48 protein-coding genes, 1 tRNA gene and 1 pseudogene (2 of these 50 running past the window's edge) are annotated in these 57,671 nt (G+C 58.7%); 9 read left to right on the forward strand and 41 right to left on the reverse strand.

All coding sequences use genetic code 11. The annotated features are described in order from the left end of the window. From odhB to B9Z34_RS01900, 4 genes are all read right to left on the reverse strand, one after another. Positions 1-1,015, reverse strand: the 5' portion of a protein-coding gene (gene odhB, locus B9Z34_RS01885; RefSeq protein ID WP_108426402.1) for a 2-oxoglutarate dehydrogenase complex dihydrolipoyllysine-residue succinyltransferase. 242 nt of this gene lie to the left of the window's left edge; the window shows 1,015 of its 1,257 coding nt (coding positions 1-1,015); its start codon is at positions 1,013-1,015; the stop codon falls past the left edge of the window. A 40-nt stretch (positions 1,016-1,055) separates the two neighbouring features. Beyond that, a complete protein-coding gene (locus B9Z34_RS01890; protein ID WP_108426403.1) occupies positions 1,056-3,923 on the reverse strand; it encodes a 2-oxoglutarate dehydrogenase E1 component in 2,868 nt (955 codons plus the stop codon). Between the two features lie 227 nt (positions 3,924-4,150). Beyond that, entirely contained in the window at positions 4,151-6,049 is a 1,899-nt protein-coding gene (locus B9Z34_RS01895) for a propionate--CoA ligase (RefSeq protein ID WP_108426857.1), read from the reverse strand. Between the two features lie 176 nt (positions 6,050-6,225). After that, a complete protein-coding gene (locus B9Z34_RS01900) occupies positions 6,226-6,831 on the reverse strand; it encodes an isochorismatase family protein (RefSeq protein ID WP_108426404.1) in 606 nt (201 codons plus the stop codon). 86 nt (positions 6,832-6,917) lie between these two features. Here B9Z34_RS01900 and B9Z34_RS01905 point away from each other — a divergent pair, with 86 nt between their 5' ends. Then, positions 6,918-7,625 carry a VOC family protein gene (locus tag B9Z34_RS01905; RefSeq protein WP_108426405.1) on the forward strand — a complete coding sequence of 236 codons (708 nt, stop codon included), beginning with the start codon at positions 6,918-6,920 and terminating at the stop codon, positions 7,623-7,625. Positions 7,626-7,653: 28 nt separating this feature from the next. Here B9Z34_RS01905 and B9Z34_RS01910 read toward each other — a convergent pair whose 3' ends face one another. Together B9Z34_RS01910 and B9Z34_RS01915 are read right to left on the reverse strand one after the other, a co-directional pair. After that, entirely contained in the window at positions 7,654-8,148 is a 495-nt protein-coding gene (locus tag B9Z34_RS01910; RefSeq protein WP_108426406.1) for a hypothetical protein, read from the reverse strand. A 136-nt stretch (positions 8,149-8,284) separates the two neighbouring features. Beyond that, positions 8,285-10,381 (reverse strand): ATP-dependent DNA helicase RecQ, encoded by a 2,097-nt coding sequence (locus B9Z34_RS01915; protein ID WP_233249369.1) that lies wholly within the window; start codon positions 10,379-10,381, stop codon positions 8,285-8,287. Positions 10,382-10,693: 312 nt separating this feature from the next. Between B9Z34_RS01915 and B9Z34_RS14665 the strand changes: the two genes are divergently transcribed. Both B9Z34_RS14665 and B9Z34_RS01925 read left to right on the forward strand, forming a co-directional pair. Beyond that, complete coding sequence (locus B9Z34_RS14665) at positions 10,694-10,795, forward strand: DUF6488 family protein (RefSeq protein WP_233249370.1); 102 nt, start codon at positions 10,694-10,696, stop codon at positions 10,793-10,795. A gap of 3 nt (positions 10,796-10,798) precedes the next feature. After that, positions 10,799-11,851: a DMT family transporter gene (locus B9Z34_RS01925; protein ID WP_233249371.1), complete on the forward strand. Its 1,053-nt coding sequence runs from the start codon at positions 10,799-10,801 to the stop codon at positions 11,849-11,851. A gap of 15 nt (positions 11,852-11,866) precedes the next feature. Here B9Z34_RS01925 and B9Z34_RS01930 read toward each other — a convergent pair whose 3' ends face one another. Next, positions 11,867-13,045: a YbfB/YjiJ family MFS transporter gene (locus B9Z34_RS01930; protein WP_108426408.1), complete on the reverse strand. Its 1,179-nt coding sequence runs from the start codon at positions 13,043-13,045 to the stop codon at positions 11,867-11,869. Positions 13,046-13,098: 53 nt separating this feature from the next. Continuing rightward, positions 13,099-13,266 carry a hypothetical protein gene (locus B9Z34_RS14535; protein ID WP_158268688.1) on the reverse strand — a complete coding sequence of 56 codons (168 nt, stop codon included), beginning with the start codon at positions 13,264-13,266 and terminating at the stop codon, positions 13,099-13,101. 82 nt (positions 13,267-13,348) lie between these two features. Between B9Z34_RS14535 and B9Z34_RS01935 the strand changes: the two genes are divergently transcribed. Next, entirely contained in the window at positions 13,349-13,969 is a 621-nt protein-coding gene (locus B9Z34_RS01935) for a helix-turn-helix domain-containing protein (protein WP_158268689.1), read from the forward strand. Between the two features lie 27 nt (positions 13,970-13,996). On the opposite strand, the gene B9Z34_RS01940 is transcribed toward B9Z34_RS01935, so the two are convergent. The 10 genes from B9Z34_RS01940 to B9Z34_RS01985 form a co-directional block, all read right to left on the reverse strand. Continuing rightward, positions 13,997-16,477: a penicillin acylase family protein gene (locus B9Z34_RS01940; RefSeq protein ID WP_108426410.1), complete on the reverse strand. Its 2,481-nt coding sequence runs from the start codon at positions 16,475-16,477 to the stop codon at positions 13,997-13,999. Positions 16,478-16,564: 87 nt separating this feature from the next. After that, positions 16,565-17,476, reverse strand: coding sequence for an LD-carboxypeptidase (locus tag B9Z34_RS01945; RefSeq protein ID WP_108426411.1), 912 nt, complete (start codon positions 17,474-17,476; stop codon positions 16,565-16,567). Between the two features lie 15 nt (positions 17,477-17,491). Further along, positions 17,492-18,892, reverse strand: a complete 1,401-nt coding sequence (tadA, locus tag B9Z34_RS01950) for a tRNA adenosine(34) deaminase TadA (RefSeq protein ID WP_108426412.1) — start codon at positions 18,890-18,892, stop codon at positions 17,492-17,494. Beyond that, positions 18,889-19,530: an FMN-binding negative transcriptional regulator gene (locus tag B9Z34_RS01955; protein WP_108426413.1), complete on the reverse strand. Its 642-nt coding sequence runs from the start codon at positions 19,528-19,530 to the stop codon at positions 18,889-18,891. Before B9Z34_RS01955 ends, tadA begins: the two co-directional genes overlap by 4 nt. A 42-nt stretch (positions 19,531-19,572) precedes the next feature. Then, positions 19,573-20,718: a PQQ-dependent sugar dehydrogenase gene (locus B9Z34_RS01960; protein ID WP_108426414.1), complete on the reverse strand. Its 1,146-nt coding sequence runs from the start codon at positions 20,716-20,718 to the stop codon at positions 19,573-19,575. Between the two features lie 29 nt (positions 20,719-20,747). Beyond that, a complete protein-coding gene (gene guaA / locus B9Z34_RS01965) occupies positions 20,748-22,364 on the reverse strand; it encodes a glutamine-hydrolyzing GMP synthase (protein WP_108426415.1) in 1,617 nt (538 codons plus the stop codon). 70 nt (positions 22,365-22,434) lie between these two features. Further along, on the reverse strand, positions 22,435-23,904 hold the full coding sequence (gene guaB / locus B9Z34_RS01970; RefSeq protein WP_108426416.1) for an IMP dehydrogenase: 1,470 nt from the start codon (positions 23,902-23,904) through the stop codon (positions 22,435-22,437). A gap of 97 nt (positions 23,905-24,001) precedes the next feature. Continuing rightward, positions 24,002-24,910, reverse strand: a complete 909-nt coding sequence (locus B9Z34_RS01975) for a class I SAM-dependent methyltransferase (RefSeq protein ID WP_108426417.1) — start codon at positions 24,908-24,910, stop codon at positions 24,002-24,004. A 6-nt stretch (positions 24,911-24,916) separates the two neighbouring features. After that, positions 24,917-25,273: an RnfH family protein gene (locus B9Z34_RS01980; RefSeq protein WP_233249373.1), complete on the reverse strand. Its 357-nt coding sequence runs from the start codon at positions 25,271-25,273 to the stop codon at positions 24,917-24,919. A gap of 4 nt (positions 25,274-25,277) precedes the next feature. After that, the gene (locus B9Z34_RS01985) at positions 25,278-25,718 is read right to left on the reverse strand and encodes a type II toxin-antitoxin system RatA family toxin (protein WP_108426419.1); all 441 of its coding nucleotides are present in this window, start codon (positions 25,716-25,718) and stop codon (positions 25,278-25,280) included. Positions 25,719-25,812: 94 nt separating this feature from the next. Here B9Z34_RS01985 and smpB point away from each other — a divergent pair, with 94 nt between their 5' ends. After that, entirely contained in the window at positions 25,813-26,307 is a 495-nt protein-coding gene (gene smpB, locus B9Z34_RS01990; RefSeq protein WP_108426420.1) for an SsrA-binding protein SmpB, read from the forward strand. Positions 26,308-26,404: 97 nt separating this feature from the next. Here smpB and B9Z34_RS01995 read toward each other — a convergent pair whose 3' ends face one another. The 12 genes from B9Z34_RS01995 to B9Z34_RS02050 form a co-directional block, all read right to left on the reverse strand. After that, positions 26,405-27,487, reverse strand: a complete 1,083-nt coding sequence (locus B9Z34_RS01995; RefSeq protein ID WP_108426421.1) for an enoyl-CoA hydratase/isomerase family protein — start codon at positions 27,485-27,487, stop codon at positions 26,405-26,407. Next, a complete protein-coding gene (locus B9Z34_RS02000; RefSeq protein ID WP_108426422.1) occupies positions 27,480-28,364 on the reverse strand; it encodes a DMT family transporter in 885 nt (294 codons plus the stop codon). The genes B9Z34_RS01995 and B9Z34_RS02000 overlap by 8 nt, the downstream gene beginning before the upstream one ends. A 14-nt stretch (positions 28,365-28,378) precedes the next feature. Beyond that, complete coding sequence (typA, locus tag B9Z34_RS02005; RefSeq protein WP_108426423.1) at positions 28,379-30,196, reverse strand: translational GTPase TypA; 1,818 nt, start codon at positions 30,194-30,196, stop codon at positions 28,379-28,381. A gap of 13 nt (positions 30,197-30,209) precedes the next feature. Continuing rightward, positions 30,210-31,190: a tRNA pseudouridine(55) synthase TruB gene (truB, locus tag B9Z34_RS02010; RefSeq protein WP_108426424.1), complete on the reverse strand. Its 981-nt coding sequence runs from the start codon at positions 31,188-31,190 to the stop codon at positions 30,210-30,212. A 2-nt stretch (positions 31,191-31,192) separates the two neighbouring features. Further along, positions 31,193-31,567, reverse strand: a complete 375-nt coding sequence (rbfA, locus tag B9Z34_RS02015) for a 30S ribosome-binding factor RbfA (RefSeq protein ID WP_108426425.1) — start codon at positions 31,565-31,567, stop codon at positions 31,193-31,195. Next, the gene (gene infB / locus B9Z34_RS02020; RefSeq protein ID WP_108426426.1) at positions 31,568-34,534 is read right to left on the reverse strand and encodes a translation initiation factor IF-2; all 2,967 of its coding nucleotides are present in this window, start codon (positions 34,532-34,534) and stop codon (positions 31,568-31,570) included. 26 nt (positions 34,535-34,560) lie between these two features. Continuing rightward, on the reverse strand, positions 34,561-36,045 hold the full coding sequence (nusA, locus tag B9Z34_RS02025) for a transcription termination factor NusA (protein WP_108426427.1): 1,485 nt from the start codon (positions 36,043-36,045) through the stop codon (positions 34,561-34,563). Between the two features lie 69 nt (positions 36,046-36,114). Beyond that, positions 36,115-36,678: a ribosome maturation factor RimP gene (gene rimP / locus B9Z34_RS02030; protein ID WP_108426428.1), complete on the reverse strand. Its 564-nt coding sequence runs from the start codon at positions 36,676-36,678 to the stop codon at positions 36,115-36,117. Positions 36,679-36,831: 153 nt separating this feature from the next. Next, positions 36,832-38,433 (reverse strand): ABC transporter ATP-binding protein, encoded by a 1,602-nt coding sequence (locus tag B9Z34_RS02035; protein WP_108426429.1) that lies wholly within the window; start codon positions 38,431-38,433, stop codon positions 36,832-36,834. Continuing rightward, entirely contained in the window at positions 38,430-39,485 is a 1,056-nt protein-coding gene (locus tag B9Z34_RS02040; protein WP_108426430.1) for an ABC transporter permease, read from the reverse strand. The genes B9Z34_RS02035 and B9Z34_RS02040 overlap by 4 nt, the downstream gene beginning before the upstream one ends. Then, entirely contained in the window at positions 39,482-40,519 is a 1,038-nt protein-coding gene (locus tag B9Z34_RS02045; protein ID WP_108426431.1) for a microcin C ABC transporter permease YejB, read from the reverse strand. The genes B9Z34_RS02040 and B9Z34_RS02045 overlap by 4 nt, the downstream gene beginning before the upstream one ends. A 3-nt stretch (positions 40,520-40,522) precedes the next feature. After that, entirely contained in the window at positions 40,523-42,397 is a 1,875-nt protein-coding gene (locus B9Z34_RS02050; protein ID WP_108426432.1) for an extracellular solute-binding protein, read from the reverse strand. A gap of 37 nt (positions 42,398-42,434) precedes the next feature. Between B9Z34_RS02050 and fabI the strand changes: the two genes are divergently transcribed. Next, positions 42,435-43,250 (forward strand): enoyl-ACP reductase FabI, encoded by an 816-nt coding sequence (fabI, locus tag B9Z34_RS02055; RefSeq protein WP_108426433.1) that lies wholly within the window; start codon positions 42,435-42,437, stop codon positions 43,248-43,250. A gap of 475 nt (positions 43,251-43,725) precedes the next feature. Here fabI and B9Z34_RS02060 read toward each other — a convergent pair whose 3' ends face one another. After that, the gene (locus B9Z34_RS02060) at positions 43,726-45,999 is read right to left on the reverse strand and encodes an arginine/lysine/ornithine decarboxylase (protein ID WP_108426434.1); all 2,274 of its coding nucleotides are present in this window, start codon (positions 45,997-45,999) and stop codon (positions 43,726-43,728) included. Positions 46,000-46,197: 198 nt separating this feature from the next. On the opposite strand from B9Z34_RS02060, the gene B9Z34_RS02065 reads away from it, so the two are divergent. Further along, positions 46,198-46,288, forward strand: a tRNA-Ser gene (locus B9Z34_RS02065). An 83-nt stretch (positions 46,289-46,371) separates the two neighbouring features. Here B9Z34_RS02065 and radC read toward each other — a convergent pair. The 10 genes and pseudogenes from radC to hxsA2 form a co-directional block, all read right to left on the reverse strand. After that, positions 46,372-46,833 (reverse strand): annotated as a pseudogene (radC, locus tag B9Z34_RS02070) (DNA repair protein RadC); the annotation flags it as partial. A gap of 326 nt (positions 46,834-47,159) precedes the next feature. Next, complete coding sequence (locus tag B9Z34_RS02075) at positions 47,160-48,152, reverse strand: hypothetical protein (RefSeq protein WP_146179609.1); 993 nt, start codon at positions 48,150-48,152, stop codon at positions 47,160-47,162. A gap of 663 nt (positions 48,153-48,815) precedes the next feature. After that, positions 48,816-50,786, reverse strand: coding sequence for a GDSL-type esterase/lipase family protein (locus B9Z34_RS02085; RefSeq protein WP_108426438.1), 1,971 nt, complete (start codon positions 50,784-50,786; stop codon positions 48,816-48,818). Between the two features lie 22 nt (positions 50,787-50,808). After that, the gene (locus tag B9Z34_RS02090) at positions 50,809-52,677 is read right to left on the reverse strand and encodes a carbamoyltransferase (protein WP_369907501.1); all 1,869 of its coding nucleotides are present in this window, start codon (positions 52,675-52,677) and stop codon (positions 50,809-50,811) included. Then, positions 52,649-52,798, reverse strand: a complete 150-nt coding sequence (locus B9Z34_RS14795; protein WP_369907502.1) for a DUF5989 family protein — start codon at positions 52,796-52,798, stop codon at positions 52,649-52,651. The genes B9Z34_RS02090 and B9Z34_RS14795 overlap by 29 nt, the downstream gene beginning before the upstream one ends. Positions 52,799-52,805: 7 nt before the next feature. Continuing rightward, positions 52,806-53,201, reverse strand: a complete 396-nt coding sequence (locus B9Z34_RS14800; RefSeq protein WP_108426440.1) for an SxtJ family membrane protein — start codon at positions 53,199-53,201, stop codon at positions 52,806-52,808. A gap of 52 nt (positions 53,202-53,253) precedes the next feature. Further along, positions 53,254-54,414, reverse strand: coding sequence for a His-Xaa-Ser system radical SAM maturase HxsC (hxsC, locus tag B9Z34_RS02100; RefSeq protein WP_108426860.1), 1,161 nt, complete (start codon positions 54,412-54,414; stop codon positions 53,254-53,256). Continuing rightward, complete coding sequence (gene hxsB / locus B9Z34_RS02105; protein ID WP_233249376.1) at positions 54,408-55,838, reverse strand: His-Xaa-Ser system radical SAM maturase HxsB; 1,431 nt, start codon at positions 55,836-55,838, stop codon at positions 54,408-54,410. The genes hxsC and hxsB overlap by 7 nt, the downstream gene beginning before the upstream one ends. Positions 55,839-55,864: 26 nt before the next feature. Beyond that, entirely contained in the window at positions 55,865-56,149 is a 285-nt protein-coding gene (hxsD, locus tag B9Z34_RS02110; RefSeq protein WP_108426442.1) for a His-Xaa-Ser system protein HxsD, read from the reverse strand. A 60-nt stretch (positions 56,150-56,209) separates the two neighbouring features. Continuing rightward, positions 56,210-56,512, reverse strand: a complete 303-nt coding sequence (gene hxsA2 / locus B9Z34_RS14435; protein ID WP_146179610.1) for a His-Xaa-Ser repeat protein HxsA2 — start codon at positions 56,510-56,512, stop codon at positions 56,210-56,212. Between the two features lie 384 nt (positions 56,513-56,896). On the opposite strand from hxsA2, the gene B9Z34_RS02115 reads away from it, so the two are divergent. Both B9Z34_RS02115 and B9Z34_RS02120 read left to right on the forward strand, forming a co-directional pair. Then, entirely contained in the window at positions 56,897-57,331 is a 435-nt protein-coding gene (locus B9Z34_RS02115) for a LexA family transcriptional regulator (protein WP_108426443.1), read from the forward strand. Between the two features lies 1 nt (position 57,332). Next, positions 57,333-57,671, forward strand: partial view of a Y-family DNA polymerase gene (locus tag B9Z34_RS02120; RefSeq protein WP_108426444.1) — the start only. It continues 960 nt past the right edge of the window; only the first 339 of its 1,299 coding nucleotides appear in the window; its start codon is at positions 57,333-57,335; the stop codon falls past the right edge of the window.

Below are 57,671 nucleotides of genomic sequence, written 5' to 3' on the forward strand. Positions count from 1 at the left end.
CGTTGGAGATGGAGAACGTACCGCCGGTCATCTCTTCGATGCCCAGCTTGCCGTCACGGGCCTTCACGCCAAACTCGGCGATCTTTTTCTCGATGTCGGCAAAGCTCATCTGGTCAGCGTTGCGCAGGATGGGCACCACCAAACCGCGAGGTGAGCCCACCGCGATACCGATGTCGAAGTAGCCGTGGTACACGATGTCGTTGCCGTCCACCGAAGCGTTCAAGACCGGGAATTTCTTCAGTGCGTGCACAGCGGCTTTGACGAAGAAGCTCATGAAGCCCAGCTTGACGCCGTGCTCCTTCTCGAAACGCTCTTGCATGCGCTTGCGCATCTCCATGACCGGGGCCATGTTGATTTCGTTGAAGGTGGTCAGGATGGCGTTGGTCGACTGCGATTGCAGCAAACGCTCGGCCACGCGGGCGCGCAGACGGGTCATGGGCACGCGCTGCTCTGGGCGGTCGCCCAGATTGACGGCAGGCGCTGACACCTGAGGCAATGCCTTGGTGGGCACACCTGTGGGAATCACGGCAGCCGCGGACTTGACACCACCGGCCACAGCGGAGAGCACATCGCCTTTGGTCACGCGGCCATCTTTGCCGGAACCGGCCACCGAGCCAGCGGCCAGGTGGTTGTCGGCCATCAGCTTGGCAGCGGCAGGCATGGCCACGCCAGCCATGCTGCCACCGGTGGCTGCAGCAGCTGCGGCCACGGGGGCAGCGGCAGGCGCTGCAACAGCCGCAGCGGCTGGGGCCGCCGCGGCAGCACCGGCCTTGCCTTCGGTGTCGATGCGGGCAATCAGCTGCTCGGCAGTGACGGTGCCGCCATCGGCCACGAGGATTTCCGAAATCACGCCAGCGGAAGGCGCTGGCACTTCCAGCACGACCTTGTCGGTTTCGATTTCGATCAGGATTTCATCGGCCGCAACGGCTTCGCCGATTTTCTTTTTCCACTGCAGCATGGTGGCTTCGGCCACGGACTCGGAGAGTTGGGGAACTTTGACTTCTACGATCGCCATGTTGAATTCTCTTTAAAAGTTAAACGCCGGTTTGTTTGGATCACTTGGTCAGCACGAAGCCCTTGAGCTTCGCGAAAGCCGCCTCGATGAGGGCTTTTTGCTGGTCCTGGTGCAGGTGTGAATAACCCACCGCAGGCGAAGCCGACGCAGCGCGACCGGCATAACCGAGCTTCTGACCACCTTGCATGTTCTCGTGGATGTTGTGCTGGATGAAGAACCAGGCACCCTGGTTCTGTGGCTCGTCCTGGCACCACACGATGTCGGTGGCGTTGGGGTACTTTTTGATCTCTGCAGCGAAAGCCTTGTGTGGGAAGGGGTAGAGCTGCTCCAGACGGATGATGGCCACGTCGTCGATGCCCTTGGCCTCGCGGTGCTTGACCAGGTCGTAATAGACCTTGCCCGAGCAAGCGATCACGCGCTTGACCTTGTCGGCCTTGATGTCCCGGGTTTCACCGATGACGGTCTGGAAACTGCCTTTGGTGAATTCGGACACCGGGCTGGTGGCGTCCTTGTTGCGCAGCAGCGATTTGGGCGTGAAGATGACCAAAGGCTTGCGCAGATCGCGCACCATCTGGCGACGCAGCACATGGAAGATCTGGCTGGCCGTGGTGGGCTGCACCAGCTGCATGTTGGTGTCGGCCGCGAGTTGCATGAAGCGCTCAACACGGGCCGAGCTATGCTCGGGGCCCTGGCCTTCGTAGCCGTGCGGCAGCATCAGGGTGATGCCGTTGACACGGCCCCACTTGACTTCGCCCGAAGCAATAAACTGGTCGATCACCACCTGCGCACCGTTGGCGAAGTCGCCGAACTGGGCTTCCCAGATCACCAGGGTGTTGGGGTCGTTGGAGGCGTAGCCGTATTCATAGGCCAGCACGGCCTCTTCCGACAGGATCGAGTCGATGACGACAAACGGGGCCTGCTTGTCCGAGACGTTTTGCAGGGCGACGTAAGTGCCGGTGTCCCATTTCTCACGCTTTTGATCGTGAATGACCGCGTGGCGGTGTGTGAACGTGCCGCGGCCGCAGTCTTCGCCGGACAGACGCACGGGGTAGCCACTGGCGACCAAGGAGGCAAAAGCCATGTGCTCGCCCATGCCCCAGTCCACGGGAATCTCGCCTCGGCCCATGGCCGCGCGGTCGTCATAGACCTTCTTGACCAGCTGGTGCGGGGTGACCGATTCGGGGATGGTCGAGATTTTCTCGGCCAGACGCTTCCAGTCGGCCAAAGGAATGGAAGTGTCGCCTGCATCGGTCCACTTCTTGCCCATGAAGGGCGCCCAGTTCACGGTGAATTGGGTCTTGATGTTGGTCAACACGGGCTCGGTCGTGTTCTTGCCAGCGTCCAGTGCAGCGCGGTAGGCCTTGGCCATGTCGTCGCCCAGGGTCTCACCCAGGCCTTGTGTGGCCAGCTTGTCGGCAAACAGCTTGCGCGTGCCGGGGTGGGTCGCGATCTTTTTGTACATCAGCGGCTGGGTCAGCGCAGGGGTGTCCTGCTCGTTGTGGCCCAGTTTGCGGAAGCACACCACGTCCAACACCACGTCCTTGCGGAAGGTCATGCGGTACTCCAGGGCCAGCTGGGTAGCGAGCACCACGGTTTCCGGATCGTCACCGTTGACGTGCAGCACAGGCGCTTCGACCATCTTGACGATGTCGGTGCAGAACACGCTCGAGCGCATGTCGCGAGGGTCTGAGGTGGTGAAACCGATCTGGTTGTTGATGATGATGTGCACCGTGCCACCTGTGGAATAACCACGGGTTTGCGCGAGCGCAAAAGTTTCCTGGTTCACGCCCTGGCCACCGAACGCGGCGTCGCCATGAACCAGCACGGGCAGCACTTGCTTGCCCAGCGGGTCGTTGCGGCGGTCCATGCGGGCACGCACCGAGCCTTCGACCACGGGGTTCACGATTTCCAGGTGCGAGGGGTTGAACGCCAGCGACAGGTGGACCGGGCCACCGGGGGTGTTCACGTCCGAGCTGAAACCCTGGTGGTATTTCACGTCACCCGCAGGCAGGTCTTCGGGGGCGGTGTGGTCGAATTCGGCAAACAGGTCCGCAGGCAACTTGCCCATGGTGTTGACCAGCACGTTCAAGCGGCCGCGGTGGGCCATGCCGATCACGACTTCCTGCACGCCTTGCGCGCCAGCGGACTGAATCAGTTCGTCCATCGCTGCGATGAAGCTTTCGCCGCCTTCGAGCGAGAAACGCTTCTGGCCCACGTATTTGGTGTGCAAATAGCGCTCCAGACCTTCGGCAGCCGTCAGGCGGTCGAGGATCTGCTTTTTCTTCTCAGCGCCGAAATTCGGTTTGCTGCGGATGCTTTCGAGCTTTTGCTGCCACCAGCGCTTTTCGGCCTGCTCGGTGGTGTACATGTACTCAGCCCCCAGCGTGCCGCAATAGGTCTCGCGCAGCGCATTGAGCAGCTCGCGCAGTGGCATGTTGTTCTTGCCAAAGAAGGTGTTGCTGGTGTCGAACACGGTTTCCTGGTCGGCATCGGTGAAGCCGTAGAAAGCGGGGTCGAGGTCAGGGATGTTGGGGCGCTCGGTGCGCTTCAGAGGGTCTAGGTCGGCCCAGCGCTGGCCCACGTTGCGGTAGGCGGCGATCAGCTGTTGAACGGCGGTGCGCTTGCGGCCCATTTCAACGTTTTCGCTGGCCATGACCACTTTGGTGCCACCGGCTTTGGCGCGTTCGGCGAAAGCGTTGATGACAGGCAGGTGGGGCACGTCTTTGGCGTTGGAGCCGTCGACGGCGGGAACGTGCTGGAGTGCGTCGAAGTACTCGCGCCAGGAGTCGGGCACGCTGCCTGGGTTGGCCAGGTAGTTCTCGTACATCTCTTCGACGTACGGGCCGTTACCTCCGAAAAGGTGGGTGTTGCCTGAATAGGCAGCGTAGACGGAATTAGTCTCGCTCATGTTTCGCTGACCTCCGTTCCCCTCTGGGAAACATTAGTTGGTTGAGAATTACCTTCCGCGACACGGCTGAACCGGTTGGCGGATGCGACTGTGGCAGGGGAAGGGCCTGAGTACAACGCGCATTGTGCCACGGCTTGTCCGATACCAAACTTACAGCGGCACGGAACCCGACGGGTGGAAGGCGATTGGGATAAAAAAAGACCCCGCCAAAGCGGGGTCAGGGTGCATCAGCCTTTGACCAGGTCCACGATCTGCTGCAATGCGGCGGGATCGTCCATGGTGGTCAGGTCGCCCGGGTCGCGCCCCTCGGCCACGGCCTGGATGGCACGGCGCAGCAGCTTGCCGCTGCGCGTCTTGGGCAAAGCCGAGACGAAGAACACGCGCGAGGGTCGGGCCACCGCGCCCAGCTGCGAGTCCACCACCTTCATGACTTCGCCTTCGAGCTTCAGGCGCGCTGCCGCGTCCGTCAGGCCCGAGGTGTCCTTGGCAATCGCAAAGGCCATGGCCACCTGCCCCTTGAGCTGGTCGGCCACACCCACCACCGCCACCTCGGCCACATTGGGGTGGCTGGAGATGCTTTCCTCGATCTCGCGGGTGCCCAAGCGGTGACCGGCCACGTTGATCACGTCGTCGGTACGGCCCAAGATGAAGTAATAACCATCTTCGTCACGCACCGCCCAATCGAAGGTGCTGTAGACCACCTTATTGGGCACGGTCTTCCAGTAGGTCTTGACAAAACGCTCGTCGTCACCCCAGATGGTCTGCAGGTTGCCGGGGGGCAAGGGGCCTTCGATGGTCAATACGCCCTTCTGGTTGGCGCCCGTCAACTCTTCGCCCGTCTGGTCGTCGACCAGTTTGACGTTGTAGCCGTAAATCGCCTTGCCGGGCGAGCCAAACTTGCTCGGCGCTTTTTCCACGCCGTTGCAAATGCTCAAAATCGGCCAGCCAGTTTCGGTCTGCCAGTAGTTGTCGATGATGGCCTTGCCGTTCAGGCCTTCGGAAATCCACTTGGCAGTCGGCTCGTCCAGCGGCTCACCCGCCAGGAACAGCGCCTGCAGGCTGGACAGGTCGTACTTGGTGAGCAAGGCCGGATCCTGCTTTTTGAGCACCCGGATGGCCGTGGGGGCGCTGAACATGACCTGGACTTTGTACTTCTCGACCAGGCTCCACCAGATGCCGCCATCCGGGCGGATGGGCAGGCCTTCATAAAGGATGGTGGCCATGCCGCCAATCAGTGGGCCGTAGATGATGTAGCTGTGGCCCACCACCCAGCCGATGTCGCTGGTGCAGAAAAAGGTGCCACCCGGCTTACCTTCAAAGATGTTGGGAATGCTGGCGGCCAGGGCCACGGTGTAGCCCCCGGTGTCGCGTTGCACGCCCTTGGGCTTGCCGGTGGTGCCCGAGGTGTAGAGCGTGTAGCTGGGGTGGGTGGATTCGACCCAGACGCAGGGCACGACCGCATCCATGTGCTTGCCCCGTTCGGTGGCGTAGTCCACATCGCGGCCGGGCACAGGTGTGAACGGTGCCAGATGGCGGTCCACCATGACCACCTTGGCCGGCTTGTGGGCGGACAGCTTGATCGCTTCGTCGAGCAGCGGCTTGTAGGGCACGCCCTTGCCGCCGCGCGAACCCGCATCGGCGCTGATGATCACCTTGGGAGAAGCGTCTTCAATACGCGTGGCCAGCGAGTGCGAAGCAAAACCGCCAAACACCACCGAGTGGATCGCCCCCAGGCGCACGCAAGCGAGCATGGCAAAAGCCGCCTCGGCGATCATGGGCATGTAAATCAGCACGCGGTCGCCCTTGACCACACCCAGGTCTTGCAAGATGGCGGCCATGCGCTGCACTTCGGCGTGCAGCTCGCGGAAGGTGTAGGTTTTTTCCTGATCGGTCTCGGTCGAGACGAAGATCAGAGCGGGCTGGTCGGCGCGCTCGGCCAGGTGGCGGTCGACTGCGTTGTGGCACAGGTTGGTCTGCCCCCCCACAAACCACTTGGCAAAGGGTGGGTTGCTGTAGTCGCAAATTTGCTGCGGCGGGACCTTCCAGTCCACCAGTTTGGCCTGCTCGGCCCAGAAAGCGTCGCGGTCGTTGATCGAGCGTGCGTGAAAGTCAGCAAAGCTGCCCATGAAAGTCTCCTGAATGCCGGCCAAATGAATTCCCGGAGGGTGTGCCAGCCCCGTGACGGACACCCTTCTGAATTCATAATTATGAGCAAGGGACTTGCAACAAGCTGACTTCAAGCCCCGCAAGGTTCAGCGCACAGCAGGCACCTGACGGGGTGCCCGCCCATGCGCCTGAAGGTTCACTTGAAGAGGGTTTGCAGCAGCTTGAAATCCGGGTGTTCGGCGGTGCGAACCCACTCGAATGCCACCATCTCGGCGGTCACCAGTTCGGCCCCTGCCCCGGCCAAACGGTCATACGCGGCGTCGCGGTTACGCTCGGTGCGCGAGCTGCAGGCATCGGTCACCACCCACACCTCGAATTCGTCTTCCAGCAGATCGAGCGCGGTCTGCAGCAGGCAAATGTGCGCCTCGCACCCGGCCAGCACGATGGTCTTGCGCGGCTCAGCCCCGGGCTGGGGCTTTTGCAGGTGACGCGGCAAGCTGCGGGCGTTGCCGCGCGGGGCCTGCACCGGCACGGGCTGCAGCCATTCGCCCAAGCCTTCTTCAACGGCGCTGAACTGCATCTTGGCCAGCACCTGGCGGCAGTGGCTGCGGATTTCGGGCGGCATCTCGCCCAAACGCGAGGGGTTTTGCTCGGTGCCCCAGGTGGGCACTTCCAGCGCCTGCGCCAAGGTGGCCAGGCGTGCCGCGTTGGCCCAGACGGCATCGGCGTCCAGCATCGCGGGCTTCAGGCGGGCCTGAAAATCCACCAGCACCAACTGGCTTTCATCTGCATCGATCAACATAAAGACTCCCAAAACGTCAGCCGCGATTGTCGCAGGCGCGGGCAGGCATCCGTTATGCTCAGCGGCAAGCTTTGATCTGAAAAAAAATGAAAACACAAATTGACCACCTGGTGGTGATGGCCTCGTCCTTGGACGCAGGCGTGCAATGGTGCGAAGAGACCCTGGGCATCACCCCCGGCCCAGGCGGCGAACACGAAAAATACGGCACGCACAACCGGCTGTTCAAGATTGCATCGCCCAAATTTCCTTTGGCTTACGTTGAAATCATCGCCATCAACCCCGATGCAGTCATCCCCAAACGCTCACAGGTGCCCCGCTGGTTCGACATGGACGACAAGGCCTTGCAAAAAGCCGTGGCCGAGCAACCCCGGCTGATCCACTTCGTGACCAGCACCGATGACATCAAAGCCGCCCGGCATGTGCTGCGCACCCAGGGCATTGAACGCGGCCAAGTGGTGCACGCCACCCGCAAATCGGGCAAAGGCACCCTGAATTGGCAAATCACCGTGCGCGAAGACGGCGAGCGCCTGTTCAACGGCACCTTGCCCACCTTGATCCAGTGGGGCAAGCCCGATGCCACCGACCCGCTGCGTCTGCACCCGCGCAACAGCCTACCCCGCTCGGGCGTCACCCTGCAAAGCCTGGCGGTGAGCCACCCGAGTGCCGCCAAACTGCAAGCCGCCTACGATGCAATTGGCCTTGAGGGCGTCAACGTCAACGAGGGTCCGGCCAATCTGGTCGCCACCTTGCAAACCCCAAAGGGATTGGTCCAGCTGCAAAGCCTGGGAATTTGAGCCCCAAAGCAGCCGGGCTCAGCATGCTTCAGCGCCGTCCATTGCCCGGCCTGGCAAAGTCGGCGTCCACCCAGGCCTGGGCTGTTTGCCGGTTCAGCTTGAAACCCGCCTCCACCTTGACTTCGGCCAACGCATCCCCGCCCTCGTACTGCGCACGCAGCACCGCGTAGGGGTTGTCCTCGTCGGGCACGATGCACAGCAACACCGTGACGCGGCTGTCTTGGCCATTGACAGTCACGCTTTGGTTGATCTGTGCATGCAGCTGCTGCTCGCTGCGACGCACAAACTCGCTGGCGGTTTTGACCAAGGTGATGAAGGCCGCGCCGTCCAGCGGCTTGGGGTTCTTTTTGTCGCGCCCCATGGTCCAGGGGCCGACCAATGCGGGCTCGGATTCACCGGCCTTGAACATCGCCACCGCCCAACCATCGTCGTCCTCGTTTTTGATGACCTGGGCCGTCCATTGTTCGTCTTGCCAAAGGCGGGGTTCTTGCAGCAGGGGCGTGTCGTGTGCGTCGTCGGTCATGGTGAAATTGCCAAAAATTGGTGCCGATCATGCACCAAGGCATTTTGCAGGTCGCAGCTTCAGCTCCAAAAGGTGTGAGCTTGGCGCACACCACATGTCGGGGCCAAAGCCCGCGACCTAAAAGACCTGCTCAGTTTCAAGGCCGCAGGTGCAAGGCCAGCAAGAGCACCTGGCTCGCCCCCTGCTCGCGCAACAGCGCGGCCGCCACTGTGGCCGTCCAGCGGGTGCGCACATCGGTGGCCACCAGCAGCACCGGCCCGGCGGGCAGCGCGGCATCGGGTGCCAGGCGAATGGCCGACTCCAGATGTGCCACCACGGGCGTGGAGGCGCTGTCGTCGGGCGCGGGGCCGCCGCGCCAGCTGAACACGTCGTGCAAGGGCAATCGGCCTTTGTGGGCGATGTGCGCCGCCAATTGCCGGTTGGCGGCCATGTTCGGCGCGGGCAGCGGCACCACACAGACGGGCCGCGCAGGCCAGGTTTTGGCCCAACGGCCCAGCGTGGCCACGGCCCCGGCCAGCAGGTCAGGCGGCACCTCGCCTGAGCCTGCGCCCTGCCCGTCTGTGGCCAAGCGCAGCGCCTGCAGCTCGGCCACCCAGCCCGGGTCATCGGCAAAGGCCACAGCGCGGCCCACGTCAAAGCCGCGAATACTCCCTTTGCGCCCCACCCCGGCGGGCCAGCGTTTGCGCGGCTCGATGTCCACGTCCATGCCGCGCAAAAAGTTACGAGCGGCGATCAATTTGTCTTGTGATGGCGACAGGCCTGGAAACGGCAAGTTCCCGGTGCACACCGAGCAACGTCCGCAGGGCGCGGGCGAAGGGTCGTCCAGCGCGGTTTGCAAATACGCCATCAGGCAACCCGCACCGTGCGCGTACTGGCGCATGATGCCCGCCTCTTGCTGGCGCACCTGGGCCAGCGCGGTCCATTTGGCACTGTCGTGTTCATAGGGCACGCCCGTGGCGCGCCAAGTGGGGCCGTCCTTGTCCACCACGCCTTCGACGGCCAGAATTTTGAGCAGCGCTTCCAGCCGCCCCCGCCGCACGCCCGTGTCGGCTTCGATCTCCAGCAAGCTGCGCCCGTCGTTGCCCAAACTTTGCAACACCTTGGCAGCCGTGGCCGCGTCCGGAATCGACGCGATGGCGAAGTAATCCCAAATGCGCTCGTCGGCACCGGACGGCAGCAACACCCCTTCGGCATGCGCCACTGCCCTGCCCGCCCGCCCCACCTGCTGGTAATAAGCCACCGGGGTCGACGGTGAGCCCACATGCACACAAAAGCCCAGGTCCGGCTTGTCGTAACCCATGCCCAGCGCCGAAGTGGCCACCACCACCTTGACCTGGTTGTGGCGCAAACGCTCTTCCACTTTGAGGCGCGTGTCGGCGTCGGTCTGACCGGAATACGCATCCACCGCATGGCCGCAGCTGCGCAAAAAAGCCGTGAGCCGCTCGGCTTCGGCCACGGTCAGCACGTACACAATGCCCGAGCCAGGCAATTGCTCCAAGGCATCCGCAATCCAGGCGTAGCGCTGCAAGGGCGACAAGCCCGGAACCACCGACAGCGTGAGCGAGGTGCGCGCCAGCGTGCCGCGAAAAGTCACCGTGCCCGCGCCCAACTGCTTGCCAATGTCCAGCGTGACCCGCTGATTGGCCGTGGCCGTGGTGGCGAGCACGCTGGCCGTGGGCGTCGAGAGCAGCGCCCGCGCCAGCCGCTGGTAGTCGGGCCGAAAGTCAAAACCCCAATCGCTGATGCAATGCGCCTCGTCGATCACGATCAGACCCACCCGGGCCAGCAAAGCGCCCAACCGCGCCGCAAATCGCGGGTTGCCCAGCCGTTCGGGCGAGACCAGCAGCACGTCGATGGCGTCCTGGTCCAGCCGCTCAAACACCTCGTCCCAGTCATCGATGTTGGTGGAGTTCACGGTGGCTGCCTTCAGGCCCGCCCGCTCGGCGGCGCTGACCTGGTCGCGCATCAGCGCCAGCAGGGGCGAGACCACCAGCGTGGGACCCGCGCCCGTGCTGCGCATCGCGTGCGTGGCCGCCCAGTACACCGCCGACTTGCCCCAGCCCGTGGCCTGCACCACCAGCACCCGCGAGGCTGGTTGCAGCACGGCGTGCACCGCGTCCACTTGGTCGACCCGGGACACCGCGCCCGCCCCGGCCAGGCGGGGCAGGATGGTGTGCATGTGCTGCTCGGCGAAGTCGCGGTGAAGCAACTGCTGTTGGCTGATGATATCCATGGTCCCCCCCCTGTCGCCTGTCTGGCTTTTTGATTCAGCATGGTGCGGCGATTTTGCGACAACAGCGCCACCTGCACCAGAACTGTTGACCTGCTTGGATGGCGTCTGCACTGACAGCCCCATACAAGTGCTTCCGTGCTGGCTGTACAAGACCTTCTGAACTACATGGTGCAGTGATTTTGCGAAGCAATCATCGTCATGTGCTTTCGTAAAATCTGGTTCACATCACAAAGCGCCCGCGCTACCTTGCTAATACTTGCCCTGATGTGGCAGTCGCTAATGTGGCTCACGCCAGTGGTTGAGGCACGAACCATGGGGCTTGTCCCCACTGCCAAAGACAAATCCAAGGAGACCCTCTACATGTTCTTTACCCTGCCCGGCAACTTCATCGCGGCCAATTTCACCGGTCAATAAAGTGTGAGCCCCGCCTCCCCCCACCCCGCCCTTCGCGGTGGCCTGCTGGCTTTGCTCTCGGCCGCGCTGTTCGGGCTGAGCACGCCCCTGGTGCAAAGCATGGGCCAAGGGCTGGGGCCATTCACGACAGCGGGGTTGTTGTATGCCGGTGCCGCTGGGGTGGCGTGGGTTTCAAGGCGACCGGCCACCCAAGAGGCGCGCCTGCAAAAAAGCGACGCGCCCAGACTGCTGGCCATGGCCGGTACAGGTGCTGTGATCGCACCGGTGGCTTTGGCTTGGGGTTTGCAGCACACCAGCGGTGCCAGCGCCTCGCTGATGCTCACGCTGGAGGCCGTGTTCACGGCGCTCCTGGCCTGGCGTTGGTACGGCGAAACCTTGGACAAAAGGGTGAGCCTGGCGGTGGCCTTGCTGCTGGCGGGCGGCATGGTCCTGGTCGTTGAGCAAGGCGCTTCGGGGCAAGTTCAGCTGTGGGGTTTGCTGGCCGTGATGCTGGCGACCGTGGCCTGGGGAGTGGACAACACCCTGTCACGCAGTGTCGCCGATCGCGATCCGGGCCAGGTGGTTCTGGTTAAAGCCTCGCTGGGCGCAGTGTGCACAGGCTTATTGGCCGGGCTGCTGGCTGAGCCCATGCCGCAGGCTCTGAGTGCTTTGGGACTGGTGGCGGTGGGCGCTACGGGCTACGGCTTGAGCTTGCGGTTTTATTTGCTGGCGCAGCGCAGCTTTGGAGCGGCCCGCACCGGCTCGGTGTTCGCCTTTGCGCCGTTCATCGGCGCTTTGGGCGCCTGGGCCTTGGGTGACCGCTCCGGCACGGGGCTAATGGTCGTGGCCGGTCTGCTGATGTTGGCAGGAGTGCTCCTGCACCTGACGGAAACCCATGCCCACATGCACACCCACGAAGCGCTTGAGCACGAACACGCGCACCGCCATGACGACGGACACCACAACCACGTACACGACCCGATGCCCAGCGGCGTGCACAGCCATCGGCATCGGCATGAAGTCATCACCCACGCCCATGCCTATGTGCCCGATGCCCACCATCGGCACCCTCACTGACGGGCAGTGACCCGGTCAGACCTGGGCGTCTTCCGGCAAGGTGGCCAGCAAGGCCATGCCCAGCAGCATGACCCCGGCGGTCAGCCACAGTGCCCCCTTGAAGGTGCCTGTGGCCTGCGCCATGGCCCCAGCCACCACCGGGGCGACCATTTGCGCGGCACCGTAGCTCAAGGTCAAACGGGCCATGGCCTTGCCGGGGTTTTGCGGGGCCCTGCGCCCCACCAGGGCCAAAGTCAAGCTGACGATGCCAATGAAAGTCGCGCCATACCCGATGGCCCCTAGCAGTGCGGCAGCCAATGAGCCCGACACGGCAGGCAACACCACCGCCACGGTCTGCAAGGCAAAAGCCAGCAGCAAAGCCCGGGTATCACCCAAGCGGCGGGCCACTTTGTCCCACACGAACACCGCGGGCATGGCCGCCAAACCGACCAGCGCCCAAGCCAGTGCGCCCTGTCCTGCCAAGGCGGGTTCGCGCTCGACAATGGCCACGGTGAAGGTGGCGCTGATGACAAAACCCCAACCTGCCGCAAAGTAACTGCCCGCCATGATCAGCATCCAGCGGCGCGACACGGCCGGCCCCGAGTTGCTGGCCGCCGACGGGGCCACAAGAGGCGGCACAGGCGGCCGCCACAGCCAGGCGGGCACAAAAAACACCAAGCCGATCGCTGCAAATGCCAACCACTGCGATGACCAATCGGGCCATAAAAACGACAAGCCCCAGGCCCCCAAAGCCGACACCGCCACGCCCAAGCCGATGCCGATGAAGTACAGCCCCAACTCCGGGCGACGGCCCTGCCGCATCAGCCAACCCAACACCAAGCCCGAGCCCAAGAGCATGCCGCCGGCACCACACAGCCCTCCCAGATAACGCGACAGACCCCAAGCGGGCATCCAGGTGGTGAGCGCCATGGCCGCCGTGGTCAGCAAGGCCATCCACAAGCCCCAGCCGTATAAACGGTGACGCCAGCGCACGTCATCGATCCAGGCCACAGCCAAGGCACCCGAGATGTAGCCTGCGTAATTGATGGCGGCCAAGCCCCCGGCTGCGGCGTCGCTCAAACCGGTCTGCAATTGCATCAGGGGCAGCAAGGGGGTGAAGGCAAAACGGGCCAAACCGATGGTCAACACCAGGCCGCAAATGCCCCCTGTGATGACTTGCCAAGGCTGCAAGTTGGATGTGGGGTGTGAAGACATGTCACCCGCATGTTAACGGCGGACACCGGGACAAAACGGCCAACGATGAGCGCTCACCCCTGAATGCGCTCTTGAGCTTCGTCAATTTTGTTAATTATTTGGATATTTTCAATAAATTCAATCAAAACATCCCCAATTGGGGATGTTCCTGGGAATTGTTTTTCTTGAAAATCCAAACCGCCGTGATGAATGATTTTGATGCTTAAAACCATCTTCGCCATGACCCAACGTCAAGCAACTCAAAAAATCAAAAAAACACCAAGGCGTGCCGCCAGCCTGCCACATACGAGAGAGCCTTCACACATGTTGATCGATACCGAAACACGAGAACCCGAAACCGCCGAGTTTCTGACCAGCTCGCAAGCTGCCAAGCGTTTGGGCTTGTCCATGGCCACGATTCAAAAGCTGGTCGACAACAATATCCTGCAGGCCTGGAAAACCTTTGGGGGGCACCGCCGCATTTCTCTGGCCTCGGTGTTGAACTACCAAAGCGCCAACAATTTTGCCGAGCCGCCTCGTGTGCCCAGTGACCGCCGTGCCAAAGTCATGATGGTGATCGAGTCCCCTGAATTGACCCTGCGCCTGAAAAAAGAGGTCACCCAGTGGAACATGCCGCTCCAGGTCTCGTTTCTCGAGTCTTTGACCGAGGCATTGCTGGAGCTGCTGAACGAAAAGCACGATCTGCTGGTCATTCAGATGACCGAGCCACGCAAGCAGCAAGAAAAGGCCTTGGAGATTCTGCAGAAATTCGTTGGCTCACGGCATACCGTGGCTCACACGCTGATCCTGAGTCCTGAAGAGGATTTGTTGCCTGCGGCCAAAACGGGTGGCCCGACGGTCAGCATTCAAGTGCTCAACAAGGACCTGTCCCCTGTTTGGCTGTCGGCTTATCTCTCCGGCTTTGTCGCACAGCGACGCGCCTGAACTCGACACGGCCCACGCCAGGGCCGTTCAGGGCCTCAGCGTCATGCGGTGCAACACGGCGGTGGGCTGTTGTTGCAAAGCCCTGTAGGCCCCTTGCGCCCACTGCCGCGCCATGTCGCGGCTGCGCGGATCAAACGCATGGCCAGACTGGCCCGTCTGGTAGATGAAAACCGACTGACCCGTTTCACTCAGGTCGTACACCGCCCGCATGGAGGCCGCATGCCGGTTGGCAAAGGGGGCTTGCTTGTCATTGGCCCAGTACTGGCCCACATTCACCGTGAACAAATCTCCGGCACTTTCCACCCGCACATCAAACAAGGCATTCAGATAAGGCACCTTGCCAAAGGGTTTGTGGCTGCTGATGGCCGGGTGCCAGGCACCCCAACGCCAGGCCGACACATCCCGCCCCTGACTGGCCGCGATGCGGTCGAGCGCTCGATCCAGCGCCGAACTCACTTGCGCGGGGCAACCGGCCGGGCCACACCAAAACGCGTCGGCGCGGTCCAGCATGCCCTCCACCGCAGCCCGGAAATGGCGCTTGCCATACAGCGCCTGAAAGCGCTCTGCTCCCAGATGTGGCACCAACAAGCCCCGCGTCAACTCGTCGGCCCAGACGTTCAACACCAAAGCTGCTGCGCTGTCGGTGCGCATCTGGCCGTCAAACCCGGCCAACAGCTTCAAAGCTGCCGGGGCCAAGGGATGCTGTGAACTGACTTGACCCAGCTTGGCCTGCAAGGTTTTGGCCCCCAGGGACAGCACATCGTTCTGGATCGTCTGCATGCTTTGCAGGCTGTGGCGAGGCGTGGCCGCCAGCAACTGCTCGATCCGATCGAAGCGCTCGGGCGTGGTCCAGTCACCGCCCACAAAATGGGCATAACCGGGCGGCAGGATGTTCTGGTTCGCGGTGGCGTGCCAGCCCTTCTTTTCGATCTGGGCGGCATCCACCGCCGGGTTTTGCGCATAGGGCAACCAGCCCGTCCAGTCGTATTGGGCCAGCCAGCCCGGGGATGGCGCCACACCACGGATGTCGTTGGAGGCCGAACGCGTGGGCACTTTGCCCACGGCTTTGTAGGCCACTTGGCCCAAGGTGTCGGCCATCACCACGCTTTGCATGGGCGCATGGTGCTCGGCAAAAGCATCTTGCAGTTGGGGCACGGTTTGCGCCCAGTTGGCTTGCATCCCGGCTTCGATGGTTTTGTTGTCGGGCGTGAGCGCCGACCAGCGCAGGCTCACGGCATAGCGGCTCGCGTCGAGCAGGCCTTGGTATTGCGGCTGCACATCGCTGATGACCGGACCATGGCGGGTGCTGCGCACCTTGAGCGCGACATCGGCCTGCCCTTTGACGCGGATGGTTTCACTGCGTTCGGCGAAAGCGGCCCAGCCTTCAGGCGTGCGGTATTGGCCGGGTTTGGCCGCGTCAAGTTGCTCCAGGTACAAGTCCTGCACATCGGGGCCGGTGTTGGTGAAGCCCCAGGCCACCCCTTGGGTACGGCCCAGCACCACAAAGGGCAAACCGGGCAAGGTGGCACCGATCACGTCGAGCGCGGGGTGTTTGTGGCCGCCGGGCAATTCACCCGCAGGCGCTTGGAGATGGGCGTAGTACCAGATGGCCGGAGAACTCAGGGCCAGGTGCGGGTCGTTGGCCAGCAGGGGCTTGCCCGACACGGTGCGGCTGCCCGGCACCACCCAGTTGTTGCTGCCTTTGCCCTCCAGAATGCCCATGTCGCGCACCCAGTCGGCCGACCATTGGGCCAAAGGACTGGCGGCGGCAGGCATTTGTGCCGCTTTGGCTGCAGTGGCTGCATAGACACCCAGACGGGCATACAAACCCGGCAAATCCACCGCCGTGGCCGGTTTCTCTCCGGGGTAAGCGGGCAAGAGCTGCCACAGTTGTTTATTGTTCAGAATCTGGCCCGCCGACAAGCGGGCAAACTCCTGGCCCCAGTTGCCGCCCAAGTCCAGGGCCATCATCAGGGCCCAGCCCACACTGTCTTCGGGCGTCCAGGTTTGACCATCGGCGCCGCTTGCCTGGGTGCCCAGCACTTTGAATTCGGGCGAAGGACGCACTGCGCCACTTTGCCAAGCGGTCTGAATGCCCTCGCTGTAAGCCTGCAAGGCGGCCTGGGTGGCTGGAGACAGGCCTTTCAACTGCTGCTGGGCCATGCCGATGATGCCCAGCGTGCGCATCAGCTTGTCGGTGTCCAGCGTGGCCTTGCCCAGGATTTCAGACAACTCGCCGCGCATGACACGCCGGTTGAACGCCATTTGCCAGCCGCGCTCCTGTGCATGCACAAAGCCGATGGCACGCCAGGCGTCCAAGGCGTTGCGGGCGTTGATGTGGGTCACATCCGAAGCGTCACGGGTGATCTGAACCGGGCCGGACAAGCCCTTGAGCGAAGTTTCGCCATCGAGTTGGGGCATGCCGCGCAGCAAATGGACACTGAGGGCCCCTCCTGCCGCCAAAAGGGCGACCACGGCCACCAACAGGATTCTTGCGATCCATTTCATGCTTGTCTCCATCATTTTGAAAGCGTCGGTGCCGCCACCGACTTCAGCGTCCTCAGGCCAGAAAACAGGTGGTCCTGGCAGCGCCTTTTAAATATGGCCCCAAACCATCAGCGCGTCACGCCCTTCGGTGACAAGGTCCACCTTGGCACCTACAGGCAGCAACACCTTGGTCTCGACATGGCCAAAGGGCAGCCCCGTGAGCACGGGTGCCTTGATCTGGCTGCGCAGCCAGTCGACCACGGTGGCCAGCTTGAAGCCTTTGTCGTGCGCAGGCACCAGCTTGTAGTTGGTGAATTGGCCGAACAGCACCGCCTTTTGCTGGGCCAGCACGCCCGCCTGCAAGAGCTGCGTGAGCATGCGCTCAACGCGGTAGGGGTGCTCGCCCACGTCTTCGAGAAAGAGCACGCCACCTTTGACCTGTGGAAAATAGGGCGTGCCCAGCAGCGAAGAGAGCACCGTCAGGTTGCCTCCCCAAAGGGGCGCGTCTTTCACCAGGACGCGGCACTCGGCCTCGGCTTTGGGGAGTTGCCAGCCCGTGCCTTCGCCTTGCTCCAACAGCAGGTCGTCAAAGCAGGCCTGCATGATGTCGTCAGGTTCCTGCTCGGGGCCAAAGTCTTCGCCCAGCGCGGGGCCCTGCCAGCTGATGCGCCCGGTCTTGGCGTACACAGCTTGGTTGAAGGCCGTGAAATCGCTCAGGCCCACAAACTGCATGCCGCCATCGATCGCTTTGGCGATCTGTTTGTAGGGCAAGGCAGGCAGGATGCGGGTGAGGCCGTAGCCACCACGCGAAATCAGCGCCACGTTGGCACAACTGGCCGCAGCGCGGCTGATGGCCGCGATGCGCGTGGCGTCGTCGCCCGCAAAACGCATGTGGCTGGCCAGCGCCGCTTCGTCGACTTCCACCTCATGCCCTTGGGCTTGCAGGCGCTTCACGCCCCGGCGGAAAGCGGCTTTGTCACGTACCGCGCTGGAGGGAGAAAAAATGTAAATGTGGGCCATTGGCTGTGTTCTTTTTCAGGGCTTGAAGTTTCGCACAGCCGCTTCGGCAATCGCCCTGCCCTGCTCCTGCACAAAATGGCCCGCATCGGGCAGCAGCATCGGCTCGGGGCAGCCCCTGATCTGGCTTTGCAACTGGCGCATCACGGGCTCACCCAGCACCGAGTCTTGCTGGCCAATGGCCATGAATGTTTGACCTTGCCAGTCTTCGCGCCAAAAGGCCTGCGCTTGCCGCGACACGGCCGCGCCGGGCGAATCGGCGAACTCCGGCACCATGGGTGGAAAGGCCCGAAGCGCGGCACGGTAGCCTTTGTCCGGAAACGGTGCGTTATAGGCCGCCATCTCTTTCGGGCTCATGCCGGGGTTGCCGCGCTTGAACAGCTTGCCCACGTCAAACAGCGGCTGGCCTTGGCACCAGTCGCGCCAGGCCAAAAAGCCAGCACTGAGCGGCTGCTCGCCCGTGGCCAAGGTGGTGTTCATGACCAGCAGGCCCTTGTAGCGTTCGGGTGCGGCCATGGGCAAGGTCAGGCCCAGAATGCCGCCCCAGTCCTGCACCACCAACACCACGCGCTGCAAACCGAGCCGCTCAATCAAATCCAGCAGAGACTGGCGATGCGTTTCAAACTGGTGAAAGCTGTCCTTCTTGGGCTTGTCGCTCTTGCCAAAGCCGATCAGGTCAGGGGCCACCACGCGGTGCCCCGCCGCCAGCCAGACCGGGATCATCTTGCGGTAGAGGTAACTCCAGGCCGGGTTGCCGTGCAGGCACAGCCATGTGAGCGGCGCGTCCTTCGTGCCCTCATCCAGGACATGCATGCGCAGCCCGACGATGCTGGGCAGATCGTTCACATAGTGCGGCTGCCAGGGGTAATCCGGCAAACCGGCAAACGCGGCATCGGGTGTGCGCAAAGCGTCTTCGCGCACCGGGTCGGCATTCACACGCCGGGGTTTGAAAAAGTCTTTGAGCAATTGGCCGCATTCTTCGGCCAGCACACCGCCCGTGACCTGCGTCTGGTGGTTCAGCTGCGGGTGGCCAAACAGGTTGAGCACCGAGCCGGCCACGCCCGTGCGCGGGTCGGCTGCGCCAAACACCACGCGGTCCACCCGGGCGTGCAGCATGGCCCCGCTGCACATGGCGCAGGGCTCCAGCGTCACGTACAGCGTACAGCCTTCGAGCCGGTAATTGCCCAGCACCCGCGCCGCTTCGCGCAGGGCCACCACCTCGGCATGCGCTGTCGGGTCGCGGCTGGCAATCGGGGCGTTGCGGCCTGTGGCGATGACTTGGCCGTTCTTGACAACCACCGCGCCCACGGGCACCTCGCCCGCTGCCGCAGCCAATTGAGCTTGCGCCAGTGCCAGGCGCATGCCTTGCTCATCGCTCAGAGAAAGATCTTGCTTTAGGTCATCTCCGCCCTGGCTCATGGCACGAGCCCCAGATCTTGCATCCAACGGGCCAGTGCTTGGGTTTGCTCTGTGCCTTGCGCATAAGCGGCGTGCATGGCGGCATGGGCTTCGGGTCGGTGCTGGTTGAGCTTCACCGCGCATTGCAAATCGGTGATCTGCATTTCAAAAGCCACAATGCCGTTCAGCATCGCCCCGGTGTAGGTCTCGGGCAAGTCGCGCCACTGCTGCGCATAAGACGGCTCATGCTCGGCAATCAGGCACTTGAGCAAACGGTCGCGGTCTTCGTGCGGATCGATGATGCGCGTGCGCACCTTGGCCTGCACCGCCAGATAAGTCCAGGTGGGCACGCGTTGCTTTTCAGAATAAACACTGGGCGACATGTAGGCCTGTGGCCCCATGAAACTCACCAAAGCTTGCGGCTGCGAGGCCAGCAACTGCGCCTGCGGGTTGGCGCGGGCGCAATGCCCCAGCAAAACGCCGTGTTCAGACTGCAGGCCATCGGGCCAAAGCGAAGCCGCTTGCCAGTGCACCGGGATTTGGCTGAGCACCGGGAATCCATCTGCCCCCACCGACACGATGGACGCCAAGGGGTGCTCGCGCATGATGCGCTGCGCGATGGCTGGGTCGGTGTGGTGGAATTGTTGGGGGAGGTACATGGTGCGCTGAGGTTACCAAATTGCCAGGCACAGGCCAGGCACTCAGGGCTTGACCGGCTCCAGCCGCATCAAGGCCCCGTCGGGGCCGTCGCTCAGCAGATAAACCAGACCATCCGGCCCCATGCGCACATCGCGGATGCGGCCCACGCGGCCTTGCAGCAAACGCTCTTCGCGCAGCACTTTCTCGCCATCAAGCACCAGTCGCACCAGCATTTGGCCGCGTAAGGCCCCCACCAGCAAATCGCCCTGCCATTGAGGAAACTGCGATCCGCTCACAAAGGCCATGCCCGAAGGTGCAATCGACGGCACCCACACATGCAAAGGCTGCACCATGCCGGGTTTGCTCTGCCCCTCGCCAATGCGCGTACCCAGCCCGTAGTTGACCCCGTAGGTGATCACGGGCCAGCCGTAATTGAAGCCCGAGCGCATCACGTTGACCTCATCACCGCCTTGCGGCCCGTGCTCGTGTGTCCAGAGCTCACCGGTTTGGGGGTGCAGGGCCGCGCCTTGCATGTTGCGGTTGCCCAAAGTCCATTTTTCGGGCAAGGCCCCGGCCCGCCTGGCAAAGGGGTTGTCGGCAGGCACGCGACCGTCATCGTGCAATCGGATGACCGAGCCGGCATGGTCATCCAGCTTTTGCGCACGGTCTTTGTCGCCCCGGTCACCCAAGGTCAGGTAAAGCATCCCGGCTTTGTCGAACACAATGCGCCCACCAAAATGCTGGCTGGAACGGGTTTTGGGCTGCATGCTGAACAGCACCTGAACCTCGGTCATGCGCTGGCCTTGCAATTTGCCCCGGGCCAAGGCCGTGCCCCAACCGCCAGGGCCGGGCGCGTTGTAAGCCCAATAGATCCAGCCGTTTTGCGCATATTGCGGGTGCAGCACCACATCAAACAAACCGCCCTGTCCGCGCTCGACGATCTCCGGCAGGCCCTCAATGGGTTGGGCGGCCAAACGGAAATCTGGCCCCACCAAGCGCAAACGCCCCGCCCGCTCGGTGACCAACATGCGGCCATCGGGCAAAAACGCCACCGACCAGGGGTTCTCCAGCCCGGGCAGCAAGGTCACCACGCGGAAAGCGTGTTTCTCGGAAGTGATGACCGAAGACCAGTCTTGTGCCCATGAGGGCGTCAAAGCCGCCAAGCTCCAGAGCAGGATGTTGAGGCCTCGAAAAACTTGAACTTTCATGGTCAACCTCCGGTCAGGGCTTCAGGGGATCATTCCCACTCAATCGTCGCAGGCGGTTTGCTCGACACGTCGTAGGTGACCCGGTTGATGCCGCGCACCTCGTTGATGATGCGGCCCGACACTTTCTTGAGCAGCGCATACGGCAGCTCGGCCCAGTCGGCGGTCATGAAGTCGCTGGTTTGCACGGCGCGCAAGGCCACCACGTAGTCGTAGGTGCGGCCGTCGCCCATCACGCCCACGCTCTTGACTGGCAAGAACACGGTGAAGGCCTGGCTGGTCAGGTCGTACCAAGTCTTGCCCGTGGCTTCGTCGGTGAAGTTGCGCAGCTCTTCGATGAAGATGGCATCAGCGCGGCGCAGCAGGTCGGCGTATTCCTTTTTCACTTCGCCCAGAATCCGCACGCCCAGACCCGGGCCAGGGAAGGGGTGGCGATAGACCATTTCACGCGGCAAGCCCAGGGCCACGCCGAGTTCGCGCACTTCGTCCTTGAACAGTTCGCGCAGCGGCTCCAGCAGTTTCAGGCCCAGCTGCTCGGGCAAGCCGCCCACGTTGTGGTGGCTCTTGATGGTCACGGCCTTCTTGCTCTTGGCACCGCCGGACTCGATCACGTCGGGGTAAATCGTGCCTTGGGCCAGGAAGGTCGCGCCTTTGTGCCCACCGTCGCCCGCCTTGAGTTTCGCGGCCTGCTCTTTAAACACGTCCACAAACAAGCCACCAATGATCTTACGTTTGGCTTCGGGCTCGCTGACACCCGCCAGCTTGCCCAGGAACAGCTCGCAGGCATCCACGCGGATGACGTGGGCGTGCAGCTTGCCGACAAACATGTCCATGACCATGTCGCCTTCATTCAGGCGCAGCAGGCCGTGGTCCACAAACACGCAGGTCAGCTTGTCGCCGATGGCGCGGTGGATCAACGCAGCGGCCACGGACGAGTCCACGCCGCCTGACAGGCCCAGGATGACTTCTTCGTCACCGACCTGCTCGCGGATTTTGGCGACGGCTTCTTCGATGTAGTCGCCCATGATCCAGTCGGGGCGGGCCTTGCAAATGTCGAGCACAAAACGGTTGAGCAGCGCCTGGCCCTGCACGGTGTGCGTGACTTCGGGGTGGAACTGCACCGCGTAGAAATGTCGCGACTCATCGGCCATGCCTGCAATGGGGCAAGCCGGGGTCGAGGCCATGACCTTGAAGCCGGGGGGCATGGCCGTGACCTTGTCGCCGTGGCTCATCCAGACCTTGAGCATGCCGTGACCTTCGGACGTGGCGAAGTCTTCGATGCCCTTGAGGAGTTCTGTGTGACCGTGCGCCCGCACTTCGGCATAGCCAAATTCACGGGTGTGACCGGCTTCAACCTTGCCGCCCAACTGCTGCGCCATGGTTTGCATGCCGTAGCAAATGCCCAAGACCGGAACGCCCAGCTCGAACACGGCATCGGGTGCGCGGTCATCCACCTCGTACACGCTGGCATGCGAGCCCGACAGGATGATGCCCTTGAGGTTGCCATCCTTGGCGTACTCGCGCACCCATTCGCTGCTCACGTCGCAAGGATGCACTTCGCAAAACACATGCGCTTCGCGCACGCGGCGGGCAATCAGCTGGGTGACTTGCGAGCCGAAGTCGAGGATCAGGATTTTGGAGTGCTGCATGGCAAGCGTCGTTCTTTGAGAAATGAAAAGGCGTCTGGGTTGCAGACGCCTTGGAGGTCAGAGACGGATTTTAATCAGCCCGGTAGTTCGGGGCTTCCTTGGTGATCTGCACGTCGTGCACATGGCTTTCGCGGATGCCCGCAGCGGTGATCTCGACAAACTCGGCACGCTCGTGCATGTCGTTGATCGTGGCGCAACCGCAGTAGCCCATGGAAGCGCGCAAGCCACCCGCCATCTGGTAGATGATGGCCACGACCGAGCCTTTGTAAGGCACGCGGCCTTCGATGCCTTCGGGCACCAGTTTGTCGGCGTTGGGGTTACCGGTGCTGGACTCCTGGAAGTAGCGGTCCGCACTGCCCTGCTGCATGGCACCAATGGAGCCCATGCCGCGGTAACTCTTGTAGCTGCGGCCCTGGAACAGGATCACTTCGCCGGGCGCTTCTTCGGTGCCTGCAAACATGCCGCCCATCATCACGGTGCCTGCGCCTGCGGCAATCGCCTTGGCGATGTCGCCGCTGTAGCGGATGCCCCCGTCAGCGATCAAAGGCACGCCCGTGCCTTTGAGGGCCGTGGCCACGCTGTCCACCGCCATGATTTGCGGCACACCCACGCCCGCCACGATGCGGGTGGTGCAGATCGAGCCGGGGCCGATGCCGACCTTGACGCCGTCGGCACCCGCCTCAACCAGGGCCAATGCCGCTGCGCCCGTGGCGATGTTGCCGCCAATGACCTCGATGTGCGGGTAGTTTTGCTTGACCCAGCGCACGCGGTCGAGCACGCCTTTGCTGTGGCCATGCGCGGTGTCCACCACAATGGCGTCCACGCCTGCGCGCGACAGCGCCTCAACGCGCTCTTCGGTGCCCTCGCCCACACCCACCGCCGCACCCACACGCAGCTTGCCTGCTCCGTCGCGGGCAGCGTTGGGGAAGTTCAGCTGCTTGGTGATGTCCTTGACGGTGATCAGGCCCTTGAGTTCAAAGGCGTCGTTCACCACGAGCAGGCGTTCGAGTTTGTGTTTGTTGAGCAGGTGCTTGGCTTGCTCGGGTGTGGTGCCTTCAGGCACAGTGACCAGGCGCTCACGCGGCGTCATGATCTCGCTGACCTTTTGGTCGTAGCGGGTCTCAAAACGCAAATCCCGGCCCGTCACGATGCCGACCACCTTGCCGCCGTCGCACACCGGAAAGCCCGAGACACCCAGCTCGTCTGACAAGGCCATGACCTGGCGCACGGTGGTGTCGGGGGTGATGACGACCGGGTCGCGAAGCACACCGGACTCGTAGCGCTTGACCTTGGCCACTTGGGCGGCTTGCTCTTGCGCGGTGAGGTTTTTGTGCACGATGCCAATGCCGCCTTCTTGCGCGATGGCAATCGCCAAACGCGCTTCGGTCACGGTGTCCATGGCAGCGGACACCAGGGGCAGGTTCAGGCGAATATTGCGGGTGAATTGTGTCGCGAGCGACGTGTCCTTGGGCAGGACTTGGGAGTAAGCGGGGACGAGGAGAACGTCGTCGAAAGTAAGGGCTTTACCGAGTAGGCGCATAAGCTAAGGCTCCAAAAAATGGATTGTACCCGTGCCCGCCAAGGGATTTCCCTGCCCAAAACGCAAAAAACAGGGCCTACCTGGGCCCTCTGCGCGGTCAGGCGTTTTGGTAATGCAGCACTTTGAGTGACTTTTCCGGGTCGATGTCGGCAAAAGCCGCCGGATTGGCCAGGCGCTCGACAAAACGCAGTCCGGGCGCGGCTTCGGCCACCTGCGCATGCAAAAAAGCCGTGTTCAGCTCGGGCGCATTCAGGCACAGCAGCACATGGCCTTGCGGCTCCAGCAAATCGGGCAAGCGGCGGATCAGCTTGATGTAGTCCTTGGTGGCGATGAAGCTGCCCTTTTGGTAGCTGGGTGGGTCGATCACGATCACGCCGTACGGCCCCATTTTGTGGATCTTGCCCCAGGTCTTGAAGATGTCATGGCCCATAAAACGGGCCTTGGCAGGCAAGTCGTTCAGGCGGTGGTTTTGCTGACCCACGGCCAATGCGCCCTGGCTCATGTCGAGGTTGACCACTTGCGCCGCCCCGCCCTGCAGCGCCACCACCGAAAAGGCACAGGTGTAAGCAAACAGGTTGAGGATGTTTTCATGACGCGCATGGGCCTTCAGCCACTCGCGCCCATTGGCCATGTCCAGAAACAGACCATGGTTTTGCCCACGCATCACATGCACCAGGTACTGGGCGCCCTGCTCGCTCACCACATGCGGCTCGGGCACGCTGCCGGCCATGAGGCGGGTTTGTGCTTCGCCTTGTGCACGGCACTGGAACACCCAATTGAGCGGCTCGCCAGGGGCCAAGGTTTCCCAGCGCTGCGCCAGAGCCTGGTGGCACAGGGCCAGCTCGTCTTCGCTCACGGGTTTGAAGCTGGTCAAGAACCACACGGGCGCGAACCAGTCCAGCGTCCAGTGTTCGCAGCCGGGGAACAAACCACCACGACCATGGAACACCCGGCAGGCATCGGCAGTTTTGGCCATCTGGGCGATGGCGTTCAAAAGGGCTTGCATGGTGTGTCAATACCCCGCAGCAGAGCCGCTTTTGCGCTTGGCAAACAGGCCTGTGCGGCCTTTGCCCTGACGCTTGAAGCGTTGGCGGCGTGCGACTTTGGGGTCCACCTTGAGTGGGCGGTACAGCTCGATGCGGTCGTCGGCTTTCACCACCTGCGTCCAAGGCACTTTTTTGCCCCAGATGCCGGGCTGTTGAAACTGGAGCGATGACAAGGAGGCGCTGTCGCTTGAGGGCTTGTCTTGCTGGCACTGCGCCACGCCCTGCTCCAGCACGTCCTGCACGGTGCTGCCTTCTGGCACTTGCAAAGCCATTTCATGCACATGCCGTGGCCCTAGGCTCCAGCACAAGACAACACGCAGCATGGGCTCAGCCATAAACCGCCTCGGCGCGTTTCACAAACGCATCGACGAGGCTGGCCGCGATCTTGTCAAAAACTGGCCCCACTAGGGCGGCCAGGGTCTTGCTGGAAAAGCCGTATTGCAAATCCAGCTCGACTTTGCAAGCGCGTTGCGTGCCGTCGCCCACGGGCGTGAAGCGCCACATGCCGCTGAGGTTGGAAAACGGGCCTTTGACCAAGCTCATGCCGACCGATCGGCCTTCTTCGTGGGTGTTGCGGGTGGTGAAGGTTTGCTGCAGGCCGCCAAGGCTGATGCCCACTTCGGCCACCATGCCTTGGGCATCGGTTTCGAGCACGCTGGCGCGGTCACACCAAGGCAAAAACTCGGGGTAACGCGCCACGTCGGTCACGAGGCGAAACATTTCTTCTGGCGAGTACCAGATCAGAACGGACTTGTGGATATTCTTCATACAATGCAGCGATTGTAGTTTTTCGACGCGCCTGCAGGCGCATCGCCCGGCTGCACACCCTTGCGAACGGCTGTGCCGTCCTTATCTGTTCCACATGGCCACCACCAAAAAGTCCCCCGCTGCCCCCACCTTTGCCAAGATCGCCGAGAACAAAAAGGCCGCTTTCGATTATTTTTTCGAAGAACGCTACGAGGCCGGCATGGTGCTCGAAGGCTGGGAGGTCAAGGCCATCCGTGAAGGCAAGGTCCAGCTGACCGATGGTTACGTGGTCATCCGCAACGGCGAGCTGTTCATCATCGGCTGCCTGATCAACCCGCTCAAAACCGCCTCCACTCACATCAACCCCGAAGCCGCACGCACGCGCAAGCTGCTGCTGAAGAAGGATGAAATCAAGCGGCTGATTGGCAAGATCGAACAAAAGGGCTACACCCTGGTGCCCATCAACCTGCACTGGAAGTCAGGCAAGGTCAAATGCGACATCGCGCTGGCCAAGGGCAAGGCCGAGCACGACAAACGGGACACGATCAAGGACCGCGAAGGCAAGCGCGAAGTGGAACGCGCCATGAAAAGCCGCCACCGCGACCGCTGATCAGCAACAGCTGGGTATCCTTGTGCAGGTCGGCGGCTTGAGCCCCGACAATTTTCATGAGAAACCCATGTCGGGGTTCAAGCCACCGACCTACAAATCACGCCAAATCGCGCAAGGGGTGGTGGTCCGATGGCCAAGGGCTCACAAAGAAACGTGCCGCCTCAGACAGGTCCACCTCTTCCACACGGGCCGGTTTCCAGTTGGGGCTGTGGTCCTTGTCGACGGCCAAGGCGCGGATGCCTTCCACCGTGTCACTGTCCGCCACCGAGCGCAGGTGGAAGCAGTGGTGCACCATGTCGCGCTCCATGCGCAGGTCGTCGGCCAGGCTCATTTGGCGGGCGCGGCGGATCTGTTCGAGCACCACATGCAGCATCAAGGGCGAACGGTGACGCAAGGCGTGGGCCGTTTTCTGGCTCCATTCATCGGACGCTGATTCCAATCGGCTCAACATGTCTGCCACTGAGGGCAAGCCAAACACCTCGTCAATTTGCGGTTGAGGCGTGAGCTTTTCTGGCGTCAATGCACCGGCTTGGGCCAGTACCCAGCGCTCCACCGACTCGGCGTTCTCAAAGGGGCTGCTGATCAAGGTTTGCCAGATCGGCTCGAGCATGCCGCTGGGCAGCGCGATGTCGGCCAATTTGGCGGCCACGGCTTGCGCCCCGCTCAGCATCTGCCCTGTCAGACCCAGGTATTCGCCCAGACGCCCCGGGCAACGGCTCAGAAAATAACCGCCACCCACATCCGGAAACAGGCCGATGTTGGTTTCGGGCATGGCCATCTTGGTGCGCTCGGTCACCACGCGCACGCTGGCGCCCTGGCTGATGCCCATGCCGCCACCCATGACGATGCCGTCCATGAAGGCGATGTAAGGCTTGCTGTAGGTGTGGATCAGGTGGTTCAGGCGGTACTCTTCGGTGAAAAAGTCACCCAGCGACGCATCGCCTGCGTGTGCTGCCTGGTGAAAAAATCGGATGTCACCGCCTGCGCAAAATGCGCCAAACGGCCCTTCCTTGCCGGTGCCGCGCACGGCCACGGCCAACACTTGGTCGTTGGTTTGCCAATCGCGCAAGGCCCGGGTCAAGGCCCGCACCATGTCGAGTGACAAGGCGTTGAGCGCCTTGGGGCGGTTCAGGGTGATGCAGCCGATGCGGCCTTCGATTTGTGCGATGACATCAGACATTGTTTTGTCTCCAGCCTAACCATTCATTGAGAAGCAAGGCCCCCAAAACCAGGGAGCCTCCCAAAAGCACGCTCAGCTGGGGGGCCTCATTGGCACCCCACCACGCCAGTGCAATGCCAAAAACAATTTCGAGCAAAGCCAGCAAGGCCACCTCAGGCGCCTTGAGCACGCGGGCACACACCACCGACAAAGCGCAGGGAATGGCCAACTGGAACAAGCCCAGAATCGCCAACAAACCCACATCGTGGGTCGAGGCCTGAAACGGCACAGACAAGGGCAAAGTCAATAAGGTGGACAGGATGGCCCCGAGCAAAACCGAGGGCACGAGGTCCAGGTTCTGGCCTTCGCTCTGGCTTTTCTGGACCAGCGTCCATTGCACCGAGCCCGCCAGGGGCACACACAACGCCACCAAGGAACCGATCAGAAAATTCGGATCACCCAGGCTCAGCTGCGAACCGTACATCCAGCCAATGCCGATACCCGCCAACACAATGGCCAGCCAAGTGCGGGCAGGCAAGCGATGGCCCAAAAAAATGCGGGTGATCAAGGCGGTGAGCAAAGGGCCCACCGCCATGGTGATGAGCACATTGGCCACGGCCGTCAGGGTGAGCGCCACCATGAAGGCCGTGAACATGACGCTCCAGCACAGGCCGGAGAACCAGAAGTAAGGGCTGCGCCAAGGCAGCCGCGACCAGACGCTTTTGCCCTGCCACAAAGGCAAGATGACCAGCAAGGACAGCACGGTGAAAAAGCTGCGCCAGAAGGTGACTTCGAAGCTGCGGGCTTGCTCCAGGTGCCGCGTCACCACCCCGGCCATGGACCAGAGGGCGGTCACGCCCACCATGGTCCAGACGGCCATGCCGTGGGTCATGCGCATGATGGGTCAGCCAATCACTTGTTGCGCTTGCGGTCGCTTTCCTTCAGGAAGCGCTTGCGCAGACGCACGCTCTTGGGGGTGATTTCGACCAGCTCGTCGTCCTCGATGAACTCGACGCCGTATTCCAGGGTCAGGTCGATCGGGGGCGTGATCTTGATCGCATCTTCCTTGCCGGACACACGGAAGTTGGTCAGCTGCTTGGTTCGTGTGGCGTTGACCACCAGGTCGTTGTCGCGGCTGTGGATACCCACGATCATGCCTTCGTACACCGGGTCATTCGCCTTGACGAACATGCGGCCACGGTCGTCCAGCTTGCCCAGGGCGTAGGTGAAGATTTCACCGTCGTCCATCGAGATCAGCACGCCGTTTTTGCGGCCGCCGATTTCGCCCTTGTGCGGCTCGTAACCGTCAAAGATGTTGGAGATCAGACCGGAACCACGGGTCAGGTTCAGGAATTCGTTGGTGAAACCGATCAGGCCACGGGCCGGGATGCGGTATTCCAGACGGACGCGGCCACGGCCATCGGGTTCCATGTTGACCAGCTCGCCCTTGCGCTCACCCAGAGCCTGCATCACGCCACCCTGGTGGGTTTCTTCGATGTCGGCGGTGACCAGTTCGATCGGCTCATGGCGCTCGTCATTGATGTCGCGGTACAGCACGCGGGGTTTGGAGACGGCCAGCTCGTAGCCTTCGCGGCGCATGTTTTCCAGCAGGATGGTCAGGTGCAATTCACCACGACCGGCCACTTCAAAGATACCGTCTTCGTCGGTTTCCTTCACACGCAGGGCCACGTTGTGCTGCAGTTCTTTTTGCAGGCGGTCCCAGATCTGGCGGCTGGTGACGTACTTGCCTTCGCGACCGGCCAATGGCGAGGTGTTCACGCAGAAGTTCATGGTCAGCGTGGGCTCGTCCACTTTGAGCATGGGCAGCGGTGTGGGCTTGAGGGGATCGGTGACGGTCACGCCGATGTTCAGGTCGGCAATGCCGTTGATCAACACGATGTCGCCAGGGCCGGCTTCGGTCACCTGCACACGGTCCAGACCCTGGAAGGTCAACACCTGGTTGACACGGCCCTTGACGGTCGAGCCGTCCGGGCCTTCCATGACCAGCACATCCATGCCGGGCTTGACTTTGCCCTGACTGATGCGACCCACGCCGATGCGGCCCACAAAAGTGGAAAAGTCGAGCGCAGAAATTTGCAGCTGCAAAGGGGCTTCAGGATCACCGCTGTTTGGCGGCACGTGCTTGAGCACGGTGTTGAACAGGGCCGACATGTCCGGGCCCCACTGCTCGCCGGGGGCACCTTCTTCGAGCGATGTCCAGCCGTTGATACCGGAGGCATACACCACAGGGAAGTCCAGCTGCTCGTCGTTGGCACCGAGCTTGTCGAACAGGTCAAAAGCGGCGTTCACGACTTTATCGGGGTTGGCGCCGGGCTTGTCGACCTTGTTCACCACCACGATAGGCTTGAGGCCCAAGGCCAAGGCCTTTTTGGTCACGAAACGGGTCTGGGGCATGGGGCCTTCTTGCGCGTCGATCAACAACACAACGCCGTCGACCATGGACAGAGCGCGCTCCACTTCACCACCGAAGTCCGCGTGGCCGGGGGTGTCGACGATGTTGATGTGGGTGCCTTCCCAGCTCACGGCACAGTTTTTGGCCAAGATGGTGATACCGCGCTCGCGTTCGATGGCGTTGTTGTCCATGACGGTGTCGACCACTTTTTCGTGTTCGGCGAAAGTGCCCGACTGACGCAGCAGCTGGTCCACCATGGTGGTTTTGCCATGGTCAACGTGCGCGATGATGGCGATGTTGCGAATTTGCTTGCTCATGCTTTCTCTTCCTTTAAACCTGCTCGGCCAGCAAAGGCACGTTGACAGGTGATTTTTCCAAAATCTGTTGAATTTCGATCGGGCTCAACAATCGACCCGGAATCAATTCGCCGCCGTGCACATGTGCTGTTCCCAGCAAGGCACGAGGATGCTCTCCATACACCACGACTTGATCACAATCATTCCAGGGGCCGCGTCGGCGCACCCCACTCAAAAATCTTCCGGCGTTCTCGCTGCCCAGACTCACCTCGGTGTAGCCCGGCAGCAGCACATCCACAGGCCGCAAAGCCGCCAGCCGCTGGTTGTCGTCCATGCGCTCGAGCGCCGACAGCGTCACGCACTGGGCTTCCACAAAAGGCCCGGTAACCACACGACGCAAAGCGCTCAAATGGCCACCACATCCCAGCGCTTCGGCGATGTCTTCGCCCAGCGTGCGGATGTAGGTGCCTTTGCTGCAATGCACACGCAAACGCAAAAATGGCGCATCGCCCTGCAGTTGCATGTCCAGCAACTCCAGGTCATGGATCACCACGTGGCGCGCTTCTCGCTCCACGGTTTCGCCCTCGCGGGCGTATTCGTACAAAGCCTTGCCGTCCTTTTTCAAGGCGCTGTGCATGGGCGGCACTTGGCTGATGGGCCCCATGAAACGGTCCAGCACCTCGACCACTTGGCCCGGGGTACAGCGCACCTCGCGCGTCTCAATCACTTCACCTTCGGCATCGGCCGTGCTGGTTTTGACACCCAGCCGCACCGTGGTCTCGTAGGTCTTGTCGGCATCCAGATGCTGCTGACTGAACTTGGTCGCCGCGCCAAAACACAAAGGCAGAACACCCGTAGCCAAAGGGTCGAGCGTGCCGGTGTGACCGGCTTTCTCGGCCCGCAGCAACCATTTGGCTTTTTGCAAAGCCTGGTTGCTGGAAAGACCCAGCGGTTTATCGAGCAGCAGCACCCCGTGCACAGGGCGCCGCTGCACCCGTGTGCGTGGCGCGTTCATGCTCAGTCCTCCTGGGCGCGAGACGACACGGCCTTGGCGATCAGCGCATTCATGTCGGAGGCACGCTCGGTGGTGCGGTCAAACAAGAAGTGCAGTGTCGGCACGGTGTGGATGTGCAAACGCTTGAACAAACCATTGCGCAGGAAGCCCGCTGCCGCATTCAGGCCTTCGGTGGCTTCTTCGGGGTTGCCCGTCAGCACACTGAAATAAACCTTGGCGTGCGCGTAATCGGGCGTGACTTCGATGGCATTGAGCGTGACCATGCCCACACGCGGGTCTTTCAACTCGCGTGCAATCAACTCGGCCAGATCACGCTGGATCTGGTCGGCCACGCGGAAACCGCGGTTGGGCACAGAGGACTGCTTTTTACGCGCCATTTACAGCGTTCTCGCGATTTCCTTGACGTCGAAGAACTCGAGCTGATCGCCTTCTTTGATGTCGTTGTAGTTCTTGAGCTTGATACCGCACTCGAAGCCTTCCTTGACTTCGCGCACATCGTCCTTGAGGCGCTTGAGCGAGTCGAGTTCACCGGTGTAGATGACCACGTTGTCGCGCAGCAGGCGGAATTTGGCATTGCGGGTGACTTGACCCGACGTGACCATACAACCCGCCACCGTGCCGATCTTGGATGCCACGAACACGGTGCGGATTTCGGCCATGCCCATGATTTCTTCGCGCTGCTCGGGTGCCAACATGCCAGACATCGCGGCCTTGAGTTCGTCCACAGCGTCATAAATGATGTTGTAGTAATGAACGTCAACGCCGTTGCCTTCGGCCAGTTTGCGGGCGCCAGCATCGGCGCGCACGTTGAAACCGATCACGATGGCCTTGGAAGCGATGGCCAGGTTGATGTCCGACTCGCTGATGCCACCCACGCCGGCATACACCAGCTGAACTTTGACCTCTTCGGTCGACAGCTTGAGCAAGGAAGCACCCAGGGCTTCTTGCGAACCCTGCACATCAGCCTTGATGATGATCGGCAGCATCTTGACTTCGCCCGCCGACATGTCGGTGAACATGTTTTCGAGCTTGGCCGCTTGTTGCTTGGCCAGCTTGGTGTTGCGGAACTTGCCCGCACGGTAAGTGGCAATTTCGCGGGCACGGCGCTCGTCGCCCATGACCATGAATTCGTCACCGGCTTGTGGCACTTCGGTCAGACCCTGAATCTCCACAGGGATCGAAGGACCTGCCGATTTGATCGGCTGGCCGTTTTCGTCCAGCATGGCACGGACACGGCCAAAGGTCTGACCTGCCAGCACCACATCGCCGGTGTTCAAAGTACCCGACTGCACCAAGATGGTGGCCACAGGACCACGACCCTTGTCCAGACGCGCTTCGATGACCAGACCCTTGGCGGCGGCTTGCACCGGGGCCTTGAGTTCCAGCACTTCGGCTTGCAGAAGCACTTGCTCCAGCAGCTCGTCAATGCCCATGCCGGTCTTGGCCGACACGGAAACGAAAGGTGAATCGCCACCGAACTCTTCGGGCACGACTTCTTCGGCGATCAGTTCACTGCGCACGCGTTCGATGTTGGCGTCGGGCTTGTCCATCTTGTTGATGGCCACCACGATCGGCACACCCGCGGCCTTGGCGTGCTTGATGGCTTCCTTGGTCTGGGGCATGACGCCGTCGTCACCCGCCACCACCAGGATGACGATGTCGGTGGCTTGTGCACCGCGTGCACGCATGGCCGTGAAGGCCTCGTGACCGGGGGTGTCCAGGAAGGAAATCATGCCGCGAGGCGTCTCGACGTGGTAGGCGCCAATGTGCTGCGTGATGCCACCGGCTTCGCCAGAGGCCACTTTGGCCCGGCGGATGTAGTCCAGCAGCGAGGTCTTGCCGTGGTCGACGTGACCCATGACAGTGACCACGGGTGCACGCGGCAGAGATTCAGCGTGTTGGTCGGACACTTCGTCGTCGGTGAAGGCTTCGGGATCATCCAAAGCAGCTACAACCGCCTTGTGCCCCATTTCTTCCACCACGATCATGGCGGTGTCCTGGTCCAAGGGCTGGTTCATCGTGGCCATCTGGCCAAGCTTCATCAGGTGCTTGATGACCTCGGAAGCCTTGATGGCCATCTTGTGGGCCAACTCGGCCACGGTGATGGTCTCGGGCACGTGCACTTCCAGCACGCGCACTTCGGCCGGGGCCTGCTGTGTTTGGGACTCGTCACGGTCACGTTCGTTGCCACGGCGACCACGCGGCCCAGCACGCCAGTTGTTGCGACCCACGCCACCACTGGTGTCACCACGGGTGGGGATGGCTTTTTTCTTGGCGGGATCACCTGCCCAGCTGGAGGACAGCTTGGCCGATTTGACTTCCTTGTTGCCACCGGGACCAGAGGGCGCTGCGGCTTGTCCAGCGGCTGCGCGCGCGCCTGGAGCAGGGGTGCCTGCGGGTTTGTGCAAGGTGCCCTTGACTGGCGCCTTGGCTTCCACCTTGGGCTCATCTTTCTTGGCGACCAACACCTTTTTAGGGGCGTTCATCATGGAGCGGATGGCCTCGGCTTCGGCCAGCGCCTTGCGGCGACGCGCATCCAGATCCAGGGCGCGGGCTGTTTCTTCGTCGGCTTTGGCCTTCGAATCTGCAGCCGCTTTTTGAGCCGCAGCTTCACGGGCGGCCTGTTCGGCCTTGGCTTTGGCAGCAGCCGCCTCAGCCAGCTCGGCAGCCTTGGCTGCAGCCTGGCTTTCGGCAGAAACCACAGGCGCGGATTTGGCCTGCGATGCGGCGTTGATGCTGGCCGCTTCGGCACGAGCGAGTTGCTCGCGGTCTTCGCGGCTCAATGCGGGCTTGGCAGCCGCAGCCTGACCGGCAGCCTGGGCTGCCGCATCGGCCAGCGCCTGGGCATCGGCACGGGCCTTGGCTTCTTGAGCAGCCAACTCCGAACGCTCTTGCGCTTCCTGCGCTTCGCGAACACGGCGCTTCTCGGCGAGTTCCTGCTCCTGGCGGCTGATCAACTCGGCCTGGCGGCGGGCTTCTTCTTCACGACGCGCCAGCTCCGCATGGTCGATGGCGGGCTCTTCAGCTGGCGCAACAGGCTCATCGTCGCGCTTGATCAGGGTGCGCTTCTTGCGCACTTCCACCTGGATCGTGCGGGCTCTGCCCGAAGCATCGGCTTGCTTGATCTCGCTGGTGGACTTTTTGACCAGCGTGATTTTTTTGCGGTCACCGGTCACGGTGCCGTGACTGGCTTGCAGATAACTCAGCAGCTTTTGCTTGTCGGTGTCGTTCAGCGTGTCGCTGTCGGAGGTTTTGGCAACGCCCGCGGATCGCAATTGATCCAGCAGGACATCGGCAGGTTTTTTGAGCTCATTGGCGAACTCGGCAACAGTGGTACTGGACATAATTTTGTTCAAGCCTCCATCAGACTTCAGGCCTGGCCAGCGAACCAATGTTCGCGGGCTTTCATGATCAGGGCGGTCGCCTCTTCAGCTGTCTGAGCAGTGATGTCAGTCAGTTCGTCGGTGGCCAGGTCAGCCAGATCGTCACGGGTGTGGATGCCCGCTTCAACCAGCTTGGAAATCAGCTCAGGCGTCAAGCCTGGCAGATCGCGCAGGTCTTGGGAAACGTCTTCAACGCTCTCTTCGCGTGCGATTTCGAGGGTCAGCAAAGCGTCTTTGGCGCGTGTGCGCAGCTCGTTGATCGTGTCTTCGTCGAAGCTTTCGATTTCCTGCATTTCCTGAATGGGCACATAGGCCACTTCTTCCAGGCTGGTGAAACCCTCGCTGATCAGGATGTCGGCGATCTCCTGGTCGACATCGAGCTTTTCCATGAACAACTGGCGAATGCCGGTGGTTTCTTCAGCTTGCTTCTGGGCAGATTCGGCCGCGTCCATGATGTTGATCTTCCAGCCGGTGAGGTCAGAAGCCAGGCGCACGTTCTGACCGCCACGGCCGATCGCGATGGCGAGGTTTTCCTCGTCCACCACCACGTCCATGGCGTGTTTTTCTTCGTCCACAACAATCGATTGCACGTTGGCGGGGGCCAGAGCGCCGATCACGAACTGTGCCGGGTCTTCGCTCCACAACACGATGTCGACACGCTCACCCGCCAACTCGTTGGTCACGGCGTTGACACGGGTGCCACGCACACCGACGCAAGTGCCGATCGGGTCCACGCGCTTGTCGTGCGACAGCACCGCGATCTTGGCGCGGGAGCCGGGGTCACGGGCGCAGGTTTTGATCTCCAGCAGGCCTTGCTCGATCTCGGGCACTTCCTGACGGAACAGCTCGATCATGAACTCAGGGGCCGAGCGCGACAGCAAGATGGGTGCACCACGCAAGGTCAAATCCACTTCCATGATCATGGCGCGCACACGGTCACCGCTGCGCAAGTTTTCCTTAGGTATCATTTCGCTGCGGCGCAGGCGGCCTTCAATGCGGCCGGCTTCGCAGATGATGTCGCCCTTGTCCATGCGCTTGACGGTGCCCACAAAAATCTTCTCACCGCGCGACATGAAGTCGTTGAGCAACATTTCGCGCTCGGCGTCACGGATTTTTTGCAAGATGACCTGCTTGGCCGCCATGGCGCCAATGCGGCCAATGGGCAAAGACTCGATCGGCTCTTCGATGTACTCGTCGACCTCGATGTCCGGAATTTGCTCTTTGGCCTCGAACAGCAAAATTTCCTGCTCGGGCAACTGCAGACCCGCCTCATCGGGCACCACATGCCAGCGGCGGAAAGTTTCGTAGTTGCCGCTGTCACGGTCCACCGCCACGCGGATGTCCACCTCGCCGGCATACAGCTTTTTGGTGGCTTGGGCCAAAGCGGCTTCCACGGCACCAAACACCACGTCGCGCTCAACGTTCTTTTCACGTGAGATGGCTTCGACCAACATCAACATTTCGCGATTCATGAATGACTCTCCTGTTCCACTGGGTCTGCGGTTCAGACCCGATAAAAATGCTCAAAACCCGACAACCGGTCAGGCTTCCACCTTTGGCTTGCGCCCTTTGAAATCCACCACGGGGGCCAAACGGGCCTCGCGCAACTCATTCAATGTGAACCCCAATGCATGCAAGGGTGCAGGGGCTCGTTTCTTACTGACTTTTTGACCCGGCTTGACGGCGGGCGCATCGCTCCAGACGATTTGCCAGCCTTGGCCGGTAGCGTCACGCTCGAGCGTGCCGCGAAATTTTTTACGCGTCGGGTTGACCATGCCACCAGCGTTCTCACCCATGGGGGCTTTGAGGGTGATGTCGATCAACTCCCCCACGAAGCGCTCAAAGTCCTGCGCATTGCGCAAGGGACGGTCGATACCGGGGGAAGACACCTCCAGCCGGTTGTAGGCCACGCCGTCGACTTCGAGGGCGAACTGCAACTGCCGATTGACTTTTTCGCAGTCTTCCACGTTGATGAACAGCTCAGAGCCTGGCTGCCAGGGCCAGTCGATGGTGATGCGCAACAAACCGCCCGCTGTGCGGTCAATCTCAACCAGGTCATAGCCCAGGCCGGTCACGGTTTCTTGAACAATTTGCTGCAATGCCACAGAGCTTCAGAATGTCAACGTTAAAAAGAGAGACCCAAAAAAAACGGGCGGTGAAAACCCGCCCGTTTGGTCGTGAAGCCAGTATTCTAGCCGAAAAACGCGCTAAGTGCGTGATTTTTAAGGAAAACGAAGCCCCAACAGCCGCAAGCTGGCTCACGCATCGGGAAAGGCCGCCAGCAAAGTGCGGGTGTAGTCGTGCCCAGGCGAGTGCAGCACTTGCTCGGCAGGCCCTGCCTCCACAATCTGTCCGGCTTGCAACACCATCACCTGGTGGGCCATGGCCCGCAACACGTCAATGTCGTGGGTAATCAATAAATACGCCATATTCCGGTTTTTCTGCAGCGCCTGAAGTAACTTCAGGATTTGCTTTTGCACGGTGACGTCCAGTGCACTGGTCGGTTCGTCCAGAACCAGCAACTGAGGCGCCACCACCAGCGCACGGGCCAGGGCAATGCGCTGCCTCTGTCCGCCTGAAAAGGCATGGGGGTAACGGTTGAGCAAGTCCGGGAACTCGGCCGTGGTCAAACCGACTTCGGCCAAAGTGGCCAGCACCCGCGCTTGCATGTCGGGCCCGGACAACTGCGGCTGGTGCAACCGCAAACCTTCCGAGACGATTTCGCCTACCGTCATGCGGGGCGACAAGCTGCCATAGGGGTCCTGAAAAACGACCTGCACCTTCTGGCGCAAGGCTTTGTCGCGACCGGGAATACCTTGCCAAGTCTGTCCACCGAAGGACAGTTCGCCGCCAAAGGGGATCAAGCCCAACACGGCCTGCGCCAGACTGGATTTGCCAGAACCCGACTCCCCCATCACGCCCAACGTGGTGCCCGGCATGATGCTGAAGTCGACCCCATACACAGCCGTGAAGTGGTGTTGGCGGAACCAGCCGCGAAAACCGGGCACGTTCATCGGGTAACGCACTTGCAGGCCCTTGGCCTGCACCAAGGGTGCCCCGGCTGGGTAGATTGTCGCCAAGCCATCCCGGGTGGGCCGACTGTCCAGCAGCTTTTGGGTATAAGGATGCTGGGGGCGTGAGAACACATCGGCCAAAGCGCCCTGTTCCACCAGATGGCCTTTTTCCATCACCGCCACCCGGTCGGCAAAGTGGCGCACCAAGGCCAAATCGTGGGTGATCAGCAAAACGGCCATGCCGGTTTTTTGCTGCAGATCGGCCAGCAGCTGCAACATCTGCAGCCGCAAGCTGGCGTCCAGCGCCGTGGTCGGCTCGTCGGCCAGCAGCAGCTTGGGCTCTGACGCCAGCGCCATGGCCATCATGGCGCGTTGGCGTTGGCCGCCCGACAACTGGTGCGGGTAGGCCCCAAAACGGCGCTCGGGGTCGTCGATGCCGGTTTCAGCCAGCAAATGCACGGCACGAGCGTCGGCGTCGCGCCGGGACAACAGCTTTTTGAGTTGAAGCACTTCCGAGATCTGCGCGCCCACCGTCATCAGGGGGTTGAGCGCCGTCATCGGCTCCTGAAAAATCATGGCGATCTCGTCACCACGGATGCGCTGCATCTCGGCTGGCGTTTGCCGAAGCAGGTCCTGGCCCTGCCAAAGCACCTGACCCGTCAACTCGGCCGATTCGAGCAAGCGCAGCACCGACAGCGCCGTGACCGATTTGCCCGAACCCGACTCACCCACCAAAGCCACGCGCTCACCCGCCTGAAGGCTCAGGTTCACGCCGTGCACCACGGCCTGCCCGCCAAAGGCAATGCGCAGGTCTTTCAATTCCAGCAAAGCTTGCGGCGCGTTCATGCTTGAGCCTTTCGCGGGTCCAGCGCATCACGCAAGGCGTCGCCCATGAAGGTCAGCAGCAACAAGGTCACCACCAAGACCACGAAGGTGGACATCGATATCCACCAGGCGTCGATGTTGTTTTTGCCCTGGGCCAACAACTCGCCTAGGGACGGTGTGCCCGGCGGCACGCCCAGGCCCAGAAAGTCCAGCGAGGTCAGGGCCAAAATGGCCCCACTCATGCGAAACGGCAGGAAAGTCACCACCGGGGTCATGCTGTTGGGCAACACATGACGCCACATGATTTGCCAATGCCCCAGACCCAAGGCCCGCGCCGACTTGACGTAGTCCAGCTGGCGGTTGCGTAAAAACTCGGCCCGCACATAGTCGGACAGACCCATCCAGCCAAACAGGCCCAGCAGCAAAAGCAACAAGCCCACGCTCGGCTCGAACACGGCCGAGAAAATGATCAGCAAATACAGCTCGGGCATGGCGCTCCAGATTTCGATGAAGCGCTGAAACACCAGGTCGGTCTTGCCCACAAAAAAGCCTTGCACGGCGCCGGTCAGCACGCCAAGGAACACGCCGAACAAGGTCAGAGCCAGTGCAAACAGCACCGACACCCGAAAGCCATACAGCAAACGCGCCAGCACATCGCGCCCCCGGTCGTCGGTGCCCAACCAATTGCGGGCAGTCGGCGGTGCCGGGTTCGGCAAGGGGGCAAAGTAGTCCAGCGTGCTGTGGTGGTAAGGGTTGGGGGCCTGCAGCGCCCAGTTGCTGCCCTTGTGTAGTTGTTGCTGAATGAAGGGATCCAAGTAGTCAGCTGGTGTTTCGAAATCACCGCCAAAAACTTTTTCGGGCAAGGTCTGCATCACCGGGAAGTACCACTGCCCGTCAAAGCGCACAACCAGCGGCTTGTCGTTGGACAGCAACTCGGCCCCCAGGCTCATCACGAACAGGGTCACGAAAATGATCAGGCTGCCGAAACCCAAGCGGTTGCGCCGGAAACGCTGCCAGGCCCGGGCCGAGGGAGACGTTTGGTACGGCAAAGCGGTGGTGGTGGCAGCGGTCATTTGTCAAACTTCACGCGAGGGTCTACCCAGAGGTAGCACAGGTCACTGATCAGCTTAGTGACCAGCCCAATCAGGGTGAACAAATACAAGGTGCCCAGCACCACCGGGTAGTCGCGCCGGATCACGGCTTCATAACTGAGCAAGCCCAGGCCATCGAGCGAGAACAGGGTTTCGATCAACAGCGAGCCGGTGAAAAACGCCCCGATGAAGGCCGCAGGAAAACCCGTGACCAGCGGGATCAGCGCGTTGCGCATGACATGGCGGTACAGCACCCGGTTTTCGCTCAGGCCTTTGGCGCGGGCTGTCAATACATACTGTTTGCGGATTTCTTCCAGAAACGCGTTCTTGGTCAGCACGGTGATGACCGCAAACGAGCCCAGCACACTGGCCGTGACCGGCAAGGCGATGTGCCACAAATAGTCGACCACCTTGGCCCCCCAGCTCAGCTGCTCCCAGTTGGACGAGGTCAGGCCGCGCAGCGGGAACCACTGCAGCTGCCCACCAAAAATCACCAGCAAGGCCACGCCCAGCACAAAACCCGGAATGGCATAACCCACCAGCACCAGCAAACTGGTGAGCGTGTCAAAACGCGTGCCGGCACGTACTGCCTTGGCGATGCCCAGCGGCACCGAGACCAAGTAGCTCAGGAAAAAGGTCCACAAGCCAAGACTGATGGACACGGGCAGCTTCTCCTTGATCAGGCTCCAGACGTCTTTGGGGTAGAAAAAACTCTTGCCCAGATCGAACCGCGCAAACTGCTGGAGCATCATCCAAAAACGCTCGGCAGGCGGCTTGTCAAAACCGTAGAGCGTTTTGATTTCGGCAATGCGGGCGGCATCCACACCCTGTCTGCCCCGGTAACCGCTGCCTGATGCCGCAGCGCCCTCCCCGCCCGTGTCCCGGCCTTGCAACTGGGCCACCATTTGCTCGACCGGACCACCGGGCACAAACTGAATCACCACAAAGGTCATCAACAACACCCCGAACAAGGTCGGGACCATCAAGAGCAAGCGTTTGACAATGTAGGCCAGCATGACTCAGCGACCCTTTCCCGGTGCGTTGGACGCTGCAGCGGCTTGGGGTGACCACCACACGGTGGTCACCAGCGCTTCAGGCTGGTAGTAGCGTGGCAACTGGGCGGGACGCTCAAAGGCCGACGCCCGCCAGGACACCCGGTGCACCGCGCCGTACCAGTGCGGCACCACGTAATGGCCGTGGCGCAGCACCCGGTCCAGGGCACGCAAGCTGGTCACCAGCTGCGGCCGGGTGGTGGCACTCACCACCTTGTCCAGCAAGGCATCCACTGCCGGGTCTTTCAGACCCAGCACATTGCCCGAGCCCTCCACATCGGCCGATCGGCTGCCATAGCGCTCCAGCAACTCGGTGCCGGGCGCTTCGCTGCCCACGGTGCGGTTGCTGATGATGTCAAAGTCGAACACGTCGATGCGTTTTTGCAGCAAGGCAAAGTCGATCACCTTGTACCGGACCTGGATGCCCAGTTTTTCCAGGTTTTTGGCAAAGGGCGTGACGACGCGCCCCATCGAGCCCGAGCTGTCGAGAAATTCGATGCTGAAGGCTTGCCCCTTGGCATTGCGCAAAGCGCCATCGCGGTAGGTCCATCCGGCGGCTTGCAGCAGATCACGCGCCTGGCGCAAGTGGTCGCGCAGGGTGTGGCCCGAGGCGGAGTCGAGCGCCGTTTTAGGCGGTTGGGGCACATCCTGCTCAAACACTGCAGCAGGCAGCCGACTCCGCAAGGGTTCGAGCAAGGCCAACTCCTCGGTGCCGGGTGGGCCTTTGGCTTCAAAGTCACTGGCCACAAAATAGCCACGCACGCGGCTGTAGGCGTTGTAGAAGAGTTGCCGGTTTAGCCACTCAAAATCCATGGCCAGTGCGATGGCCTGGCGCACCCGCACATCCTTGAACTGGTCGCGCCGCAGGTTGAACAAAAAGCCCTGAAAGTCGCCCGCATTGCCGTGCGGCAACTCGGCCTTGATCAGCTCGCCACGCTCGAAGGCTCTGCCCGTGAAGGCCCGAGCCCACTCGCGGGCGATGAAAGACTGCATGTAATCGAACTCACCCGCCTTGAATGCTTCGAGCTGAGCGGTGCTGTCCTTGTAGATCTTGTAGGTGATGCGGTCAAAATTGAACAAGCCTTTGCGCACGTTCAGGTCTTTGGCCCAATAAGTCGGGTCGCGCTCGTAGGTGATGTCCTTGCCAAACTGCACTCGGCCTATGCGGTATGGCCCCGAGGCGATGGGCATGTCCATGACCATCTGATCGAATGGCTTGTAGTTTTTACCCTCCAGCCCCCATTTGTGGCTGAACACCGGCAAGCTGCCCACAATGAGAGGCAGTTCGCTGTTGGGCCGCACAAAATCAAAACGGATGCTGCGCTCGCCCAAGACCGTGGCGCCTTTGACCTCGCCAAAAAAAGTGCGGTACTGGGGCGCGGCCTGCTTGCTGGTCAGGCGCTCAAACGAATGGCGCACATCGGCGGCCAACACCGGGTCACCATTGTGGAAGCGGGCTTGCGGGTAGATCTGGAAAGTCACCGACATGCGGTCGCTGGCCACCGCCACGTCTGACGCCAGCAGGCCATAAGCCGTGGTCGGCTCGTCCATATTGCCCACCAGCAAAGTGTCGAACACCATGGCCATCATGGCCGGGGGCGCACTGCCCTTGAGCGTGAACGGGTTGTATTTGTCGAAGTTGGACTGGCGGGTGGGCGGCACCAGCACAATCTCGCCACCCTTGGGCGCAGCCGGGTTCACATAAGAGAAATGGGCAAAGCCAGCCGGATAGCGAATGTCACCAAACTGTGCGTAAGCGTGGGCAGCCCAGGCGGAGCCCGACATGCAGAGCCAGAGCGCCAAGCAGCAATGTGTCCAGAAAAAGGCCATGGGTCTTCGCATGCGACAATTCTGCCCACATTTTTCAGGAGTTGAAGACATGACTACAAAAACAGGATTTCTGTCAGGCAAAAAGCTGCTGATCACCGGCGTGCTGTCCAACCGCTCGATCGCTTATGGCATCGCCAAGGCCTGCCACGCGCAAGGTGCCGAGCTGGCTTTCAGCTACGTGGGTGAGCGCTTCAAGGACCGCATCACCGAATTCGCCGCCGATTTTGACTCCAAGCTGATTTTCGATTGCGACGTGGGCAGCGACGAGCAGATTGAAAAGCTGTTCACCGACCTGTCGGCCACCTGGCCCAAGTTCGATGGTTTTGTGCACGCCATCGGCTACGCGCCACGCGAAGCGATTGCCGGCGATTTTCTGGACGGTTTGTCGCGCGAGGGCTTCAAGATCGCTCACGACATCAGCGCCTACAGCTTCCCCGCCATGGCCAAAGCCGCCCTGCCTTACCTGAACGACAAGGCGTCCGTGCTGACCCTGACGTATCTGGGTGCGATCCGCACGGTGCCCAACTACAACACCATGGGCCTGGCCAAGGCGAGTCTGGAGGCGTCGGTGCGTTACCTGGCCGAGTCGCTGGGCAGCCAGAACCGGGGTCTGCGGGCCAACGGCATTTCGGCCGGCCCCATCAAGACGCTGGCGGCCAGCGGCATCAAGGGTTTTGGCAAGATTTTGTCGGTGGTGGCCGAAGCCTCACCGATTCGCCGCAATGTGACCATTGAGGACGTGGGCAATGTGGCCGCGTTCATGCTGAGCGACTTGGCTGCAGGTGTGACGGCCGAGATCACGTATGTGGACGGTGGTTTCAGCCAAGTGGTGGGGGGCATTGCGGAGCCAGCGGCAGCGGCTTGATGCATTCTCCATGCCTCTGAAGCCTGCGAAGACGGGCTTCAGCTTTTGCAAAGACCGCCTGAGGCGAGGCGGGCGCTGCCCGGGCTCATAACTCGCTTCGCTCGCCAAATCGCCCGGTTCAGCGCCCACCTCACCTCAGGCTGAGTGGCGACTGTTCTGGGTCTAAAAATATCCCCTGTCAAATCCGCGCACGCGGGTATCCAACACAGCCGAAGGCAGAGGCCTTCAATCGCAGACACCGTTGGACACAACAAAAGTCAACACCATGGACCTCCAATATGTCTGAAAACCAACCGTAACCTGAAAATGGAAAAGCGGCGAAAGCCGCTTTTTCAATTTTCCCCGCAGGTGAGTTGGGGCCCTGTGCGGGGGCGATGTGGCAAAGCGAAGCGCCTCTGAGCCCCCGCACAGGGCCCCAACTCAACTGCCCCCTCCCAGAACCGAAATCCTAGAAGACATACGCTCAGCGCAGATTTCAAGCCTTCACGCAATCCGCAAAGTACCGCTTCTTGCCATCGTCGTCCTTGATCTCCACCAGACCATGGATGTCGGTTTCGAAGCCCGGGCACTTCTCGTTGAATTCGCGAGCGAACTTGAGGTAGTCCACGATCTTCTTGTTGAAGACTTCGCCGGGAATCAAGAGCGGAATGCCCGGTGGGTAAGGCGTGACCAGGCCCACGGTGATGCGGCCTTCCAGGTGGTCAATCTCCACCCGCTCTGTCTTGCGCTGGGCAATGTGGGCGTAGGCGTCTGATGGGCGCATGGCCGGGGCCAGATCGGACAAATACATGTCTGTTGTGAGGCGAGCGATGTCGTACTTGGCGTACATCTCGTGCACATGCTGGCACAGGTCGCGCAGGCCCATGCGCTCGTAGCGCGGATGCTTCTGGCAGAACTCCGGCATGATTTTCCACATCGGCTGGTTCTTGGCGTACTCGTCCTTGAACTGCTGCAAGGCAGTCAACAACGTGTTCCAGCGGCCCTTGGTGATGCCGATGGTGAACATGATGAAAAAGCTGTACAAACCCGTCTTCTCGACCACCACGCCGTGCTCGGTCAGGAACTTGCTGACGATGGACGCCGGGATACCGGTCTTGTCAAACTTGCCATCCAGATTCAGGCCCGGTGTCACGATGGTCGACTTGATCGGGTCGAGCATGTTGAAGCCGTCGGCCAACTGCTGGCCGAAACCATGCCACTTGCTGGCCTTTTTGCGCGGGTCGTTGCGCAAAATCCAGTCGTCGGCGCGGCCGATGCCTTCGTCGGCAAACTTTTCCGGGCCCCAGACCTTGAACCACCAGTCCTTACCATAGTCTTCGTCCACCTTGCGCATGGCGCGGCGGAAATCCAGGGCCTCGGCAATGCTCTCTTCCACCAACGCGGTGCCGCCGGGTGGCTCCATCATGGCGGCGGCCACGTCACAGCTGGCGATGATGCTGTACTGCGGGCTGGTCGAGGTGTGCATCAGGTACGCCTCGTTGAACAAGGGGCGGTCCAGTTTGGTGTTTTGCGCGTCCTGCACCAGCACATGGCTGGCCTGGCTGATACCGGCGAGCAACTTGTGGATGGACTGCGTGGCGTAGACCATGGACTCTTTGGGGCGAGCGCGCTTTTTGCCCATCGCGTGATAAGGGCCATAAAACGGGTGGAAAGCCGCATGCGGCAGCCAAGCCTCGTCAAAGTGCAGGTTGTCCACGTAACCGTCGAGCATGGTCTTGATGGTTTCGGTGTTGTACAAAACGCCGTCGTAGGTGGACTGGGTCAGCGTCATCACCCGAGGCTTGACCTTTTTCGGGTCGACACCTTTGAGCAAGGGGTTGGCCTTGATCTTGGCCATGATGGCCGCGGGCTCGAACTCGCTTTTGGGGATGGGGCCGATGATGCCGAAGTGGTTGCGCGTGGGCTTCATGAACACGGGCACCGCACCGGTCATGATGATGGCGTGCAGGATGGACTTGTGGCAGTTGCGGTCCACCACCACCACATCGCCCGGAGCCACCGTGTGGTGCCAGACGATCTTGTTGGAGGTGCTGGTGCCGTTGGTCACGAAGAAGCAATGGTCGGCATTGAAAATGCGCGCGGCATTGCGCTCGCTCTCGCCAATGGCACCGTTGTGGTCCAGCAGCTGGCCCAGTTCTTCCACCGCGTTGCACACGTCGGCACGCAGCATGTTCTCGCCGTAAAACTGGTGGTACATCTGGCCCACAGGGCTTTTGAGGAAAGCCACGCCGCCCGAGTGACCCGGGCAATGCCACGAATACGAGCCGTCTTCGGCGTAGTCAAGCAGCGCCTTGAAGAATGGCGGCTGCACGCCTTCAAGGTAACTTTTGGCCTCGCGGATGATGTGACGCGCCACAAACTCGGGCGTGTCTTCAAACATGTGGATGAAGCCGTGCAACTCGCGCAGGATGTCGTTGGGCAAATGGCGCGATGTTTTGGTTTCGCCATAGATGTAAATCGGTACATCGGCATTCTTGCGGCGCACTTCGTCAATGAAGGCCCGCAAGTTGATGACGGCCGGGTCCAGATCGGGCCCGGGTGAAAACTCTTCGTCGTCGATCGACAAAATGAAGGCACTGGCACGGCTTTGCTGTTGGGCAAATTGCGACAGATCGCCGTAACTGGTCACACCCAGCACTTCAAAGCCCTCGGCAACGATGGCGTCAGCCAAAGCACGGATACCCAGGCCCGATGTGTTTTCGGAACGGTAGTCTTCGTCAATGATGACGATGGGGAAACGAAATTTCATGGGCTGGTCGGGCTGTGCGCCGAGGAAAGGTCAAAGGAATTTGAAACAGTGGCGAAGTTTAAGGACAAAAAGGCCCTGCCGAACGACGCAGATCACAAATTGGCAAAAAACCAGCCGTACAGCGATCTGCCAAGTCCACACAAGAATTGCCACAGGCATCCAAAAACCCGTTTTTCCACTGCTACAATCTCAGGCTTCGGAGCGGTGGATGAGTGGTTTAAGTCGCACGCCTGGAAAGCGTGTGTGGGTTAATAGCCCACCGCGGGTTCGAATCCCGCCTGCTCCGCCATAGACCTAGTAAAAACGCGCCTTCGGGCGCGTTTTTCATTTCCGTATGCCATACGGTGTGCCATTCATCATGCAATGGAATAATCATATGAGCCCCTCCTCTGCAAAGCTTAGTACCTTAGAACGTGTGACGATCATGTGATCAAGTACACGAACATCAACCAAGGCCAGCGCGCTTTTCAGGTTTAGCGTGAGTGCTTCGTCTGCCCTTGAGGGTTGAGCTGAGCCACTTGGATGGTTGTGGCACAAAATAACAGCCGCTGCGTTTCGTTTCAATGCCTCCAGAACAACCTCTCTTGGATAGACTGACGTTTGCGTCAATGTACCCCTGAAAAGTTCTTCGCATGCAATGACTCGGTTTTGTGAGTCCATGAACACAACGGCGAAAACTTCATGAGGTCGGTCGCCCAACTTTAATCTCAAATAGTCTTTGACGGCATCTGGTGACTGAAGTGTGTCGGTATGTTGAATTTCACAAGCAAGCAATTCCAAGGCTTGCCGGATGATGGGGTGCTCTGCGTAATTGGCCATTCGTACTCCTTTGAGGTTGTACATACGGCTGACTTGCTACCCCCCGGAGAGGTCCCCCAAGGGGGTGGGGGGGGCGGGGGCACATTGGACCAGAGTCTCTCAGTGCGTGAGCAATTTTTCAAGGCATACACACCTTGACTGAAATTAAAAATTAGGAATTAAAAAAAGAGCTCCTTATTACAAATTCACAAGAAGCGAGATTTAGTCATTTTTTTCAGATTCCGCAATTATTAAACAAAAAAAGCCTGCCATTGCAAATATAGCCCCTAATATTGGTCGATTTTCACAAACCTGAGTCCCAGACAAAAATCCAAGAACACCCCATGCATAACCATAAATATTCATTTATTGCTCCAATATCCAAGATTTGAATAAATTAAATGATCAGTACCACGGTCATCGTATATAAACCCCTTTGGTTCACATCCCATCCATGGACCTGGATACGTCTTCAGTAATTCAAACCCATTTTCTTTAAGCCCCTGCCTGGCCTCCCTGACGCCTGCGAAGCTGAGTGAGTCGATGATCGCTGGACGCTCCTTGCCTCCTTGATCTTGGAAAAAGTAAACGGTTGCAGTGTCGTCATCATTTCTTTCGATCAGCGCCCAGTTGTGACACAACATACCAATCACCTTGACCCACCAATCACGGTTTCCGATCTTAAAAACTGGGGGAGTCAATTCAGCAAAATTAAACCTTGTGGGGTCTTCGGGCGCATACCTTCGAGCTAGCCAAGCTGTCTCATAGTCATACTCATCATCGCGTCCGACGAACTGGAAAGGCAAAGAGGCCTTCCTCTCAATGGCAAGCATCAATTGCTCAGCACGGGCTGCCATCTCTTCATCAAAGTTATAATCCAACATGAAGCGGGCTTCATCGAACTGCTCAAGTTGTCTGAAGATTTCAGCCCTTAGCAACCGATGAGAATCAGTGCTCTGATCAACTAACAACAACATTTTTTGCAAGTTCTGCTGATCATCGAACTTCAATCCAGCGCGACCACCCTTCAAGCGTTCATCGTTGCAACGCTGCCAAAACAGCAAGCGCAATGGCAATTCGTACGAACTGTCAAAACGAGTTTCTTGAATGAACTCAGCAATCTGCTCGGGAGAAGCCTGCTCATACCTGGCCACATCTTTGTACTTGAGCTTTTTCGCTTTCTTCTCGGCCCTAAGTGCCAGATTCTCAGGGCTTATCAGGCCCACGTCGAAAAAACCAGTTGTGTCATACGTGTCATAGGAGTCAACTTCCTCCATTAACGGCCAAAAAATTGTGGATTTGCAATGTGGGCAGGCTACGAGTAACGGCGTTGTCGGCAACATTGGAGCACTCATTTGTCCATCAGATCGGAACTTGGCCCTACTGGTGTTTCCAGATGAAATGCTCCGGCGTTCAAAGAGCCCTTCACATGACTCGCATTGATAGACGTAGGACGGTCCTGGCAGCATAAATTTTCCTTTTGTAGTGTGCAATCAGCCAAATTTCCGGCTCTCGGAATGAATGGCAAAACAAGGGGTTTCCGTCTAGGCAACCTTGGTAATCGAGGTCACCTATGACTTCACCATACTGGTTGCTCCGCTACTTTGCGAACAGTGTTCGTATAATTTACCGGGTATGCTCAAATCGCCACAACCGGATCAAGTCAAAGTAACGCGCCAGGCTCTGGGCTTCACTCAGAAAGAATCTGCGGATATGGTCCATTACAGTCTGCGCGCTTGGCAATTATGGGAGGCCGGTGATCGAACAATGCCAGCTGGTGTCTGGGAGCTTTTCTTGATTAAGATTGGACTACACCCAATATATGGCGCACGTAGCTAATTCGTTGCGTACCTTGAGGCGCAAAGTCTGGTTACAACGCCTTTACATACTAAGTCCAGGCGTCTATGTGTGCTCTCATTAGTGGAAAGCATCCGTTCAAACTAATCAGCCCCCTAACTAGTTCATATATTAACTTCAGTAGCAATAAATTATTTTTTAGCTTTATTTTTTTGCTGAAACTACTTCAGACAAACAGCTCGAATTTGATCGCCGTGAGGAGAAGTGCCAGCGTACAAAAGGTAGCGACCACTTGAGCTAAAACGTGGATCCCACTCGTCTTCAGCCGATGAAGCACGTCTAATCGGTTTGAAGTCAAGGCTGTCTAACCGCATTGTGTAAATATCAAAATTGCCTCCTTCTCGCTGTGCAAATGCTAGCAACGTTCCATCTGTCGAAACGGCAGGGTCCCACTGTTCATATTTAGAGGCAATCACCAGCCGCTTTGTGGAAATCGGATCATCGAATCTCTTTGTGTGGATTTGGTAGCGCCCAGGCCCATTGTTGATGAAATAGATATCGCCTGTTGCACTTGCAAATGGTCGCCAGCTTTCTTCTGTAGGTTGGGTAAGTGGCTTAGGGATGCCTGCCGACTCCTTCAGTGCATACAGTATTGGAGGCTTTTGATCATCATGCCGATATCCTGAGAAGTAAATAAAACCATCAAAACCGACATTCGCTATTGCGCCATGTAATCCTTGGTCAGCAAATAGAGCCTTCGCCTTTCTTTCTTTTAAATCGAAAATCATAAGTCGGCGATCATCACCAGATCTCTTAGTAAAAAGAATCCGCTGCTCATCTATCCAAGTCGGATGCTCAAGCCCGAGTGGATCGCTACTTAGGAAAATTTCGTCTCTCAAGCCAGTGACAACGTTTAAGATAACAATCGCACTACCACCAGAATGGTTGTACTGAAACAATAGCCGCTGATCTGACCGGTCGAAGCTCGGGTAACGCCCCTGAAGCACGTTCTCATGTAGAGGGGCAGCAAGCAGTGACTTGCCGCCTACTCGAAGGTCAGTGCATGTAACCGACTTTTGAGGAGCAGTAGTCGCTTTATCTCCCACTATCTGCTGAAGCGTTCGCGCAATCTCATCTGAGGCCCACTTCGAACCGGAATTATTGAAATGAATATGATCGTCATAGAAAAGAGAAGAACCGTTAGTTAGCTTCGCAAATGCCCTCGCTAGATCGATTAGTGCAACAGATTGTGTTTTTGCGACAGTCCGTATGGCGTTATTAAACGCATCCTGATCTGAAGACGGCCGACCAAGCGGCTGGGTCATTAAAACTGGTATTTGGCCATTGGCCCTAATTACAGCGATTAGGTTGCGCAGGCTCTGCTCGAATAAATGAATACGACTCGATGCGATCCCTGTATGCGCATCAAGAGCCCTTTCGGTCACATTGATGCCTTTTTCGCCCTCTGCACTACGGATTTTGCGAATCACTGCATCTACGAGGAATATCAAATTACTGTTAAGACGTGCCCAGTCCCAAGAAGACTGAGCTACCCCACTTACCGCGTCCAGAAGCCCATTGGATGTAGCCTCCGGATAGTTAAAAACACTCGACCTATAAGTTTCATTCAGTGTGAGCCGTAGTCTATCGTTAATGTTATGCATCACGACAACTACCTCTGCCTCCCGAAGTCTAGGTGAAGGATGATTTAAATAAAAATTTAGGCTGTCATGCGAAGTATGACCACGAACTCCTCCATTTAGGCCTTCAAAACTTTGACCAGAAGACTTGCTGAGCTGAAATGGTGCTAGAAACGGAAACCTATACTGCTCATCTACCTCATTGTTCTCAGTAGTGGAACCGCCTAGAAAAAGGATTTTTCGTGTCGAGCTTTCAAACTGAACATCTGCTGGGCCCAGAACAAGTCCAAACTGATCTGTGCGAAGTAGCCTGGTAGGTCCACCAAAGGGTTGTTCATTAATAAATTCATCAGCCAAATTGGGTTGGAGCCATTGCGCAGTTGTAATCAAAGGAGCAGACTCATTCACGAATTTCCTTGTCTCCGTGCGAGTTAGCTTTACGTTATCAGTCAATCCAGAAATTAACTCAGCCAATATAATTGTTCCTAGCACTAGAAAAATCGCTATGGAAATAAATAATACCTTTTTTGCACGCTCTTGAAGTATAGACATTACAATTTTCAGCTAAATTTTATCAATCAAGAGGATAAAGCTCATGATGTGGGTTCGACGGTGTTTTTGTTTGCTTGCTCTTTTCAAGAAAACAATTACCCACGACGAGCACGTCGAGCCCTGTGCCAAGAAAGCACCGGAAGGCGTCTTCGGGCGTGTTCACGATTGGTTCGCCTCTGACGTTGAAAGACGTATTAACCAATACCGGACATCCTGTAATTTCCTTAAACCGAGTCAGCAATCCATGAAATCTAGGATTTATATCGCGACTAACTGTCTGAACTCGCGCTGTCCCGTCAACGTGAGTCACTGCCGGTATCGTCGATAGTTGCACCGATTGCTTATCCAACCCGACTAATTTATCGACGCTTTCTTTTCCTGCAAGCAAGTTCCGCTCCTCCACTTCACTCACCAGCAACATATACGGACTCGATTCGCGTAGATCAAACCATTCATTTGCATCTTCTTCACGGACACTTGGTGCAAAAGGTCGGAATGACTCCCGAAATTTGATCTTAAGATTAAGTTGCCGTTGAGTCATCGGAGATCTAGGATCGGCAAGGATACTTCTTGCGCCTAGTGCGCGTGGTCCGAACTCCATACGTCCATTCATCCAGCCAACCGCCATACCATTTGCGAGACTCTGGGCAGTTGTAGTTAGCAGTTCGCTTTCCTCTAGTACGTTAAAGCAAGCACCGCATGCCAACAATCGTTTCTCGATATCGTTTTGAGAATACTCGGGACCAAGAAGAGCGCCCTTCATTCCATCGCAGGGGGATACGACTCGACCTCTCCCGAGAAGCTGGTAATAAAGAGCAAGTGCTGCGCCGACTGCTCCACCAGCATCGCCCGCAGCAGGCTGTATCCAAATCCGATCGAAGACATTAGCCCGAGAAAGCTTTCCGTTCGCAACGCAGTTCAACGCTACTCCACCGGCAAGACATAAATTTCGAGCACCGGTTTGTCGTGAAACTTCGCGTCCTAAAGTTAATACGATCTCTTCAGTAACAGCTTGAATGGAGGCGGCAATATCAAGATGTCGAGTCTCAAGCATTCCCTCAGCTGTCCGTGGACTACCTCCAAACAACTGATGAAACGCTTCGTTTGTCATCGTCAAGCCCGTGCAGTAATCGAAGTATCGTAGATTGAGAGCAAATGACCCGTCAGACTTAATATCAATGAGATTTTCCTTAATTAGACTTGTGTATTTGGGCTTTCCGTAGGGCGCCAATCCCATAACCTTATACTCGCCTGAGTTCACTCGAAAGCCTAGATAGTAAGTAAAAGCCGAGTACAGGAGTCCAATTGAATGAGGAAATTGGATCTCTCGTTCAATCGTCAGGTTGTTTCCATCTCCGACTCCAATAGAAGTGGTTGTCCATTCCCCAACTCCGTCCATCGTGAGTATTGCCGCCGACTCAAAGGGCGAGGGGAAAAAAGCGCTGGCCGCATGGCTCAGATGGTGCTCAGAAAAAGCTAACCTATGCGTCCACTGTACTTTTTGGTCAACATGCTCAGTCAAATCTTGTACCAACTGAGATTTCTGAAACAGCTTGTCCTTAATCCACCCAGGAAGTGCTAATGAGAAGCTGCGAAATCCTCGTGGAGCAAACGCAAGATAAGTCTCAAGTATCCTTTCAAATTTCAAAAAAGGCTTGTCATAAAAAATGACATAATCAACTTCTGATGGTTTTATATTGGAATACTCAAGGCAAAAACGGATCGCATGTATTGGAAAGCTGGCATCATGCTTAATCCGAGTGAAACGTTCCTCTTGAGCAGCGCATTTGATCTCACCGTCAACCAGCAAACACGCAGCGGCATCATGGTAATAGGCTGAAATTCCGAGAATCCGCATCTGATCAGAAGATCGTGTAAATGAATGGCGCAAGGATGGATCCTTTGGCCGCCACCATCAAGCCGCCTAATGCAAGCATGATCAGAATGATTGGAAGGAGCCAAAGTTTTTTCCTGGCTCGTAAGAATTGAAGCAGCTCGTAAAAAAGATTCATTGGACTACTAGTACTGTTGCCTGAAAAATTCACTTTGCGAGCGCGCTGACGACTGCCGCTTAATCCAATAAGTAGAACGAGTTTGAAACTTGAGCCTCAAGGCGTCTCGGCCAAGCCAACGAGAAACAAGAGCAGTGGGAGTCAAGACAATGTAATAGAGTGCTGCAAGAACAACAGGGTTAAAGATAGCACCAAGTCGCTCGCCAAGCCAGAGCCATCCGTTTTTGAGCTGGTTGAATTTGTTGGGACAGAGTATGACCATTGCAGCTATAGCGATTGTCAGCATTATCAAAAACAAAACTAGTGCTACATTAACCTTCCAAAAGGCGTAGATGGCGGCTGATCCTGTAAAGACGCACAGCAATAATCCAAACGACCTGTCTGATGCAGAAGGTTTAATCATTCGATAGCCGAATAAAATCAATTAAGCGAAAGTTTGAAAACATTTATGATTTTCAAAGAAAGGGGGTTATTGATTGACTATATCCGTTGCGGATACCAGATGAGAAGAAGCCACCACATTCGCTCTTTCGGCGACAAGGGTCACACTCCTTAGCATACTCGTTTTTCCAATCTGAAATTGACTTGACATAGACAGGAAAGACGTCTGAATTTATCAAGCAAAGAGGGTGGTTATAAACCGCAGTGCGGATGCCATAGCTTGTCAAGATTTTTACTGCTTCGCTAAGCTGATCCTTGTATTCAATAGGATCGACCCAAAGAGTGTCTATGTTTGCTCTGGCAAAGCCGATATGCTCAAGTCCCATGAGAGCTACCTGATCAACAAATAACAGGTTGCGAGAAATAAAACTTGCCAGCTCGATCAAACCTTCGCAGGTTTGTTTATGGATTACCACTCGAATCTCAACTCTCTGCCCAAAGCGTTTAAGGTTGAGTACACCCCGTACCGTCTCATCGAATGCACCTTTAGATTGCACAACATAGTCATGAATACTCGCATCGGCCGAGTAAATTGGGATTCCGATCATGAGATCGGGGTGTTGCACTTCAGCGTACGCCTTTGAATACGCCTCGTCTGCGAATGCCCGTCCATTTGATAGCACATGTAAGCTAGTTTGGGGTAACCAACTTTTAGTGTGTTGGAGTAATTTAAGGAACTCATATCCGTAGATCGTAGGCTCTCCCCCAGTGAAACCAATTTCTTTAGTTTCACGAGGTATCATTTTTATCACCTCGAAGGCCTCCGCAAGCAGCCAGCTATCGTCAACGTTCTTGGGAGGTTGCGAACACATCAGGCAATAGTGATTACATTGCTCCGTAAGCAAAATACTGTTGTGGCTTGAATTGGCACGAAAGAGAGAACGAATACGCCCACCAGGCATCAAATTCACGATATCCCCATCGCCGAAATAGTCAAACTCAGAGCCGAGCAGGGTTGTTTTCTCAGCTGGAAGCCCCTCTGGAGATGCACCAGGCAGTAGAAAGTAGTGTTTGAATCCACTGGGTATATGTGAGGAATCTCTAGCAAGGTATGCCTTCTTATCCCTCAAGGGAGGAGGAAGGTTGGCGTTGGTAGATAGGCTGAAGAGACTTGGTTCATTACTGTCAGAAACAATGTCTGACTTGCGTACAACTCGGCCGGAAAGCATCAACATCTGTTGGCCCATTTCATAAAAATGGTTTTGACTTCTGGGTCAGACCTCATGTACTCAAGGAGGAGCTTGACTACGCCCATAGTGCGCTTGCAGAACTCAGACTCAGGCTTGCGGCCAAGCACATCGCCATGCATTGCATGGTGGAAAACAGGATCAGCCCCGCACCAAGGCTCAAATGCACAATCACTGCACATTGGAGCAGACAATGTGAATGAATCTTCTAGTGCGCTAAGCAGCACCTCATTGGTGAACACATCCTCGTAGCTGCTAGTAGCCAGGTTTCCGATTTTGAAGGTCGTGTCGCCCATTTCGCGTAGCATACGACTCTCATCTGAGGCATAAATATCCCCGTCATAGTTGAAGACAACGGCAGCGATGCCTGCACCCGAAGGATTCATCAAATCAACAAAGCCTGGATCGTCAGACGTCAACATTTTGGTCAGCAGAAGGGCTGCGAATTGCTCAGTAAAGTGGGTACCTCGCTTGTTTATCTCAATGATGTAGTCTAGCCCCTCTTGATAGAACTTTAACCATCGATCCACGTTGTATGCACCATAGGTCTTGGTTTTAATCGCAAATCCATAGGGTGATAGGTGGCGTAAGAAGACTCCATCAAAACCGTGCTTGATGTATTCGTCGACGATGTCTCTAACTCTTGTCAAACTTGCCGGTGAAGTGGTCATAAGAGCCGAAACGGCGTCATACCCGAGCACACTTCGAGCTCGTTCTAGGCCCTCTACGAATCTTGCGTGACTGTCACGGCCTGGCCTAGGTCGGTTCCGGTTGTGGAGATCTTCTGGGCCGTCGAGCGAGGTGGATAAGTAGATCTTATGCAACTTGCAAAAAGCCAAAATCTCGTCTGTGATCAGTGACAACGTACTAGTTATCACAAATTGAAGATTACGTTGTTGAGTTTCGTTTATCTCTTTTGCCCTGTTTACGATGTACTTGACGAGATCGAAATTAAGCAATGGCTCGCCACCTTGAAATTCAATCTTTATGGCAGGGTTCGGAGACCGGAAGACAATTGCAAGGGCTTTTTCAGCCATGTCGATCGTCATGTCGAAAGCTGCTTTATTTTCAGACTGACGTGAAACCTGGCAGTATGGGCAGCTGTGGTCGCAGCGAAGCGTAATAACGAAAATGTGCAAGTTGGTGAAGTTTCTCAACTTACTGTACTTGGTACGCGTCTTGAGACCCAATAGCTCAACGCTAGCTTCATCTCCAGCTTCTTTGATGAAGTGGCGAGAGCGCAGCATGGAGTAAGTCTTGCTATCTGGATCGAGTCGCTTGTTAACAGTAGCGCGCAGTTCCTCGCGTGAAATTAAGGCGAATTCGCCAACAAAGTTCGTGATCACAACATTGTTATCATCCAACGGCTCGAACCTGAACGGCAAAAGTTGATACTGACCTTGAGTGGCCAAGTAATTGACAAGAGGGCTAAACTTTGTCACCCCTGCAATCCTGTACGCGAAAAAGTGTAAGCTAATATTAAATTTCGCACCGCTTCAGTCTCTTCTTTTATCTGTACCCGAAGCTGTTGATCGAGTAGCTCACGCTTGAAGTCGTTGAGGTGCTCATTTAAGTTCTCTTCTTGGCCTGTCACTGGATCAATATTGCAGAGCCACTCATCTCCATCTGGTTCGATCAAGATAGTGAGTCGATCAATGAACCGATAAGCTGCTTTTTGCGTTGCTGCGAGGCTGTAGATTTCTTTACTTAAGTTCAGTTTCACTGCTAAACTCCATACAAAAAAGTCCGCATAAGGCGGACTGTTTGGATTTTAAGAGGCCGATCAATCTCGGTCGCGGTATGAAGAGTAATGAGATCGGTGGGAACTGTGTGATTGATGAGAGCGATGCGAAGAATGATACGCCATCAACAAGCCGGAATCTTCTGCTCTTTTAAGTACGAAATTGTACTCATCGCCTTTGTCGTCTGTGACAGAAATATTTTCACCCAGAGCAGAAGTTTGAGCCACTGCTATGTTGGATGAATCTTTAAAGAATGAGCCGGTAGGCGCATTCACGACATTCGGTGCTGCATCGGCAGCAAAGGCGGCAGCAAGACTAGCGAAGGCAGTAAGAAATTTCTTCATTGACGGCTCCAATTTCTAGAACACTATAACGTAAGAATTTTATAAATGCAACTGAATTCGCAAAGCACGGGGGGTTGGTGAGAAATTTCTGATGCTCACGCTCAGAGCCGTTAGAGAGTCAGCCATACGTCACTTCGACAAGCTTGACCCTCAAAATTTCCCTTTGTCAGCATCGCTGCCAACTAGCTTCAACGAAACCAGAGGAGTTTCAGTGCAGGCGGATGCACGTTCGGACTGTAACGGGCGGCAATCATTGCACTCTAGCTGATAAGCCAAAATCAATTTTCAGCATCCAGCAAAGAGGCTAAGCCAACTCACAAATTAGCAACTGCAAATTCATGATGTTTTAAGTATACTGATGTTTTATACAGTATTGACGACATCATGCCCCAGCTCTCCATCCCCCAGCCCCTGCCCCCCGGCCCGCTCCTGGTCAATGCGTTTCTGAGCAGCGTTCAGGCCGGTTTCCCTTCCCCGGCCGAAGACCACCAGGTCGAGCGCATCGACTTGATGCACCAACTCATCAAGCACCCGCAGGCCACGTTCATGCTGCGCGTCAGCGGTGAGTCCATGCGCGATGCGGGCATCCTGGACGGCGCGGTCGTGCTGGTGGACAAAGCCATCCAGCCTGAAAGCGGTCACACCGTGATCGCCGTGGTCGATGGCGAATTCACCTGCAAGACCCTGCAAATCTTGCCTGGCGGCGGCATGCGCCTGAAAGCTGCCAACCCCGACTACCCGGACATCGTGCCCAAGGACGGCCAGACGGTGGAAATTTGGGGCGTGGTCGTGGCCAGCATCGTCCAGCACGCGGCCTGACATGCTCGCCCTGATCGACGGCAACAACTTTTACTGCAGCTGCGAGCGCGTGTTTCAGCCCTGGCTGAAAAACCGCCCGGTGGTCGTGCTGTCCAACAATGACGGTTGCGCCATCGCCCGCAGTGACGAGGCCAAAGCCCTAGGCATCAAGATGGGCGCGCCCTACTTCCAGCTGCGCGACCTGGAGCGCGACGCGGGCCTGATCGCCCTATCTGCCAACTTCGCGCTTTACGGCGACATGAGCGACCGCATGATGACCTTGGCCGCAGGCCTGGGCCACACGCAAGAGGTTTACAGCATCGATGAAAGTTTCATTGACCTGAGCGCCATCCCCGGCGAC

It is taken from the genome of Limnohabitans sp. Hippo3 (genome assembly GCF_003063665.1).
Taxonomy (GTDB): Bacteria; Pseudomonadota; Gammaproteobacteria; order Burkholderiales; family Burkholderiaceae_C; genus Limnohabitans_A.

What these genes read in the sequence shown, in the direction of transcription:
- B9Z34_RS01890 (WP_108426403.1), bottom strand. Translation starts at nt 3,923, where the DNA reads ATGAGCGAGACTAATTCCGTCTACGCTGCCTATTCAGGCAACACCCAC.
- B9Z34_RS01895 (WP_108426857.1), bottom strand. Translation starts at nt 6,049, where the DNA reads ATGGGCAGCTTTGCTGACTTTCACGCACGCTCGATCAACGACCGCGAC.
- B9Z34_RS01900 (WP_108426404.1), bottom strand. Translation starts at nt 6,831, where the DNA reads ATGTTGATCGATGCAGATGAAAGCCAGTTGGTGCTGGTGGATTTTCAG.
- B9Z34_RS01905 (WP_108426405.1), top strand. Translation starts at nt 6,918, where the DNA reads ATGAAAACACAAATTGACCACCTGGTGGTGATGGCCTCGTCCTTGGAC.
- B9Z34_RS01910 (WP_108426406.1), bottom strand. Translation starts at nt 8,148, where the DNA reads ATGACCGACGACGCACACGACACGCCCCTGCTGCAAGAACCCCGCCTT.
- B9Z34_RS01915 (WP_233249369.1), bottom strand. Translation starts at nt 10,381, where the DNA reads ATGGATATCATCAGCCAACAGCAGTTGCTTCACCGCGACTTCGCCGAG.
- B9Z34_RS14665 (WP_233249370.1), top strand. Translation starts at nt 10,694, where the DNA reads ATGGGGCTTGTCCCCACTGCCAAAGACAAATCCAAGGAGACCCTCTAC.
- B9Z34_RS01930 (WP_108426408.1), bottom strand. Translation starts at nt 13,045, where the DNA reads ATGTCTTCACACCCCACATCCAACTTGCAGCCTTGGCAAGTCATCACA.
- B9Z34_RS14535 (WP_158268688.1), bottom strand. Translation starts at nt 13,266, where the DNA reads ATGGCGAAGATGGTTTTAAGCATCAAAATCATTCATCACGGCGGTTTG.
- B9Z34_RS01935 (WP_158268689.1), top strand. Translation starts at nt 13,349, where the DNA reads ATGTTGATCGATACCGAAACACGAGAACCCGAAACCGCCGAGTTTCTG.
- B9Z34_RS01940 (WP_108426410.1), bottom strand. Translation starts at nt 16,477, where the DNA reads ATGAAATGGATCGCAAGAATCCTGTTGGTGGCCGTGGTCGCCCTTTTG.
- B9Z34_RS01945 (WP_108426411.1), bottom strand. Translation starts at nt 17,476, where the DNA reads ATGGCCCACATTTACATTTTTTCTCCCTCCAGCGCGGTACGTGACAAA.
- tadA (WP_108426412.1), bottom strand. Translation starts at nt 18,892, where the DNA reads ATGAGCCAGGGCGGAGATGACCTAAAGCAAGATCTTTCTCTGAGCGAT.
- B9Z34_RS01955 (WP_108426413.1), bottom strand. Translation starts at nt 19,530, where the DNA reads ATGTACCTCCCCCAACAATTCCACCACACCGACCCAGCCATCGCGCAG.
- B9Z34_RS01960 (WP_108426414.1), bottom strand. Translation starts at nt 20,718, where the DNA reads ATGAAAGTTCAAGTTTTTCGAGGCCTCAACATCCTGCTCTGGAGCTTG.
- guaA (WP_108426415.1), bottom strand. Translation starts at nt 22,364, where the DNA reads ATGCAGCACTCCAAAATCCTGATCCTCGACTTCGGCTCGCAAGTCACC.
- guaB (WP_108426416.1), bottom strand. Translation starts at nt 23,904, where the DNA reads ATGCGCCTACTCGGTAAAGCCCTTACTTTCGACGACGTTCTCCTCGTC.
- B9Z34_RS01975 (WP_108426417.1), bottom strand. Translation starts at nt 24,910, where the DNA reads ATGCAAGCCCTTTTGAACGCCATCGCCCAGATGGCCAAAACTGCCGAT.
- B9Z34_RS01980 (WP_233249373.1), bottom strand. Translation starts at nt 25,273, where the DNA reads ATGCTGCGTGTTGTCTTGTGCTGGAGCCTAGGGCCACGGCATGTGCAT.
- B9Z34_RS01985 (WP_108426419.1), bottom strand. Translation starts at nt 25,718, where the DNA reads ATGAAGAATATCCACAAGTCCGTTCTGATCTGGTACTCGCCAGAAGAA.
- smpB (WP_108426420.1), top strand. Translation starts at nt 25,813, where the DNA reads ATGGCCACCACCAAAAAGTCCCCCGCTGCCCCCACCTTTGCCAAGATC.
- B9Z34_RS01995 (WP_108426421.1), bottom strand. Translation starts at nt 27,487, where the DNA reads ATGTCTGATGTCATCGCACAAATCGAAGGCCGCATCGGCTGCATCACC.
- B9Z34_RS02000 (WP_108426422.1), bottom strand. Translation starts at nt 28,364, where the DNA reads ATGCGCATGACCCACGGCATGGCCGTCTGGACCATGGTGGGCGTGACC.
- typA (WP_108426423.1), bottom strand. Translation starts at nt 30,196, where the DNA reads ATGAGCAAGCAAATTCGCAACATCGCCATCATCGCGCACGTTGACCAT.
- truB (WP_108426424.1), bottom strand. Translation starts at nt 31,190, where the DNA reads ATGAACGCGCCACGCACACGGGTGCAGCGGCGCCCTGTGCACGGGGTG.
- rbfA (WP_108426425.1), bottom strand. Translation starts at nt 31,567, where the DNA reads ATGGCGCGTAAAAAGCAGTCCTCTGTGCCCAACCGCGGTTTCCGCGTG.
- infB (WP_108426426.1), bottom strand. Translation starts at nt 34,534, where the DNA reads ATGTCCAGTACCACTGTTGCCGAGTTCGCCAATGAGCTCAAAAAACCT.
- nusA (WP_108426427.1), bottom strand. Translation starts at nt 36,045, where the DNA reads ATGAATCGCGAAATGTTGATGTTGGTCGAAGCCATCTCACGTGAAAAG.
- B9Z34_RS02035 (WP_108426429.1), bottom strand. Translation starts at nt 38,433, where the DNA reads ATGAACGCGCCGCAAGCTTTGCTGGAATTGAAAGACCTGCGCATTGCC.
- B9Z34_RS02040 (WP_108426430.1), bottom strand. Translation starts at nt 39,485, where the DNA reads ATGACCGCTGCCACCACCACCGCTTTGCCGTACCAAACGTCTCCCTCG.
- B9Z34_RS02045 (WP_108426431.1), bottom strand. Translation starts at nt 40,519, where the DNA reads ATGCTGGCCTACATTGTCAAACGCTTGCTCTTGATGGTCCCGACCTTG.
- B9Z34_RS02050 (WP_108426432.1), bottom strand. Translation starts at nt 42,397, where the DNA reads ATGCGAAGACCCATGGCCTTTTTCTGGACACATTGCTGCTTGGCGCTC.
- fabI (WP_108426433.1), top strand. Translation starts at nt 42,435, where the DNA reads ATGACTACAAAAACAGGATTTCTGTCAGGCAAAAAGCTGCTGATCACC.
- B9Z34_RS02060 (WP_108426434.1), bottom strand. Translation starts at nt 45,999, where the DNA reads ATGAAATTTCGTTTCCCCATCGTCATCATTGACGAAGACTACCGTTCC.
- B9Z34_RS02075 (WP_146179609.1), bottom strand. Translation starts at nt 48,152, where the DNA reads ATGAGTGCTCCAATGTTGCCGACAACGCCGTTACTCGTAGCCTGCCCA.
- B9Z34_RS02085 (WP_108426438.1), bottom strand. Translation starts at nt 50,786, where the DNA reads ATGTCTATACTTCAAGAGCGTGCAAAAAAGGTATTATTTATTTCCATA.
- B9Z34_RS14795 (WP_369907502.1), bottom strand. Translation starts at nt 52,798, where the DNA reads ATGAATCTTTTTTACGAGCTGCTTCAATTCTTACGAGCCAGGAAAAAA.
- B9Z34_RS14800 (WP_108426440.1), bottom strand. Translation starts at nt 53,201, where the DNA reads ATGATTAAACCTTCTGCATCAGACAGGTCGTTTGGATTATTGCTGTGC.
- hxsC (WP_108426860.1), bottom strand. Translation starts at nt 54,414, where the DNA reads ATGTTGATGCTTTCCGGCCGAGTTGTACGCAAGTCAGACATTGTTTCT.
- hxsA2 (WP_146179610.1), bottom strand. Translation starts at nt 56,512, where the DNA reads ATGAAGAAATTTCTTACTGCCTTCGCTAGTCTTGCTGCCGCCTTTGCT.
- B9Z34_RS02115 (WP_108426443.1), top strand. Translation starts at nt 56,897, where the DNA reads ATGCCCCAGCTCTCCATCCCCCAGCCCCTGCCCCCCGGCCCGCTCCTG.